Source organism: Streptomyces sp. NPDC045968, from assembly GCF_056430475.1.
Map to the genome: position 1 here is coordinate 420629 of NZ_JBWKLF010000007.1, position 57127 is coordinate 477755.

The 57127-nt window shown below is 71.1% G+C and carries 52 protein-coding genes (1 of these 52 only partly in view); 14 read left to right on the plus strand and 38 right to left on the minus strand.

Annotated elements, in window-relative coordinates; all coding sequences use genetic code 11:
* Positions 1–74: 74 nt before the first annotated feature.
* Positions 75–1103 (plus strand): DUF3533 domain-containing protein, encoded by a 1029-nt coding sequence (locus AC07FA_RS22440; RefSeq protein ID WP_479077708.1) that lies wholly within the window; start codon positions 75–77, stop codon positions 1101–1103.
* Here AC07FA_RS22440 and AC07FA_RS22445 read toward each other — a convergent pair.
* Complete coding sequence (locus AC07FA_RS22445) at positions 1100–1933, minus strand: potassium channel family protein (protein ID WP_479077709.1); 834 nt, start codon at positions 1931–1933, stop codon at positions 1100–1102. The two genes, AC07FA_RS22440 and AC07FA_RS22445, sit on opposite strands and share 4 nt — an antisense overlap.
* 242 nt (positions 1934–2175) lie before the next feature.
* Between AC07FA_RS22445 and AC07FA_RS22450 the strand changes: the two genes are divergently transcribed.
* Entirely contained in the window at positions 2176–2673 is a 498-nt protein-coding gene (locus tag AC07FA_RS22450) for a phospholipase (RefSeq protein WP_479077710.1), read from the plus strand.
* Between the two features lie 76 nt (positions 2674–2749).
* Here AC07FA_RS22450 and AC07FA_RS22455 read toward each other — a convergent pair whose 3' ends face one another.
* A complete protein-coding gene (locus AC07FA_RS22455) occupies positions 2750–3835 on the minus strand; it encodes a S1 family peptidase (protein WP_479077711.1) in 1086 nt (361 codons plus the stop codon).
* 308 nt (positions 3836–4143) lie between these two features.
* On the opposite strand from AC07FA_RS22455, the gene AC07FA_RS22460 reads away from it, so the two are divergent.
* Positions 4144–5070, plus strand: coding sequence for a DUF4231 domain-containing protein (locus AC07FA_RS22460; protein ID WP_479077713.1), 927 nt, complete (start codon positions 4144–4146; stop codon positions 5068–5070).
* A 7-nt stretch (positions 5071–5077) separates the two neighbouring features.
* Here the strand turns inward: AC07FA_RS22460 and AC07FA_RS22465 are convergent, their stop codons facing one another.
* From AC07FA_RS22465 to AC07FA_RS22500, 8 genes are all read right to left on the minus strand, one after another.
* Positions 5078–5557: a hypothetical protein gene (locus AC07FA_RS22465; protein ID WP_479077714.1), complete on the minus strand. Its 480-nt coding sequence runs from the start codon at positions 5555–5557 to the stop codon at positions 5078–5080.
* A gap of 136 nt (positions 5558–5693) precedes the next feature.
* Complete coding sequence (locus AC07FA_RS22470) at positions 5694–6593, minus strand: S1 family peptidase (protein WP_479077716.1); 900 nt, start codon at positions 6591–6593, stop codon at positions 5694–5696.
* Positions 6594–6868: 275 nt separating this feature from the next.
* Positions 6869–7666, minus strand: coding sequence for a DUF1684 domain-containing protein (locus AC07FA_RS22475; protein ID WP_479077717.1), 798 nt, complete (start codon positions 7664–7666; stop codon positions 6869–6871).
* A gap of 4 nt (positions 7667–7670) precedes the next feature.
* On the minus strand, positions 7671–8951 hold the full coding sequence (locus tag AC07FA_RS22480; RefSeq protein ID WP_479077795.1) for an NtaA/DmoA family FMN-dependent monooxygenase: 1281 nt from the start codon (positions 8949–8951) through the stop codon (positions 7671–7673).
* A 14-nt stretch (positions 8952–8965) separates the two neighbouring features.
* Positions 8966–10051 (minus strand): LLM class flavin-dependent oxidoreductase, encoded by a 1086-nt coding sequence (locus AC07FA_RS22485; RefSeq protein WP_479077719.1) that lies wholly within the window; start codon positions 10049–10051, stop codon positions 8966–8968.
* Between the two features lie 55 nt (positions 10052–10106).
* Entirely contained in the window at positions 10107–10859 is a 753-nt protein-coding gene (locus AC07FA_RS22490) for an amino acid ABC transporter ATP-binding protein (protein ID WP_479077796.1), read from the minus strand.
* A gap of 111 nt (positions 10860–10970) precedes the next feature.
* A complete protein-coding gene (locus AC07FA_RS22495) occupies positions 10971–12845 on the minus strand; it encodes an FAD/NAD(P)-binding protein (protein WP_479077720.1) in 1875 nt (624 codons plus the stop codon).
* Positions 12842–13717, minus strand: coding sequence for an amino acid ABC transporter permease (locus AC07FA_RS22500; protein ID WP_479077721.1), 876 nt, complete (start codon positions 13715–13717; stop codon positions 12842–12844). The genes AC07FA_RS22495 and AC07FA_RS22500 overlap by 4 nt, the downstream gene beginning before the upstream one ends.
* A gap of 462 nt (positions 13718–14179) precedes the next feature.
* Between AC07FA_RS22500 and AC07FA_RS22505 the strand changes: the two genes are divergently transcribed.
* Positions 14180–15121, plus strand: coding sequence for an ABC transporter substrate-binding protein (locus AC07FA_RS22505; protein ID WP_479077722.1), 942 nt, complete (start codon positions 14180–14182; stop codon positions 15119–15121).
* Between the two features lie 16 nt (positions 15122–15137).
* On the opposite strand, the gene AC07FA_RS22510 is transcribed toward AC07FA_RS22505, so the two are convergent.
* Positions 15138–16388 carry a DUF5685 family protein gene (locus tag AC07FA_RS22510; protein WP_479077723.1) on the minus strand — a complete coding sequence of 417 codons (1251 nt, stop codon included), beginning with the start codon at positions 16386–16388 and terminating at the stop codon, positions 15138–15140.
* Positions 16389–16673: 285 nt separating this feature from the next.
* Between AC07FA_RS22510 and AC07FA_RS22515 the strand changes: the two genes are divergently transcribed.
* Positions 16674–17114: a cell division protein SepF gene (locus AC07FA_RS22515; RefSeq protein ID WP_479077725.1), complete on the plus strand. Its 441-nt coding sequence runs from the start codon at positions 16674–16676 to the stop codon at positions 17112–17114.
* Between the two features lie 43 nt (positions 17115–17157).
* Here AC07FA_RS22515 and AC07FA_RS22520 read toward each other — a convergent pair whose 3' ends face one another.
* Both AC07FA_RS22520 and AC07FA_RS22525 read right to left on the minus strand, forming a co-directional pair.
* On the minus strand, positions 17158–18378 hold the full coding sequence (locus tag AC07FA_RS22520) for an acyl-CoA dehydrogenase family protein (RefSeq protein WP_479077726.1): 1221 nt from the start codon (positions 18376–18378) through the stop codon (positions 17158–17160).
* A gap of 74 nt (positions 18379–18452) precedes the next feature.
* Entirely contained in the window at positions 18453–20162 is a 1710-nt protein-coding gene (locus AC07FA_RS22525) for an MFS transporter (protein WP_479077727.1), read from the minus strand.
* A gap of 533 nt (positions 20163–20695) precedes the next feature.
* On the opposite strand from AC07FA_RS22525, the gene AC07FA_RS22530 reads away from it, so the two are divergent.
* Positions 20696–21697, plus strand: coding sequence for a phosphatase PAP2 family protein (locus AC07FA_RS22530; RefSeq protein ID WP_479077728.1), 1002 nt, complete (start codon positions 20696–20698; stop codon positions 21695–21697).
* A gap of 107 nt (positions 21698–21804) precedes the next feature.
* Here the strand turns inward: AC07FA_RS22530 and AC07FA_RS22535 are convergent, their stop codons facing one another.
* The 4 genes from AC07FA_RS22535 to AC07FA_RS22550 all read right to left on the minus strand — a co-directional run bounded on the left by AC07FA_RS22535 (position 21805) and on the right by AC07FA_RS22550 (position 25359).
* Positions 21805–22020 (minus strand): I78 family peptidase inhibitor, encoded by a 216-nt coding sequence (locus tag AC07FA_RS22535; RefSeq protein WP_479077729.1) that lies wholly within the window; start codon positions 22018–22020, stop codon positions 21805–21807.
* Positions 22021–22429: 409 nt separating this feature from the next.
* Entirely contained in the window at positions 22430–23389 is a 960-nt protein-coding gene (locus AC07FA_RS22540; RefSeq protein WP_479077730.1) for a helix-turn-helix transcriptional regulator, read from the minus strand.
* A gap of 86 nt (positions 23390–23475) precedes the next feature.
* Complete coding sequence (locus AC07FA_RS22545; protein WP_479077732.1) at positions 23476–24759, minus strand: glycosyltransferase family 4 protein; 1284 nt, start codon at positions 24757–24759, stop codon at positions 23476–23478.
* A gap of 105 nt (positions 24760–24864) precedes the next feature.
* The gene (locus tag AC07FA_RS22550; RefSeq protein WP_479077734.1) at positions 24865–25359 is read right to left on the minus strand and encodes a transglycosylase family protein; all 495 of its coding nucleotides are present in this window, start codon (positions 25357–25359) and stop codon (positions 24865–24867) included.
* Between the two features lie 266 nt (positions 25360–25625).
* Between AC07FA_RS22550 and AC07FA_RS22555 the strand changes: the two genes are divergently transcribed.
* Entirely contained in the window at positions 25626–26408 is a 783-nt protein-coding gene (locus AC07FA_RS22555; protein WP_479077735.1) for a hypothetical protein, read from the plus strand.
* A gap of 137 nt (positions 26409–26545) precedes the next feature.
* Complete coding sequence (locus AC07FA_RS22560) at positions 26546–26842, plus strand: hypothetical protein (protein WP_479077736.1); 297 nt, start codon at positions 26546–26548, stop codon at positions 26840–26842.
* 72 nt (positions 26843–26914) lie between these two features.
* Here AC07FA_RS22560 and der read toward each other — a convergent pair whose 3' ends face one another.
* The 5 genes from der to aroH form a co-directional block, all read right to left on the minus strand.
* Positions 26915–28384, minus strand: a complete 1470-nt coding sequence (der, locus tag AC07FA_RS22565) for a ribosome biogenesis GTPase Der (RefSeq protein WP_479077738.1) — start codon at positions 28382–28384, stop codon at positions 26915–26917.
* Between the two features lie 68 nt (positions 28385–28452).
* Positions 28453–29154 carry a lysophospholipid acyltransferase family protein gene (locus AC07FA_RS22570; RefSeq protein ID WP_479077739.1) on the minus strand — a complete coding sequence of 234 codons (702 nt, stop codon included), beginning with the start codon at positions 29152–29154 and terminating at the stop codon, positions 28453–28455.
* Positions 29151–29867 carry a (d)CMP kinase gene (cmk, locus tag AC07FA_RS22575; protein ID WP_479077741.1) on the minus strand — a complete coding sequence of 239 codons (717 nt, stop codon included), beginning with the start codon at positions 29865–29867 and terminating at the stop codon, positions 29151–29153. Before cmk ends, AC07FA_RS22570 begins: the two co-directional genes overlap by 4 nt.
* A 101-nt stretch (positions 29868–29968) precedes the next feature.
* Positions 29969–31054 carry a prephenate dehydrogenase gene (locus AC07FA_RS22580; RefSeq protein WP_479077742.1) on the minus strand — a complete coding sequence of 362 codons (1086 nt, stop codon included), beginning with the start codon at positions 31052–31054 and terminating at the stop codon, positions 29969–29971.
* Positions 31051–31413 carry a chorismate mutase gene (aroH, locus tag AC07FA_RS22585; RefSeq protein WP_479077743.1) on the minus strand — a complete coding sequence of 121 codons (363 nt, stop codon included), beginning with the start codon at positions 31411–31413 and terminating at the stop codon, positions 31051–31053. The genes AC07FA_RS22580 and aroH overlap by 4 nt, the downstream gene beginning before the upstream one ends.
* A gap of 210 nt (positions 31414–31623) precedes the next feature.
* On the opposite strand from aroH, the gene AC07FA_RS22590 reads away from it, so the two are divergent.
* Positions 31624–32052 (plus strand): Rieske (2Fe-2S) protein, encoded by a 429-nt coding sequence (locus AC07FA_RS22590; RefSeq protein ID WP_479077745.1) that lies wholly within the window; start codon positions 31624–31626, stop codon positions 32050–32052.
* A 42-nt stretch (positions 32053–32094) separates the two neighbouring features.
* Positions 32095–32793 (plus strand): nucleotidyltransferase domain-containing protein, encoded by a 699-nt coding sequence (locus tag AC07FA_RS22595; protein ID WP_479077746.1) that lies wholly within the window; start codon positions 32095–32097, stop codon positions 32791–32793.
* 74 nt (positions 32794–32867) lie between these two features.
* Here AC07FA_RS22595 and AC07FA_RS22600 read toward each other — a convergent pair whose 3' ends face one another.
* From AC07FA_RS22600 to AC07FA_RS22660, 13 genes are all read right to left on the minus strand, one after another.
* Positions 32868–33890 carry an ADP-ribosylglycohydrolase family protein gene (locus AC07FA_RS22600; RefSeq protein WP_479077747.1) on the minus strand — a complete coding sequence of 341 codons (1023 nt, stop codon included), beginning with the start codon at positions 33888–33890 and terminating at the stop codon, positions 32868–32870.
* The gene (locus AC07FA_RS22605) at positions 33887–34618 is read right to left on the minus strand and encodes an NUDIX hydrolase (protein WP_479077749.1); all 732 of its coding nucleotides are present in this window, start codon (positions 34616–34618) and stop codon (positions 33887–33889) included. Before AC07FA_RS22605 ends, AC07FA_RS22600 begins: the two co-directional genes overlap by 4 nt.
* Positions 34615–35694, minus strand: coding sequence for an AAA family ATPase (locus tag AC07FA_RS22610; protein ID WP_479077750.1), 1080 nt, complete (start codon positions 35692–35694; stop codon positions 34615–34617). Before AC07FA_RS22610 ends, AC07FA_RS22605 begins: the two co-directional genes overlap by 4 nt.
* On the minus strand, positions 35691–36344 hold the full coding sequence (gene pnuC / locus AC07FA_RS22615; protein WP_479077752.1) for a nicotinamide riboside transporter PnuC: 654 nt from the start codon (positions 36342–36344) through the stop codon (positions 35691–35693). The genes AC07FA_RS22610 and pnuC overlap by 4 nt, the downstream gene beginning before the upstream one ends.
* A gap of 119 nt (positions 36345–36463) precedes the next feature.
* Complete coding sequence (locus tag AC07FA_RS22620) at positions 36464–37678, minus strand: pseudouridine synthase (RefSeq protein WP_479077753.1); 1215 nt, start codon at positions 37676–37678, stop codon at positions 36464–36466.
* On the minus strand, positions 37678–38334 hold the full coding sequence (scpB, locus tag AC07FA_RS22625; protein ID WP_479077755.1) for an SMC-Scp complex subunit ScpB: 657 nt from the start codon (positions 38332–38334) through the stop codon (positions 37678–37680). Before scpB ends, AC07FA_RS22620 begins: the two co-directional genes overlap by 1 nt.
* Positions 38331–39434, minus strand: a complete 1104-nt coding sequence (locus tag AC07FA_RS22630; protein ID WP_479077757.1) for a segregation and condensation protein A — start codon at positions 39432–39434, stop codon at positions 38331–38333. Before AC07FA_RS22630 ends, scpB begins: the two co-directional genes overlap by 4 nt.
* Positions 39435–39540: 106 nt before the next feature.
* Entirely contained in the window at positions 39541–40134 is a 594-nt protein-coding gene (locus tag AC07FA_RS22635; protein ID WP_479077798.1) for a hypothetical protein, read from the minus strand.
* Complete coding sequence (locus AC07FA_RS22640; protein ID WP_479077758.1) at positions 40131–41249, minus strand: ParA family protein; 1119 nt, start codon at positions 41247–41249, stop codon at positions 40131–40133. The genes AC07FA_RS22635 and AC07FA_RS22640 overlap by 4 nt, the downstream gene beginning before the upstream one ends.
* Before the next feature lie 369 nt (positions 41250–41618).
* Complete coding sequence (gene ald, locus AC07FA_RS22645) at positions 41619–42734, minus strand: alanine dehydrogenase (RefSeq protein ID WP_479077799.1); 1116 nt, start codon at positions 42732–42734, stop codon at positions 41619–41621.
* 143 nt (positions 42735–42877) lie between these two features.
* Positions 42878–44980 carry a tetratricopeptide repeat protein gene (locus AC07FA_RS22650; protein ID WP_479077759.1) on the minus strand — a complete coding sequence of 701 codons (2103 nt, stop codon included), beginning with the start codon at positions 44978–44980 and terminating at the stop codon, positions 42878–42880.
* 185 nt (positions 44981–45165) lie between these two features.
* Complete coding sequence (locus tag AC07FA_RS22655; RefSeq protein ID WP_479077761.1) at positions 45166–45792, minus strand: NUDIX domain-containing protein; 627 nt, start codon at positions 45790–45792, stop codon at positions 45166–45168.
* Between the two features lie 79 nt (positions 45793–45871).
* Positions 45872–47521: a CTP synthase gene (locus tag AC07FA_RS22660; RefSeq protein ID WP_479077763.1), complete on the minus strand. Its 1650-nt coding sequence runs from the start codon at positions 47519–47521 to the stop codon at positions 45872–45874.
* Between the two features lie 429 nt (positions 47522–47950).
* Here AC07FA_RS22660 and AC07FA_RS22665 point away from each other — a divergent pair, with 429 nt between their 5' ends.
* From AC07FA_RS22665 to AC07FA_RS22680, 4 genes are all read left to right on the plus strand, one after another.
* Positions 47951–49753, plus strand: coding sequence for a glycoside hydrolase family 15 protein (locus AC07FA_RS22665; RefSeq protein WP_479077800.1), 1803 nt, complete (start codon positions 47951–47953; stop codon positions 49751–49753).
* A gap of 227 nt (positions 49754–49980) precedes the next feature.
* Positions 49981–50460: a hypothetical protein gene (locus AC07FA_RS22670; RefSeq protein ID WP_479077764.1), complete on the plus strand. Its 480-nt coding sequence runs from the start codon at positions 49981–49983 to the stop codon at positions 50458–50460.
* Between the two features lie 112 nt (positions 50461–50572).
* The gene (locus tag AC07FA_RS22675) at positions 50573–51964 is read left to right on the plus strand and encodes an FAD-binding oxidoreductase (protein WP_479077765.1); all 1392 of its coding nucleotides are present in this window, start codon (positions 50573–50575) and stop codon (positions 51962–51964) included.
* A 181-nt stretch (positions 51965–52145) separates the two neighbouring features.
* Complete coding sequence (locus tag AC07FA_RS22680; protein ID WP_479077801.1) at positions 52146–53771, plus strand: PucR family transcriptional regulator; 1626 nt, start codon at positions 52146–52148, stop codon at positions 53769–53771.
* A gap of 21 nt (positions 53772–53792) precedes the next feature.
* On the opposite strand, the gene AC07FA_RS22685 is transcribed toward AC07FA_RS22680, so the two are convergent.
* The 3 genes from AC07FA_RS22685 to AC07FA_RS22695 form a co-directional block, all read right to left on the minus strand.
* Positions 53793–54887, minus strand: a complete 1095-nt coding sequence (locus AC07FA_RS22685; RefSeq protein ID WP_479077766.1) for a glycosyltransferase family 4 protein — start codon at positions 54885–54887, stop codon at positions 53793–53795.
* A 297-nt stretch (positions 54888–55184) separates the two neighbouring features.
* Positions 55185–56930 (minus strand): DNA repair protein RecN, encoded by a 1746-nt coding sequence (gene recN, locus AC07FA_RS22690; protein WP_479077767.1) that lies wholly within the window; start codon positions 56928–56930, stop codon positions 55185–55187.
* Positions 56931–57026: 96 nt separating this feature from the next.
* Positions 57027–57127: the final stretch of an NAD kinase gene (locus AC07FA_RS22695; RefSeq protein WP_479077768.1), read on the minus strand. It continues 805 nt past the right edge of the window; the window shows 101 of its 906 coding nt (coding positions 806–906); the start codon falls outside the window, past its right edge; it ends in the stop codon at positions 57027–57029.

A 57127-nucleotide genomic window follows, 5' to 3' on the forward strand; every position in this document is an offset into this window, starting at 1 on the left:
CTGCCCGGCCTCCGCCTCAGCCATTCGGACCTGTCCCACCTGCGTAAACACCAGGCCGCCCGGACCGTGGGGGCATGACTTTCGTCGACGAGGTGAAGAACGCCGTCACTCCACGAGCCGCACTGCTCGTCATCGGCGTGCTCGCGCTGCAACTGCTGTTCATCGCGTCCTATGTCGGGGCGCTGCACAAGCCCAAGCCGACGGACGTCCCCTTCGCCGTTGTCGCACCCCAGCAGGTCTCGGAACAGCTCGTCACCCGGCTCAGGGAACTTCCCGGCGGCCCCCTGGACCCGCGCGCGGTGAGCGACGCGGCCGAGGCCCGCCGGCAGATCATGAACCGCGACATCGACGGCGCCCTGATCGTCGACCCCGACGGCACCACCGACACCGTGCTCGTCGCCTCCGGCGGCGGCACCGTCCTGGCCGATTCCCTGACAAGGATCATGGAGAAGGTCGACGCCACCCAGCACCGCACGGTCAGGACCGTCGACGTGGCCCCGGCCTCCCCGGACGACTTCGACGGGCTCTCGTCCTTCTACCTCGTGGTGGGCTGGTGCGTCGGCGGCTACCTCTGCGCCTCGATCCTGGCGATCAGCGCGGGCACAAAGCCCGCCAACCGGCAGCGCGCGCTGATCAGGACCGCCACGATGGCGCTGTACTCGATCGCGGGCGGAATCGGCGGCGCGGTCATCATCGGACCGGTCCTCGGCGCACTGCCCGGCAGCGTGTGGGGGCTGTGGGGCCTGGGAGCGCTGATCGTCTTCGCGGTCGGCATGACCACGCTCGCCCTGGAGGCCCTCACCGGCATCATCGGCATCGGCCTGGCCGTCCTGATCATCGTGATCGCGGGCAACCCGAGCGCGGGCGGCGCCTTCCCGCTCCCGATGCTGCCGGACTTCTGGCGGGCGATCGGACCCGCGCTGCCACCGGGCGCGGGCACCTGGGCGGCCCGCTCGATCGCCTACTTCAAGGGCAACGCGCTCACCGGTCCGCTGCTCGTGCTCTCCGCCTGGGCGGTCGCGGGTACGGCCCTCACACTGCTCCTGTCCATGCGGTCCAGGACGGACCGGGGCACGGGCGCGTCAGCCGCGGGCACCCTCTAGAGCTCCGGGACGACCTGCCGGGACACACTCGCGCCGCCGTCGGCCTGGCCGCCCTGCGCCCGGTCACCACCCCGCACCGCGGACAGTTCCGTGACCTCCGCGCGCAGCGCCCGCACCTCGGCCGTGAGCGCGATGATGGCCTCCGTCTGCAGCCGGTCCACGGCGCTGTCGCTCTCGAAGCGGGAGATGAACCAGGCGGCGATGTTCGCCGTGACCACACCCAGCAACGCGATGCCCGACAGCATCAGGCCGACCGCGAGCATCCGGCCCAGACCGGTGGTCGGGGCGAAGTCGCCGTAACCGACGGTCGTCATCGTGGTGAAGGACCACCACACCGCGTCCCCGAGGGACTTGATGGTGCCGTCCGGCGAGTCCCTCTCGACCTCCAGCACCGCGAGTGAGCCGAACATCAGCAGACCCACGCACGACCCCGCGACGTACGTGGTCAGTTGCACCTGCGAGGCCATCCGGGCCCGCTGCCCGGCCAGCAGCAGGGTGGAGACCAGCCGGAGCAGCCGCAACGGCTGCACCATCGGCAGCAGCACGGCGATCAGAGCCAGCGGATGGCGGCGCACGAACTGCCACCGGTCGGGCGCGAGCACCAGCCGCACGGCGTAGTCGACGGCGAACGCTCCCCACACCACCCACTCCACGCCCCGGCACAGCCGCAGCGTCAGCGAGCCCGCCTCGGGCGCCACGACGGGCACGGCGTACGCGACGGCGAACAGGAGGGCCAGGATCAGGAGCGGCCACTGGGTACGCCGCTCCCACCGCTGCTCGGCTCCCGTGCCGCCCCCGGTTTCCGCGTCCGTCGATTCCGTGCTCTTCATGGAGTCATCGTAAGGACCGGCAGCGGGCCGGAAACGCCTGGAGGCAGCCCGCGGTCTCGCGCATGTCACCGTCCGCTTGTCCACAACTGTCCGCTTGGTCGAAAAGAGCACCCGACTTCTTGGTGTCAGACCGGCGCAACAGCTAGGCATGACAGGTACATGACGTCATTCTGGAGCGACCTCGTGCGACCCACGAGGAGCAGGAACCAACTCAACTCCCAGTCATCCCACGGAGGTTGCTCATGCGTCGCCAATTCGCCGTCTCTCTCGCCGCACTCGCCCTGTCGCTCCCGCTCGCCCTGCTCCCTGCCACGTCCGCCTCGGCCGCCCCGGCGGACAAGCCCCAGGTCCTCAGCTCCTGGACCCAGACGAGCGCCTCCAGCTACAACGCCTGGAACACCGCCCGCAACAACCAGGGCGCCTGGGCCGCGTACGGCTTCGACTGGTCGACGGACTACTGCAGCACCTCCCCCGACAACCCGTTCGGCTTCCCCTTCCAGAAGTCCTGCGCCCGCCATGACTTCGGCTACCGCAACTACAAGGCCGCCGGCACCTTCTCCGCCAACAAATCGCGCATCGACTCCGCGTTCTACGCGGACCTCAAGCGCGTATGCGCCGCCTACTCCGGAGCCACGCTCACCTCGTGCAACTCCACGGCCTGGACGTACTACCACGCCGTGGACATCTTCGGCGTGGCACCGGCGACGGCCGGCTCCGACAGACCGGCCCGCGCCGCCTGACCTGCGGGCCCCGAAGCAGGCAAAGGGCCCGCCCGCCCCACACGGAGTGGGGCGGGCGGGCCCGTCGTCGGCCGGGTCAGCCGATCTCGGCGCCGTACGCGGCCAGCGCCTCCGGAACCGGCTGGAAGAACGTCTCACCGCCCGATGAGCAGTCGCCGCTGCCCCCCGAGGTCAGGCCGATCGCGGTGTCGCCCGAGAAGAGCGAGCCGCCGCTGTCGCCCGGCTCGGCGCAGACCGTCGTCTGGATGAGCCCGTTGACGATGTCGCCGTTGCCGTAGTTGACCGTGGCGTCCAGCGCGGTGACCTCGCCGTCGTGCACCTGGGTGGTGGAGCCGCTCCGGGTCACCGCCATGCCGACCGTCGCCTCGCCCGCCTTGGTGATCGGCTGCGTGGAACCGTTGTAGAGGTCGACCTCGCTGGGGTGCGCCACGTCCGAGGTGTACTTGACGAGGCCGTAGTCGTTGTCCGGGAAGCTGGAGCCCTCGTTCGCACCGATCTCGGCGCCGCCCTGCGCGTCGGACCAGCTGGTGATCGACTCGGTGCAGTGTCCCGCCGTGAGGAAGTACGGCTCGCCGCCCTTGACCACGTTGAAGCCGAGCGAGCAGCGCCCGCCCCCGCCCCAGATCGCGTCGCCGCCCGCGATCAGCGGCTTGAACTCCCCTGCGGAACGGTTCAGTTCGGCCTTGCCGCCGAGGTTCTCCACCACCGAAGCGAGCTTGTCCCAGGCCGCGCCCTTCACCGTACGGTCGGCGGTGACCACCACCTTGTTGCTCACCGGGTCGACCGCCCAGGAGGTGCCGGGGATGGTGGCCCGGTCGGTGAGGGTCTGCCGGGCCGACGAGAGCTCCGCGGCCGAGTGCTGTACGACTCTGGCCCTGCCGCCCGCCGTACGCACCTGCTCCGCGGCGGCCTGGTCGAGGACGTTCACCACCAGGTTCTTCGTCTCGGCGTCGTAGTACGCGCCGGCCGTGCCGCCGACGAGGGTCTTGTCCAGCGTGGTGGCGAGCTTCCCTGCCGCGCCGGCCGTCAGCGTCCGTACGGCCGGCCGCGATGTGTCCTCGCTGGCGTTCGCCGTCTGGAGGGTGACTCCGGCGGCGACCAGGGCGACGGCGGCCGATCCGGCCGTCAGCGCGCGCTTCCTGGATATGCGTCGATGCTTCAACTTACGACCTCCTGTGGGGCCGCGCGGGGACAAGTGGGGTGTCCGCACGCGGAGGATGGGGCGCTCACTATTCCCATGCGGTCAAAGCCACACAAGGTCGAACTCGGGACGCACACACGACGACGACGCTTCGGTCTCGTTACGTTCACTTCCGGGGGCGGACGGCCACATCGGCCGTCGCCGGACCAGCCGGGAGCGGTTCCGGAGCGGTTTTGGAGCGGTCCGGGCGGGGCTCGCGCCATTGCCGTGTCCGGCGCGCGACTTTAGTCTCTTGTCCCCGGCAGGCAAACCGCACAGCGGGGGTGAGCATGACGGCGATTCCAGGACCGCTGCAGAGCATGGTCTTCAGGAACGCGGATCTTCCGGCGCTCTTCCACCACACGGACGCCATCGCCATCGCGCGCCAGCGGGAGGCCGTGAACACCACCCGCGGCCAGCTGATCCTGCTGGTCCTGGGGGCCGTCCCGGCCGCGCTGCCCTGGCACTGGGACACCGGCGGCTCCCTGCGGCTCAGCGGTCTCCTAGCCGTCCTCGCCTATCTCGGCGTACTCCTCACGACGTTCTTCGCGTCGCGGCGCAAGGCGAAGTCGCACTGGCAGCTGAATCGCTCGGCGGCCGAGTTCATCAAGTCGATGTGCTGGCGCTATGCCGTGCACGGTTCGCCTTTCGAATCCGCTACGCAGCACCCGGAAGCGGTGTTCGCCAGCCGGCTCGAAGAGGGGCTCCAGGAACTCAGGAAGGTCGGCTGGACCGATCCCAGGGATCAACTGACGGATTCGGGCGGGCTCATCACGGATTCGATGCGCGCGTTACGGAACAAGGCCTTCACCGTGCGCAAGGAGACGTATGTACGCGACCGCCTGATCGAACAGCGCGGCTGGTACCGCAGGCGCCAGGAGATCTCCCGGCACGGCACCACGGTCTGGTCGGTGACCATCGCCGCGCTCACCGCGCTCGCCCTGCTCTTCGCCCTGCTCCAGACCTTCGGTTCCGCCCGGTCCTTCGCGCTGCCGGGGGTGCTCTCCGCCGCGGCTGCCGCCTGTCTGGCCTGGAACGAGATGCGCCGGCATCATCCGCTGATCTCCGCCCACTCCCTCGTGGAGAAGGACCTGGAGTCGATGCAGATCGCGATGGAGACCACTCTCACCGAGCGGCAGTGGCCGGTCGCCGTCTTCGAGACCGAGCGGATCGTCTCGCCCCAGCACACCGACTGGCTCGCCCGCCACCAGATGTGAGCGGCCGTCAGCCGCGCCGTACGCCCTCGCACCAGATCACGGTGACCGGCAGACCGAGGCCGCGGGCGTACGTCACGATGTCGCCCGTGCCGCCGAGACCGCGGGCCGGCAGACCGTCCCACACCGCGAGCAGCCGGTCGCAGTGCTCGGCGATGTAGACGCCCGCCGCGTAGTACGCCTCATCCGTGGAGTGCGGAAAGTCCAGCACGACCTCGCGGGTCGCCCGCTCCTTGAGCGTCCGGTAGCCGGCGAGTTCGGCGTCGTCGGCGAAGCACTCCTCGTAGTCCCCGCTGGGGATCACCACGGTGAGCTGCGCGCCGCACGCGAGCGCGAGGTCCGCGAAGATCTGGTCCGCCCCGGCGGCCAGACTGGAGAGGGCTTCCACGGAACCGTCGAGGCCGCCGAGCACCGCCCGCAGTCCCTCCAGCACCTGTTCGTACGCTTCCTGGGGAATGGTGCGGTGGCCGGTCACTCCGATGCGCTTCACGGACCTGGAACCCCCTGGGATGGGTGTCTGGCTGCGGACGGCCGCCCGGACATCCTCTCAAAAGGCGCGGGCGGACAAGAGCCCCCGCCCGGACTTCCGGGCGGGGGCTCGTCGACGACAACCGTGTACCAGGCCGTCAGTACACGCTGACGCCGTACGCGCTCAGTGCTTCGGTGACCGGCTGGAAGAACGTCGTCCCGCCGGAGGAGCAGTTGCCGCTGCCGCCGGAGGTGAGGCCTATCGCCTTCGTACCGGAGTACAGGGGGCCGCCGGAGTCGCCGGGCTCGGCGCACACGTTGGTGCGGATCATGCCGTAGACGATGTCCCCGCCGCCGTAGTTGACGGTGGCGTTGAGACCGGTGACGGACCCGCTGTGGGTGCCGGTGGTGGAACCGCGGCGGGTGACGGACATCCCGACCGTGGCGTTGGCCGCGCTCGTGATGTCCTGGTTGCCGACGGTGCCCGACTTGGTGACCGAGGTGTTGGTGTACCGCACGATTCCGTAGTCGTTGGTCGGGAAGCTGGACCCGGAGGTGGTGCCGAGGACCGTGGTCTTCGCGGAGTTCGACCACCAGGTACCCGCGCCGTCGGTGCAGTGACCGGCGGTCAGGAAGTAGTACGTCTCACCGCTGCGGACGTTGAAGCCGAGGGAACAGCGCCAACTGGACGCGTAGATCGCGTCCCCGCCGGAGATCAGCTTGCTGAAGGTGCCCGGGGTGCGCTCGATCCGCAGGGCGCCCGAGGTGCTCCCGGCGGAGTCCTTGATCTTCTTGATCTCCGCCTGCGAGACCGTGCTGTCCACGGTGACGACGACGCTGCTGGTGGCCGGATCGATGTTCCAGGCGGTGCCCGCCACATCGGCGTCGAGCACGGCGTCGCTCGCCGCGCTGAGCTGGTTGGCGCTGAACGTCGCGGTGGAGTCGGCGTTGGCGGACGGGACGGCGAGGGCGGCGACGGCGACGAGGCCGGCCGAGACGGCGACGACCCGGCTCCGTCTCGCGATGCCCTTGAGGGGGATGGTGCGCTTGATCCTCACTTTTCGTTCCTCCCGAGGGGGATCGGGGGCCCTGCCTGTGGGGTGGCCGGGCCCGTGAGGCGCAGTCAGTGAACGCGGTACGCCCGGAAGCCTGTTCGCATTCCGGACGGGCCGTGCCCCTGACGAGCGCTGTTCGGGAGTATTCGGGGCACACAACTCGCCGCGCAAGGGCGCGTTTCGGCCGCCGACGCGGCACACGCACGGCAGCCCCGGCAGCTCGTCGGCTGCCGGGGCCGGGCGACCGTGTCCACCGTCCGCGTGACCGGTGGGACGGGTCAGGCGTCGATACGGTTCCGCTCACCGGCCGGGACGGCGACCGTGAGGGTGTTGCCGGGCGGCGGGAAGGGGCAGATGAAGTGATCGGCGAAGGCGCAGGGCGGCAGCAGCGCGCGGTTGAAGTCGACGGTCACGCCGCCGTCCGTGGACGGCGCCGCCGGCCGCAGGAAGCGGAAGCGGTAGCTGCTGCTTCCGCTGGTCGCGTCGGCGAAGACGGCCCAGAGCGAACCGTCGGGTTCGACCGCGACCTGGAGCGTGTGCTCCTCTCCGTCGACCTCGAAGGCGATCTCCCCGCCGAGCCCCAGACCCCGTTCGACACCGTCGGCGTTCTCGACCCGGACGGTGCGGTCCGCCGGGTACGGGCGGAAGGTGCCGGGCAGCGCCCAGCCCGCGTCGTACGGGGTGGCGTCGATGGTCCGGAACGCCTGCCGGGCGGCGGAGTCCGGGTCGAAGTCCCGTACCGCCCAGAGCCCCTCACGGCTCAGCACGACCAGCCGCCGCCCGCCGTGCGCGACCCGTGACGCGTCGATCGGTCCACGGTCGGCCGTGAGCCTGATCTCGCCGGTCAGCGGCTTGTCGTCGACGGTCAGACCGTCCTCGGGCGTGGCCGTGAGCAGCACTCCGTCACCGTCTTCGCGCCACTGCCCGGGGACGGCCGGAATTCGACCGTCCGGGTGGTCGGAGAGCCAGTGGGTGCCGGTCAGGGACAGCGGACCGTACGGTGCCGCGACCGTGACGATGCGTCCTTCGTGCCAGCTCTGCCAGTCCTGCCGGTCCTGCTGTTCTTCCGTACTCATGGGTTCAACCCTTCCATACCGGCTCGGCCAGGCCGAGGTGCGACCGCAGCGTGGGGCCGGTGTACTCGGAGCGGAAGACCCCGCGTTCCTGGAGCAGCGGCACGACCCGGTCGACGAAGTCGTCGAGGCCGCCCGGGGTGAGGTGCGGTACGAGGATGAACCCGTCGGCCGCGTCGGCGGTGACGAACTCGGTGAGGCCCGCCGCGACGGTCTCCGGTGAGCCGATGAAGGACTGCCGGGCGGTCGTCTCGATCACGGTCTGCCGGATGGAGAGCCCCTTCGCCTCCGAGAGCGCGCGCCACTTCGCGGCGACCGCGAGCGGGTCGCCGACCCTGACCCGGCCCTGGACCAGCCCGGAGCCGGGGTCCGGGTCGATGCCGGGGAGCGGCCCGTCGGGGTCGTACGAGGAGAGGTCGCGGCCCCAGACCTGCTCCAGGGCCAGGATGGCGTTCTGCGGGGAGACCTGGAGGCGGCGGATCTCGTCGGCGTTCCGCTGGGCCTCCGCGTCCGTGTCACCGAGGACGAAGCTGACCCCGGGCATGATCTTCAGCTCCTCGGGCCTGCGCCCGTATGCCGCCAGCCGTCCCTTGACGTCCGCGTAGAAGGCGCGGCCCGCCTCCAGGGTGCCGTGCCGGGTGAAGATGACATCGGCGGTGGAGGCGGCGAATTCGCGGCCCTCGGCGGAGTCCCCGGCCTGGATGACGACGGGGTGCCCCTGGGGGGCGCGGGGGACGGTGAACTCCCCCGCGATGTCGAAGTGGGCTCCCCTGTGCGTCACCGGCCGGGAGACCCCGTCCGGTGTCCAGGCATCCCACAACTCCCGTGCGGTGGAAACGAATTCGGCGGCCCGGGTGTACCTGTCGGCCCGGTCGAGGTAGCCGCCGCGCCGGAAGTTCTCTCCGGTGAAGGCGTCGGACGAGGTGACCACGTTCCATGCGGCCCGGCCGCCGCTGAGGTGGTCGAGCGAGGCGAGCCGGCGCGCCAGTTCGTACGGTTCGTTGAAGGTGGCGTTGACCGTGGCGGCGAGGCCGAGCCGGTCGGTGACGGCGGCGAGGGCGTTCAGCACGGTGAGGGATTCGGGTCTGCCGACCACGTCCAGGTCGTGGATCAGACCGTTGTGTTCGCGCAGCCGGAGCCCTTCGGCGAGGAAGAAGAAGTCGAATTTGCCGCGTTCGGCGGTCCTGGCCAGGTGCTCGAACGAGGAGAATTCGATCTGGCTCCCGGAGCGCGGGTCGGCCCAGACCGTCGTGTTGTTGACGCCCGGGAAGTGGGCGGCCAGATGCATCTGCCTGGGCGTGCTCATGCCTCCTCCCCCGTCGGTCCCGTGGACGCCGCGAGAGCGTAACGGCTGGCGGGGCGGGCCAGGCCGAGGTGTTCGCGGAGGGTGCCGCCCGGATAGAAGGTGCGGAACAGGCTGCGGTGCTGGAGCAGTGCCACGGTGCCGTTGACGATCCTTTCGAGGTCGCGCCCGGGTGCGAGGGGCGTGAGGTGGAAGCCGTCCACGGCTCCGCCCCGGTACCACTGGGTGATGAGTTCGGCGAGGTCCACCGGGCCGCCCCGGTAGTAGGAGCCCCCTCCGGCGAGCTGCGGTCCGTCGAGGAGACCCGGTTCCGGCGCGGTCTCGGCGTCCCCCAGGTCGACGGTGAGCGCGACCAGGACCCGCAGGGTGTCGGGGTCACGGCCGTGCGCGGCGGCCCGTTCGCGGACGTCGGTACGGATCGCGGCGGCCTGCTCGGGCGTGGTCGCTCGCGCGTACACGACATCGGCGTGCCGGGCGGCCGGGCCGCGGGCCGGTCCCCTGGTGCCGTCGATGACGGTGACGGGCCGGCCCTGGGGCGGCCTGGGCACGATGGCCGGGCCGCGGACCGAGAAGGTGCTGCCCTCGAAGTCGACGTAGTGCAGCTTGTCCCGGTCGACGAACCGTCCCGTCGCGACGTCCCGGATCTCGGCGTCGTCCTCCCAGCTGTCCCACAGCCGGGCCCCGGCGTCGGCGACCTCGGCCGCCTCCTGCCACAGCTCGGCGGCGGGCGCGGCGGGGCGCCGGCCGAACAGCCGGGCCTCGGCGCCGGTCGTGGACACCTCGGCGTTCCAGCCGGCCCTGCCCCGGCTGACCCAGTCGAGGGTGGCCACGGCGGACGAGACGTGGAAGGGCTCGGTGTGGGTGGTGGTGACGGTCGGCACGAGGCCGATCCGGTCGGTGGCGGGGGCGATCCGGGAGAGCACGGCGAGCGCGTCGAGCCCGGGGCGGGCGAAGGAGTCGCCGAGCGTGACGAAGTCGAGCGCGCCCTGTTCGGCGAGGCGGGCGAGTGCGAGGTAGTGGGCGGCGTCGTAGTGGGGCGTGCCACCGATCTCGGCGGCCAGATGAAGGGGTTTCCTGGCGGACATGCGGACCTCTCGGGTCGGACTCGTTCGGGGAAGCCGGGCGGGCGGGGCCGTTCTCTCAGAGGACCTTGGAGAGGAAGGCGCGGGTGCGCTCCTGGACGGGGTGGTCGAGCACGTCCGCGGGGGCGCCCTGCTCGACGATCCGTCCCTCGTCCATGAAGACGACAGTGTCGGCGACCTCACGCGCGAAGCCGATCTCGTGGGTGACGACGATCATCGTGGTGCCCCGGTGCGCCAAGTCCTTGATCACGTCGAGGACTTCACCGACCAGCTCCGGGTCGAGCGCCGAGGTCGGTTCGTCGAAGAGCAGTACTTTCGGTTCCAGGGCCAGCGCGCGGGCGATGGCGACGCGCTGGCGCTGTCCACCGGAGAGCTGGGTGGGGTACGCCTCCGCCCGGTCGGCGAGGCCGACGCGGGCGAGGAGTTCCCTCGCGGCGGCGACGGCCTCCTTCCGGGGGCGGCGGAGGGCCGCGACCGGGGCCTCGATGATGTTCTCCAGGACCGTGAGGTGCGGGAAGAGGTTGAAGTTCTGGAAGACGAAGCCGATGTGGGTGCGCTGACGCAGGATCTCCCGCTCGCGGAGTTCGTACAGCTTGTCGCCGTCCCGGCGGTAGCCGATGAGGGTGCCGTCGACGCTGATCCAGCCGCGGTCGGCCTTCTCCAGGTGGTTGATGGTGCGCAGCAGGGTGGATTTGCCCGAGCCGGACGGCCCGAGCACGACGGTCACCTCCCCGGGGCGTACGGAGAGGTCGATGCCGCGCAGGACGTCGAGGCCGCCGAAGCTCTTGTGCACGGAGCGGACCTCGACCATGGCCCGCGGGGTGCCGGGGACGGTCACCTGCTCCTGGCGGGTGGCTTTGTCGACGAGTGGATCAATGGATGGATCGAGTGACCGATCGCTGATGAGGGGCATGGGGTTCCTTTAGCGACTTGTGTACGGAAGGGGGCGCCGCGCTTCGGGCGCCGGGGCGGGCCCGGCCGGGCGGTCGCGCAGGAACGCCAGCACGGTCCGCGCGGTGGCGTCGTTCTGTCCGAAGGCCGGGCCACCGGTGCGCGGCCGGGTGAACGCCCCGCCGGCACGTGCCGTGGTGTTCGGTCCGAGGGCGAACCGGCGCGGGTGCGGGCGGCCTTCACGGTCGAGAATCCGGCCGTCGCCCGGGTCCACGGAGAGCAGTCCCGTCACGGTGGTGGCGGCCCCGTCCTCGTACAGACCGCGGAGCAGCGGGCTGCGGGTGTACCGGACCGAGGGGTCGGGGAGCCTGGCCTCGACCAGGGCCCGGGCCTCGATCCGCTCACCGGGCACGGTGGCGCCGCCGGCCCGGAAGACGCCCCGTTCCTCGTCCGCCTCGACGGTGACGGAGGCGCCGAGGAAGCGGACGACACCGGCCCGGGAGAGGGCGAGGAGCTGGCGCAGCCGGGGGCCGGGTGGGCCGGAGGCGAGATAGCTGAAGTAGCCGTGCCACCAGGTGCCGATGTCGCCGAGCCGGATCAGCTGCCCGTAGACGGCGAGCAGTCCGAGGAAGACGGCGAGATCGGGGCTGCGGCCCGGGTCGTGGCGGCGTTCGAGGTCGGCGGTGATGTAGGCGCGCAGTCCGTCCTGGAGGCTGTCGTAGGTGGGGTGGCGCACGCCGTCCAGCGGGTGGTCGAGCGCTGTCAGCCCGAGCCGGTCGGCCGGGTCGGGCACGGCGGCGGAGACCAGGGCGTCCAGTTCGGGGCTGCCGGGTTCGCAGACGTCGTACTTCTCCTCGAAGACGGCCCACTCGACGGCGGTGCGCTCGGGGTGGGCGGTGAACAGCCGGTGGTAGTGGGCGTGGCCGAGCTCCTTCTCGACGAGCGGCCACACCTCGCGCCGGAAGTCGGCCGGTCCGGTCCTCCGGAGCAGTTCCTCGGTCTGCTCGGGGCCGAAGTAGCGCGGTGGTGGCGGCGGTTCACCCTCCCATCCGTAGCCGATCTTGGAGTGGTACGGGACACCGCGCCGCGATCCGACGTACAGCACGGGCTCCCGGCCGGAGGGCAGGTAGACCCCGTTCTCGTACCGGCCGCCGCGCCCCTCGGTGAGCAGCACCATCAGATCGATGAACGCGAGGCCGAAGCCGCGGACGATGACCGGTTCGCCTGCGGGCAGGGCGGAGAGGTCGCTGTCGGCGGTGAAGTCCGGCGGCAGGTGGACGAGCCCGTGCCGTTTGGCGAAGCGCGCCAACTCCTGCTGCCCGGGGTCGAGTTCGGCGTCGAGGTGTCCGGTGGTGACGACGACGAGGTCGGCGTGAAGGGGCTCGGCGCGCCCTTCCAGGCGGACGCGCTGGCGCTCTCCGCGCGGACCGCTTATGCGCAGGGCCCGGCCTCGGTGTTCGTGCACGGTGATGCCCGGCGGAAGCGCGGCGACGGACTGCTCGTAGACCCAGCGCAGATAGGCGCTCTGCAGCCGGCGGCTGGGAAAGTCCTGGCCCCGCAGCGCTTTGATCTCTTCGAGGACCTCGGGCGCCGTGCCGACGGTGACCCGCCCGTCACGGACGTCCCGCGCCCAGGTGTGCAGTGCGGGTCCTGGGCGTACGGGACCGTCCTGGCGCACCGTGTCGTCGGTGAACATGGTGACGTCCTCGGCCATGGAGTTCATCCGCAGCAGGGGGGACTGGTCCTGCCGCCAGATGCGTCCGCCGCCCGGTGGATACGGGTCGACGAGGTGGATGTCGAGGCGCCGTCCGGCGTACAACTCACCGGCGTTGGCGGCGATGCGCTCGATGACGCCGGTGCCGCGCGGTCCCCCGCCGATGATGACGAGGGCGGGCACGGCGCTCATCGGGCGTCTGCCGTGCCGCGTGCGTAGTGCCGCTCGATGTAGTGCTGCCCGATGCCGAGGAGGGAGGTGACGGCGACGTACCAGAGGGTGGCGACGAGCAGCAGCGGGATGACCTGGTAGGTGCGGTGGTAGACGAGCTGCACGGAGTAGAGCAGGTCCTGTACGGCGATGATGCTGACGATCGAGGTGCCCTTGAGCGTGCCGATCAGCATGTTCCCGGCCGGCGGGACGATGGAGCGCATCGCCTGGGGCAGCACGATCCGGTGGAGGCGGCGCCAGGGGCCGAGGCCGAGCGACTGGGCGGCCTCCAGCTGACCGCGCTCGACGGAGAGGATGCCGCCGCGGACCACTTCGGCGGCGTACGCGGCTTCGTGGAGGGTGAGTCCGATGACGGCGACGGTGACGGGGCCGAGGAGGTTCACGGTGCTGACGCCGAGGATCTGCGGGTACAGCGCGCCGATGTTGAACCAGAACAGCAGCTGGACCAGGATCGGTGTGGATCTGAACAGCCAGATGTACGCCCAGCTCACCGCCCTCAGCACATGGTTGCCGGAGAGCCTGAGCACGGCCAGGACGGTGCCGAGCGCGAAGCCGAGCACCATCACGAGCGCGGTGAGCCACAGGGTGAGGCCGAGTCCGCGCAGGACCGAATCGGTGGTGAGGTAGGCGCCGACGACCTCCCACTGGAAGGCGTCGTTACGGACGACCGAGCTCAGCGCGAGGGCGAGGAGGACGAGGACGGCGACGGCGGCCGCCCACTGTCCCGTCCGGCGTACGGGGACGATCCGCAGGTCCGCGGGGTCGTCGCCCTTGCCGAGTGGGCCTGGGGCCATGGGAAAGGGGGATGGGAGGGTATCCGGCTGCGCGGGCATGAGAAGGCTCCGTGGATGCAGAGATCGAACACGGGGCGTGCCTTCACAGCAGGAGAACACGACGCGGACCGGGCCCCTCAGCGCCGGTCCTTCTCCGAGACAATCGCTGCACACGGTCTGTTGTCAAGCTTGTCCACACTGTGAGTCGGACGTCCCGGATCAGTTGACGCATACACAGATGGCCTGCTCCACTGGGGCCATGTACGCGCAGCAGTGGCTGGTCACCCGCTCCCACATCGACTTCGGTCGCGTGTGGTCCTCTTCCTGTTGAGCTGACCCCCTGCGTCTCCGCTCCACCCGCTCGCGCCCTTCCGCGCTCCTGAGCGTTTCTCCCCGCGTGCCTTCACGTACACGACGCCGCGTCACCCTCCCCTCGCACCGCTGATCTCCCGCCCCGCGCTTCGCGCTGCCCACGCACCGGAACACGGCCGGCTCCCCCGACGACCCTGGAGACGCACCGCCATGCCCCGAACCCGGCACACCGCCGCCTTCGCCCTGATCACCGTGACCGCGCTCGCGCTCACCGCATGCGGATCGGCGGACCCGGCGCCGGCCGGTGGCGCACGGCCCGCCGCCGCGGGAGCGGGGAAGATCCCGACGACCGATGTGGTGTCGTCCGTACGGAAGGACGAGTCCGCGGCGAAGCTGCTGCCCCCCGGCGTCCGCGCCTCCGGAACCCTCAGCCTCGCCTCCAGCGTCGGCACTCCGCCCGGCGCCTTCTACCTGGAGGACGGCAGGACACCGGCCGGCGCCGACATCGACTTCGCGGACGCCGTGGCCAAGGCCCTCGGGGTGGAACTGAAGCGCGAGGTCGCGTCCTTCGACGCGATCCTGCCCGCGCTCGGCAGCGGGAAGTACGACGTGGGCACGGGGAACTTCGGGGTCACCGACGAGCGTCGCAGAACCATCGACTTCGTCACGTACATCAATGACGGCCAGGGCTTCGCGGTCCGCGAGGACAGCCCGCTGAAGAAGGTCACCGACCTCACCCAGCTCTGCGGCCTGACCGTGGCCACCGGCGCCGGGACCACCTTCGAGGTCACCCTGGAGGAGAACAGGCACCGCTGCGCCGAGGCGGGCAAGAAGCCGTACGACGTGCGCACGTACGCCGACCAGGCCGCCATCTGGATCTCGCTCCAGCAGGGCCGCAGCGATGTCGTGATGTCCACGATCAACGGGTTGCGCTATGCGGTGAAGCAGCAGGAGGGGCTGCGCTTCCTCAACGAGTTCAAGCGGCTCGACGTCGGCTTCGCCTTCAAGAAGGGCACCCCGCTGGCCCCCGCCTTCCAGGCCGCCGTCAACAGCATCAAGGCGGACGGCACCTACGACCGCATCCTGAAGAAGTGGGGCACCGCCGATTCGGCGATCAGGACCTCGCAGATCTCGCCGCCCGAGCTCAGGTGACCCGCCACCGGCCGGCTCAGCAGTCGCACCCGCAGTCGCAGTCGCAGCAGCCGCCGTCCTCCCCACCGCAGCTGCAACAGTTGCTGCAGTTGCTGCAGCAGTCACAGGCGTCGCAGCAGTCCCCGGGGTCGCACTTCTGGCAGAGCCCTTCGCGCTCGCTGCCGCTCCACGGGTCGTGGAAGCTCCCGCAGCACATCTGGCAGGTGCAGGCGAGACCGGCCCAGACCAGGCAGCCGGCTATGAGACCACGCCGGTTACGGGGCGGCTCGGGCGGGAGCGGCGGTCCTGGCGGGCCGTAGGGACCGCCGGGCGCCGGCGCGTACGGGTTGCCGGGAGGCGGCCCGTACGCGCCGACCAGACCCGTACCGCCCTCGCCGTGCGAGCAGGAGGCCGTGCCGAACGCCCGGTCCACGGAGCGCCGCAGCTCGTGTACGAGCAGCACGTGCGCCAGCTTGCTGTCCGTGAACTCCGCGTCGCGCATCGCCAGCCGTACGCCGTGCAGCGCGTCGTCGCACAGGCGCCGCGCCTCGGCGAGCGAGGTGCCGGTCGCGGTGAGCGGGTTCCAGGCACCCGACGCGGCGTCAGCCTCCCTGTCCTCCACGGCATCCAGCAGATGCGCGAGCCGCCCGAAGAGCCGGCCCGCCTCGGCGAGCGGCGCCGCGTTCTGCGGCTTGCCCGCGAGTACGGCCGTGTGCGCGAAGGCCGCAGCGGTCGCCGTCTCGGTGGGTTCGGTGACCGTCAGCAGCGGGGTTCCCAGGCCGGCGAGCGACTCGATCCCGGTCTGCCGGTCCACCGCGTCGACCAGGACCGCCGTGTCGAAGCCGAGCTCCGCTCCCGTGCGGGCCCCGGCCCGGTCCCAGCCTGCGGCGACCCGGCGTGCCGCCGCCGCGACCGGGCGTCGCGCCAACAGCCCGTCCCGGTCGGCCACGTGATCGCGCACCTTCGCCGACGCCAGGACGAGCGAGACCGCGGCGGCCAGCCGTGCCCCCTCGCCGCGGGCGACCGGTGCGGTGCGCATGGAGCGCAGCGGACAGGGGCCCGCGGTGCGACGCCGCCCGGTATCGCGTTCGGCCTGAGCCTCCGTCAGGACCGAGACGATCAGGCCGTCGTAGTTCGTGACAATCCGGGCGAACTGCCCATGGTCCGAGCGGAGCGCGAGACAGAGGCCGCAGAGATGCGCCATCCACTCCGTCTTCAGCCGCTCCGACAGGCGGTGGGTGCAGGGCCTGACGATTCCGAACACGACGTTCCCCCGGGAGTCCTTCATGGGCCGCGCCGGGCTCGTGCACCTGCGCGGCGTGCATCGTATCGAGCGATCCGTTCACTCGTACGCCCCCCATGTCACCCGTACGGGCCGGGGCATCATATTTTCTTTCTCACACCTGTCCTATGCGGGAAGAACCCTGACGAACCGCCACATCTTCTGCACCAGTACCGTCACGAATCCCCTGCGCGCCGACTATCCACTTGGCGCGGTATCCGCATCATGGACGACCATAGGGATACGAGAGAGATGCGGAACACCAAGGAACCGCGGTGAGAGGAGGCGTCCATGGGATCGGTGCGCAAGGCGAGTGCCTGGCTGGGCCTCGTAGAGGACAACGACGAGCGGTACTACGACGACGAGTACTCCGAAGGTGCTGAGACCGGTACGAACCAGGCGTGGGTGACCGACCCGCGGGTGCAGGTGGCCTCCGAGACGGCCGAGGAGAAGGGCCGCCGGATCGCGACCGTCACCCCGGACAGCTTCCGGGACGCACGGGGCATCGGTGAGCTCTACCGGGACGGCGTCCCGGTGATCGTCAATCTCACGGCCATGGACCCCACCGACGCCAAGCGCGTCGTGGACTTCGCCGCGGGACTGACCTTCGGACTGCGCGGCTCGATCGAGCGCGTGGCGACCCGGGTCTTCCTGCTGACCCCTGCCAACACCCAGGTACTCAACGGCGAAGCCGCCGGCCGGCCGGCCGACGGCTTCTTCAACCAGAGCTGAGCAAGGCGCTCGCCGGAATGGTCCGGCCGGAACCCCAACCGCTTTACCGGAAGGCATCCAGACCGGTGAGCGCCTTGCCCAGCACCAGCTGGTGCATCTCCACGGTCCCCTCGTAGGTGAGCACCGACTCCAGATTCGTCGCGTGGCGCATCACCGGGTATTCGAGCGAGATCCCGTTGGCGCCGAGGATCGTGCGTGAGGTGCGGCAGATCTCGATGGCCTCCCGCACGTTGTTGAGCTTGCCGAAGCTGACCTGCTCGGGACGGAGCGTGCCCGCGTCCATCCGCCGGCCCAGATGGTGGGCGAGCAGGATGCCCTTGTGCAGTTCGACGGCCATGTCCGCGAGCTTGGCCTGGGTGAGCTGGAAGCCGCCGATCGGCTTGCCGAACTGCTCCCGCGTCTTCGCGTAGTCGACCGCGGCCTCGAAGCTGGCGCGCGCCGCGCCCATCGCCCCCCAGACGATTCCGTACCGGGCATGGCTGAGGCAGCTGAGCGGTCCCCGCAGTCCGGTGACCCCCGGCAGGACCGCGTCCGCGGGCAGTCGCACGCCGTCGAGGACCAGCTCGCTGGTGACGGAGGCCCGCAGCGACCACTTGTGCTTGATCTCGGGCGCGGAGAAACCCGGGGTGTCGGTCGGCACGACGAAACCGCGGATTCCGGCGCCGCCCGTGCCCTCGTCGGTCTGCGCCCAGACGACGGCGACCCCGGCGACGGAGCCGTTGGTGATCCACATCTTGCGGCCGTCGAGCACCCAGTCCTCGCCGTCGCGCTTGGCGTACGTGCGCATGCCGGCCGGGTCGGAGCCGTGATCCGGCTCGGTGAGCCCGAAGCAGCCGATGATCTCGCCCGCCGCCATACCGGGCAGCCACTGCCGCTTCTGCTCCTCGGAGCCGAAGCGGTGGATCGCGTACATGGCGAGGGAGCCCTGCACGGAGACCAGGGAACGGATTCCGGAGTCGGCCGCCTCCAGCTCCAGGCAGGCCAGCCCGTACTGGACGGCGGAGGCGCCCGCGCAGCCGTATCCCTCCATGGACATGCCGAGGGCGCCGAGCGAACCCAGCTCCCGGGCGAGCTCGCGGATACCGGGCAGCTCACCGTTCTCGTACCACTCGGCGATGTGCGGCAGTACGCGGTCGGCCGCCCAGGCCCGGACGGTGTCACGGATCGCGAGGTCCTCGGGGCCGAGCAGATCGTCGACGCCGATCGGGTCGGCGGGGTCGAACGGCGGAAGCTTCGACGGCTTCGAGGGCGGCGTGGTGGACATGAGGGTGCCTCCGGCGGCTCGCACGGAACGAAAACTAGCAGTGGTAGTTATGACGTCCGTGCCGACATTACGGCTCAGTGTGCCGCTCGTCCAGAGCCGGTCACCTCGGCGGGTTCACGCCGCGCCGGCAGCGGAACCCGCGCCTGGGGACGCTCCTCGGTGCTCGCCGCCCGGGGCTCCGCGACGCGCGGTTCACGAGGCTGGGCGATGTGTGGTTCACAGGGGCGGCAGGACTCCGCCGGCGTGCAGTCCATGACCTTCGGCAGCCGCAGCGCGGCCAGCGCGCCGAGCAGCAGGAGCCCGGCACTGACCAGCAGCGTGAGGTGGAGGCCGTGCATGAAGGCGTGCCTGGCGGTGGTCCGCAGCAGGTCCCCCATCGGCCCGCCCAGCTGCCCCGCCACCTGGTACGCCTCGCCCAGCGAGTTCGAGGCCGCCGCTCCCGCCTCGGCGGGCACGCCCCGGCCGTGCAGCCCGGCGAGACCCGGCGCATAGGCGGCGTTCATGACACTGCCGAGCAGCGCGATGCCCATCCCCGCCCCCAGCTGGTAGGACGTCTCACCGATCGCCGCCGCACCGCCCGCCCGCTCGGCGGGGATCTCGCTCAGCATCGATTCGTACGCGCCGAAGAGCGTGGACTGGAGCCCGAAGCCGAGCAGCACGAAACCGACGGTCAGGAGGGCGGGCCGGTCGTGCTGCCCCATCAGGGTCAGCAGCAGCACCGCGGCCGCCGTCAGCACGAATCCCCAGCCGACCATCCGGCGTGGGCCGACGCGGCGCAGGGTGTACGAACCGGTGGCGCCCGCCACCATCGCGGCGAAGGTCAGCGGCAGCAGCCGCAGGCCGGTCTCCATCGGGGTGAGGTCGAGCACCAGCTGGAGGTACTGGACGGCGATCAGTTCCAGGCCGACCAGGGCGAGCATGGCCAGGACGATGCAGCCCACCGCGGTGCTGAACGCGGGCCGGGAGAACATCGCTATGTCGATCAAGGGATGCTTACGGCGCTTCTGCCTGCGTACGAAGAGCACGAGCAGCGCGGCACCGGTCACCAGGGGGGCGAAGGTCGCGATGCCCAGTACGCCTTCGCCACCTCCCAGCCGCTTCACCCCGAGGACGACACCCAGCACACCGGCCGCGGCCAGCAGCGCGCCGAACACGTCCCACGGGCCGTCGGCGGAGCCGCGGGATTCCGGCAGCAGCCGCCGGCCGATCGGCAGCATGACCGCCATCAGCGGGATGTTGATCAGGAAGACCGAGCCCCACCAGAAGTGCTCGACCAGGAAACCGCCGATCACCGGCCCGGTGGCGGCACCCACCGCGGCGACGGCCGTCCACACCCCGATGGCGAGGGCCCGCTCGCGGCGGTCGGGGAAGACCTGGCGGAGGATCGACAGTGTCGCCGGCATGATCATCGCGCCGCCGACACCGAGCAGGGCGCGGGCCGCTATCAGTACGGCCGGGGTGTCCGCCATCGCGGCGACCGCGGAGGCGACGCCGAAGAGTCCGTAACCGAACAGCAGGACCCGGCGTCTGCCGATCCGGTCACCGAGCGTGCCGAAGAGAATCAGCAGCGAGGCGCAGACCAGCGGGTAGGCGTCCACGATCCAGAGCAGGCCCACGGCGCTGGGCCGCAGGTCCTCGGTGACCGCGGGAACCGCGACATGAAGCACCGTCGCGTCGAGGGCGACGAGCAGCAGGCTGAGGCAGAGGACGACGAGCACGACCCAGCGGTTGGCGCCGGCGCCTGCTTCACGCAGCCGGTTTCCGGCCGTGGTCGTCCCGGACATGTACGTACCTCCCAGAGAGTCCCTCACGCTCGGCGGACCACCGGGAACCCCGCGTACGGCATCCCTCGGGCCCGGCATCGATGGGCGAGTGATCCGTCAGCGTACGCGAGTCCGGCGTGGTCAGACGTGGTCCACCTCATACCCCGGTGCGCCACGGAGTGTGGCGTACGCCACGCCGGGCCGCCCTGCCGGGCCCCTGCCCGGGTCCGCGCCGGGCGCCGCGGAGGGGCGTACGAGCGGTGCCCGCACAGGGCCGCGGACGCGTGGCAGCACCTCCGGTACACCCTTCGGACACCTCACGGACACACCCCGCGAATGGCCGGAGAAATTCATACAAGATCCCTCCGGCCTTATTTACCGGAGGTTCAAACACCCTTACGAGACAGCCGCGTAACCCATTGGACGAAAGGTCACGGGGATTCTCCGTGGCGTTCGGAATTGAGGCCCTGCTGAGACAAAGTCCACATCACATCGTCATCACAAAGCGGCCGGATCGGCCTGCTCTCACACTCACTCGCTGTAACGTCCATTGGGTGCGTACCGACATCTTTGCCCGTCTGGACCGGGAGCCGGAACCGCCGAAGATAGAGATCCCGCGGATGAGTCGTCACCGCATCGCTCTCTTCGGCGGGACTTTGGCGTTCTATCTCGCCATCGTCATCGCCGTGCTGGTCTCGTCCTGGCTGGTGGCCCTCGACTGGAAGGTCATGCTGTTCCGGCCGTACCAGCAGTGGCCCGAACTCCACGCCTTCCTCGACTACTACGTCGTCCTCGGCCAGCGAGGCCCGACCGCCGTGATGGTCGCCTGCTGGCTGGGGTGGCGGTCCTGGCGCCAGCACACCCTGCGTCCACTGCTCACCCTCGGCGCCTCACTGCTGCTGCTCAACGTGACGGTCGGCGCCGTCAAGATCGGCCTCGGGCGGCTCGGGCCGCACTACGCGACACAGATCGGCTCGGCCGAGATGTTCGCGGGCGGCGATATATTTCCTTCGGGACACACCGCCAATGCCGTCGTGACCTGGGGAATCCTCGCCTACCTGGCCACCACACCGCGGGCCAGGCGCTATCTGTCGGCCCTGTCGGCGACGGTCTCGCTCGGCGTCGGACTCACCACCGTCTACATCGGTACGCACTGGCTCAGCGATGTCCTGCTGGGCTGGGCGGCGGGGCTGCTGATCATGCTGGGCCTGCCGTGGTTCGAGCCGGTGATCACCCGCGCCGAGGCATGGATCTTCGCGGCGCGCGAGCGGTGGCGTGCGCGCAGGCGCCTGGCCCCGGTCGTGCCGGTCACCGTCGGCGGGCCGCAGCCCGTACTGCTCCCGCAGTCGATCGGCACCGAGAGCGCCGTGGGCTCCGAGGAGCCGAACCAGCCCCTCGGCACGGCCGGTCACCCGGCGATGAGCACCAGGCCACGTGCGCACACCGCGCGCTCCGAGCGGACCCCGGTCACTCCGGCCGGCCCCCGTCGCCCGCCGCACGCGGACCGCGCCCCCCGGGCCAACACCACCCCGGCCCGGCCCATGGGCGGCAGCTGAACCATCCCTGAACCGCGGGGACGGTACGCACAGCCTCTCCCCCGCACAGCGAAGGCCCCGACTCCGGTCGGGGCCTTCGCTCGTTCGGTGCGGACTCAGCCGCCTGTTCAGCCCACCCAGCAGCGGGTCACGGCGGACCGGTCGACCTCGAAGTTGATCCGACCGTGCATGAACTCCATGGTGATGATCGAGCCCGGCGGCAGCGCTCTGACGGTCTTCCAGCCGCGGGACCTGGCCTGCCGCTCGGCGGCTGCGGCATCGAGGCCCACGTACGACTGGGGGCTGTCGTCCGGCTGTGCGGGAGGGGTCGGTGTAGGTGCCATACCCCCCACCGTAGGCGGCCCCGGACCGCGACGGAAGGCGGGATACCGGGGCTCCGTACTGCATCCCCACATGCCGTACCGGTCACGCTTGTGTCACAGAATCCCCACACCCGTTTACATCGAACAGCGTCACTCGAACGGGCAGTTCAGAACGGCCGACGCGTTATGCGCGGACAACCGAGAATGATCTACGCACCACACCCGGCGGAGAATTGCGACCGGCAGGATCTCCGAGGTGACCTGCCATTTCTCCGCCCGCAAGGCACCGAGGAAAGGTGCACGCCACCTGAAATTCATGCTTCCTTATGTAGGACTTATATTTCTCGCATATCCAACGACCCGATCCCGCCCCGCTGTCCGGAATCCACTGCTCCGGACAGCCAGGACCAGGGCATCGGTACGGTGGCGGTCAGCCCAGCGCACGCGAGAGACGGTCTCTGGCCGTTCTGATCGCGTCCGTGAGCTCCTGGGGCTCGACCACCTCGAAGTCGAAGCCCATGAGCATCACGTGAATCACCAGCACATCGAGGCTCGCTGCCCCCGTACGCAGCAGAGAACTGTGCTCGTCGACCGCCTCCAGCACCCCCGCGGACGGCGAGATCCGCTCGGCCGCCCGTTCGAGCGGAACCTTCAGCCGGATGACCGCCCGCACCGCGTAGACCGTGGAGGAGACCCCCTTGGAGACGTACGCCGCCAGGTCCTCCGCGGGGGCGGCACGCGGCTCGAAGCGGGGGCCGTGCGGCGGGGTGAGCGTGATCCGGTCCGCGCGGAACGTACGCCAGTCGGAGCGGTCCACGTCCCAGCCGACCAGGTACCAGCGGCGCTCGGTGCACACCAGCCGGTGCGGCTCGACCGTCCTTCGCGAGACCGAGCCGCCGTGGGCGCGGTAGGCGAACCGCAGACGCTCGCTGTCCCGGCAGGCCCCGGCCAGCTCGGTGAGTACGCCGGGGTCGACTGTGGAGGCCTCGGGGCCGCGCAGCATGGGCACCGTGAAGGCCCCGAGCGCGCTCACCCGGCGCCGCAGCCGGTTCGGCAGCACCTGTTCGAGCTTGGCGAGCGCCCGGACGGAGGTCTCGCCGATGCCCTCGACGCCGTGGCCGGCCGCGGTGCGCAGCCCGACGGCGACCGCCACCGCCTCCTCGTCGTCCAGGAGCAACGGTGGCAGCTCGGCGCCGGCGCCGAGCTGATAGCCGCCGCCCGTGCCCGGGCTCGCGTGAACCGGATAACCGAGTTCGCGCAGCTTGTCGACGTCGCGGCGGACGGTACGGGGTGTGACGCCGAGCCGGCCGGCCAGATCGGCGCCTGACCAGTCCCGGTGGGCCTGCAACAGCGAGAGCAGGCGCAGCAGTCGTGCGGAGGTCTCCAGCATGGGGTGAGTCTGCCAGCGGTTGCGGACAACCAGTGTCCGCAACCGTCGGCAGCTCCCTCAGGGGCGCCGTCAGGCGGCGCCTGGCCTCACGCGGCCTTCCCCTTGCGGATCACGTCGGCCGCCTTGTAGCGCAGCGCGTACGCCCCGTCCAGCACGTTGCCGCGCGACCGGTGCAGTACGGTGCGCAGCGCGCTCCGCGAACGGCCGCGCGCACCCCGTGCGGCCAGCTCGGTGAAGAGGCCGAGATGGCGTTCCGCGATGGGCGCCGGGTCGAACCGCGCGGACGCGGCCAGCGCGGCGCGGCCCATGCGGCGGCGCAGCTCCTCGTCCTCCATCAGACCGAGCAGCGCGGCGGTGAGCGCGGCCTTGTCCCCTATGGGCACCAGCCGGCCGTCGGTGCCGTCCTCGATGATCTCGGCCGGTCCGTACGGGCAGTCGGTGGCGACGACGGGCAGGCCGCAGCGCATCGCCTCGACGATGGTCATGCCGAAGGACTCGCGGTCCGAAGTCACCGCCGCGATGGACCCCTTGGGCCACTCGGCCTCCATCGGGTGCACCGCCCCCATCATGAACACCTGCTCCTGGAGGCCGAGTTCGTCGATGAGCCGGCGCAGGGCCTGCTGCTCGTTGCCGGTCGCGTCACCGCTGCCGTAGATCCGCAGCCGCCAGTCCGGACGGACGGCCGCCACCTCCGCGAAGGCCTCGATCAGCAGGTCGTACCGCTTGACCCGGTGCAGCCGGCCCGCCGCGACGACCCATTTCTCCTCACAGGCCGCCGGTGGGCCCGAAGGCGCCGGGACGCTGTTCGCGATGGCCTCGATCCGAACCCCCGGCAGCCGCAGGCGGTTCCGGTAGTCCAGGGCGTCGGCCTCCGTCACGGTGGTGACGGCGTCGAGCAGCCCGTAACGGTGGCCGATCTCGCGGCGCAGCCGGTACGGATGACTGCCGAGCGTCAGGTGCTCCTGCGCGACGCGCACCGGTCCGCGCCTCGCCTGCCGGCTGATGTGGACGTTGAGGCCGGGCCGGGTGCCGACGACGACGTCCGCCTCCAGCGACTGGAGGTGGTCCGCGATCCGGGCGTCGGTGAGTCTGCTGTACTGCTTGTGCCTGCTGTCGCCGCGCGGGAACACCGTGGCGGGCCTGGCGTGTTCCGCCGCGTCGCCGTCGTAGGCCGGGCTCTTCTTGCGCAGGTCGACGAGATGCCTCAGCCGTACGCCCTCGGGAGCCCCAAGCGTGGGTGCGTCACGGTGCCGGAAGACCGAGACGATCTCGATGTCGTGGTGCTCGGCCAGCTGGCCGGCCAGATTGAACGTCGTACGGATCGTTCCCCCGATGCCGTACGCGTTGTGGAGCAGAAATGAGATGTGCATTGCGTCGCCGTATCCCCCTGGTCGACTGGTCTGCTGGGGACTGTACTTGTCGGCCGGTCAGCACACAGCATTCACACAGAAGTTCTACTGCGGGTCACGGCTCGATCACAGCAGGCCTATGACCAGCACTGTTCCCGGAATCAGTCGGTCCGGATCTTGGCCGACCGGCCCCGGTCCCGACCGGTCGTAGGGAGCGCCGCAGTGCGGCCAGGCACCCCAGCCCTGCGTCCGCAGCACCTCCTCGGCGACCTGGATCTGTTCCTCACGGGTGGCCAGATCCGCGCGCGGAGCATGGTCGAGACCGCCGTACTCCTCCCAGGTCGACTGCCGGAACTGGAGCCCGCCGTAGTAGCCGTTGCCCGTATTGGCGTGCCAGTCGCCACCGCTCTCGCAGGCGGCGACGCAGTCCCACGGGCCCTCGCTGTCGTCGCAGGCGTATCCGCCGGGCCGGTAGCCGCTCGCGGGCGCTCCGGGAGACGGCGGGGGCGGCGGCGCTGCCAGCGCGGCCGACGGCACGCACAGCAGGGCGAGAGAGAGGAGGACCGCCGCCACCGGCACGGAGATGGGCGGCGCTGCGGGTCTGGAGAACGGATGCGGCATCGGGTCACGCTAAGCGGCCGGGCCCGTGCGGGAACCGGGCCACGCGGCGCACCGGCGAGCCCCACCCGGTCGGCCGTGTGCGTCCTCCCGGCAGCCGTCTGCTCCTGCCGGGGGCCACCACCCGATTTCCTGACCGGCCGGCCCCGCCCGGGCCGGACTTCCGCACTTCGGTGCCCCTTCGCGCGTGACCCGGGCCCCGGCTCGTCCGTTGTCCTTTCATGAGCCGGGAACAGCCCGGCCCACGCACCGAGTTCGAGGAGCCACCCGTGCCGCGCATGCTCGACGTCAGCGAGGACGTACGCGCCGAGATCGGCGATGCCGAAGCCGACCGGCTGCTCGTCGGCGACAGCGCCCCAGGCAATTACGACTGCACTTCCTGCCGGACCCCCGGCGACTCCGAGCAGGAACGCACCAGCACGGTGCTGTTCGTCGGCGAGGAGACCGCCGTCCTCGCGTTCGCTCACGCGACCTGCATCCCCTCGCAGGTCGTCCAGGTCGCGGAGGACCAGCTCCAGGGGGCGGTGCGATCCATCACCGGCAGCGAGCCGGAGAACCCGGAGGGTCTCATGCCCGAACAGGCTGTCCTCGGCATCACCAGCGGTCTCGTCCTGATCGAGGACGATCTCCGACCGGCCCTGGTGGTCGAGCCGACAGGCCCCATCGCCCGGCCCGGCACCGACGGCAGCGGGGGCGACGAGTTCCTCCAGCTGCTGCTGGAGCAGGGCTTCCAGCCCACCCCCGACGTGAGCAGGCTGCCTGCCGTCCTCCCCGGCTGGTCGGTCCTCCTCGCCATGGGGCAGCTGCACGCCGTGCTGCAGCCGGGTTCCGGCGGTGGTACCCCCGTCGCCTGGTGGCAGGCCCACCGGCCGCTCCAGGTCACCGAAGGATGGCGGACCGCGGCCAACAAGGCGCAGACCGTCCTCGTCTTCGCGGCCCCGGCCGGTTCGATCGGTCAGCAGCCGCGCGAGGACCTGCTCCGCGACGCCCTGGAGAAGGCCGCCGTCAACGGACTGCTGGTGGCCGCCGCGATGCCGCTGGCCGGTACGTGACCGTGCCGGTACGCCCTTCGTACCCCCGCCGAACAGGGATTTCTCCGCCGGGCCCGCATCCCACCGGCGGCGAGGTCGTTGGCACATACGTGCACTCATACGACCCCTCCCGCCAGTACCAGAGTCAGATTCCTGCCATGCGTCCGTCGCAGGACCCATCGGGCGGGAAGTCGCCGACTCCGATCTACGACGCGCTGTACTCCGAGTACCGGCGATCGTTCCGTGCCCTGCCGGGTGACCGGAGCGGCGAGGAGAATCTCTCCTATCCGAGCTTCAGCGCCGGGCTGTTCGGCAGCCGGCCTCCGCTGAGCGGTCACCAGGCCACCGGCGGGCAGACCACGCACACCGGGAATCTCGGCTCCTGGCAGCGCGTCGGCCGACACGCGGGACGGACCCAGCCCGCCGCCCTCCCGCCGGGATCACGGGAACACTGACGGTACGACGAAGCCCCGGACCGCTCGCCTTCCGCGAGCGGTCCGGGGCTTCGTCGTGCGAACCCTACGAGGTCACTTCTTGCGGCCGCGCTTCTCGCGGACCCGGACCGAGATGTGGATCGGGGTGCCCTCGAAGCCGAACTCCTCGCGCAGGCGGCGCTCGACGAAGCGGCGGTAGCCGTGCTCCAGGAAGCCGGAGGCGAAGAGCACGAACCGCGGCGGCTTGGTGCCCGCCTGCGTGCCGAAGAGGATGCGGGGCTGCTTGCCGCCCCGGATCGGGTGCGGGTGCGAGGCGACGATCTCACCGAGGAAGGCGTTGAGCCGACCGGTGGGAATGCGGGTCTCCCAGCCCTCGATCGCGGTCTCGATCGCCGGGACCAGGCGCTCCATGTGCCGGCCGGTGACGGCCGAGACGTTGACACGGGGCGCCCAGGCGACCTGCGCGAGCTCCGTCTCGATGTCCCGCTCCAGGTAGTAGCGGCGCTCCTCGTCGAGGGTGTCCCACTTGTTGAAGGCGAGCACGATCGCGCGGCCCGCCTCCACGGCCATGGTGACGATCCGCTGGTCCTGGACGCTGATGGACTCGCTCGCGTCGATCAGGATGACGGCGACCTCGGCCTTCTCCACGGCGGCCGCGGTACGCAGCGAGGCGTAGTAGTCCGCGCCCTCCTGGAGGTGCACCTTGCGGCGGATACCGGCCGTGTCGATGAACTTCCAGGTGACGCCGCCGAGCTCGATCAGCTCGTCGACCGGGTCACGGGTGGTGCCCGCCAGGGCGTTGACGACGACGCGGTCCTCGTTGGCGACCTTGTTCAGGAGCGAGGACTTGCCGACGTTCGGGCGGCCGATGAGCGCGATGCGGCGCGGGCCGCCGAGGGCGGTGCCGAAGGTCTGCGCGGGGGCCTCGGGGAGTGCGTCCAGCACGGCGTCGAGCATGTCGCCCGTACCGCGGCCGTGCAGCGAGGAGACCGGGTGGGGCTGGCCGAGGCCGAGCGACCACAGCGCGGTGGCGTCGGCCTCGCCGCTCTGTCCGTCGACCTTGTTGGCGCACAGGACGACGGGCTTCTTCGCCTTGCGCAGCAGCCGGACGACGGCCTCGTCGGTGTCGGTCGCGCCGACGGTCGCGTCGACGACGAAGACGACGGCGTCGGCCGTCGAGATCGCGTATTCGGCCTGGGCCGCGACCGCGGCGTCCAGACCCAGCACGTCCTGCTCCCAGCCGCCGGTGTCGACGAGCTTGAAACGGCGCCCGGCCCATTCGGCCTCGTAGGTGACGCGGTCACGGGTGACACCCGGCTTGTCCTGCACGACGGCCTCACGGCGGCCGAGGATGCGGTTCACCAGGGTCGACTTGCCGACATTCGGGCGGCCGACGACGGCGAGGACGGGAAGCGGTCCGTGACCGGCCTCACCGATCGCGCCCTCGACCTCCTCGGGGTCGAACCCCTCCTGCGCGGCGAGCTCCATGAACTCCGCGTACTCGGCATCGCCAAGTGCTCCGTGCTCGTGGTCCGAGCCGTCGGAGTGAATCTGGTCGTTCATGAAGTCCGTTCCTCTTTACATCATCATCGATGGGCCGCTGTCAGCGCGTCCCACTACTCAAGTCTTACCTAGCGCCCGGTGAGGCGCCTGGCGTTTTCCAGGTGGGCGGTCAGCCGGCCCTGGATTCGTACGGTCGCCTCGTCGAGCGCCGCACGGGTCCGCCGCCCGCTCCCGCCCGCCCGTCGCCCACCACCACCCTTGACCGGGCTTCGCACCCCTTCTTGGGCCTGGAAGGCGTCGCCGAATACGACGTCCACCCGGCTGCGCAGCGGAGGCAACGCTGATATCAACCGTCCCCGGCGCTCCGTGCTTCCCAGGACGGCCACCGGGACGATCGGCGCCCCGCCGCGTACCGCGAAGTACGCGAGGCCTGCGCGCAGGGAGGCGAAGTCGCCCTCGCCCCTCGTGCCCTCGGGGAAGATCCCGAGGGCCCCGCCGTTCTCCAGTACGCCGAGCGCGTGGGTGATGGCGGTGCGGTCGACGGTCGTACGGTCCACTTTCAGCTGACCGATTCCGCGCAGGAACGGGTCGAGCGGGCCGACGAACGCCTCCTTCTTGATCAGGAAGTGGACGGGCCGGGGCGCTGTGCCCATCAGCATCGGTCCGTCGATGTTGTGAGCGTGGTTCACCGCGAGTATGACGGGTCCGGCGGCGGGGACCCGCCACGCGCCGAGAACACGGGGCTTGAACAGCCCGTACATCAGCCCGATGCCGATCCCTCGCCCGACGGCCGCTCCGCGCGGCGTGGGCGCCCCCGTGGCTTCGGTCACTTCGCGGCCCGCTTCTCCTCGACGAGGGTGACGACGCACTCGATGACCTGCTGAAGGCTCAGCTCGGTGGTGTCCACCTCGCACGCGTCGTCCGCCTTGGCCAGCGGCGAGGTCTTACGGCCGGAGTCGGCCGCGTCACGCTTGATCAGCGCCTCCTTGGTGGCGGCGAGATCCGAGCCCTTGAGCTCACCGCTGCGGCGGGCGGCGCGCGCCTCCGGGGAAGCGGTCAGGAAGATCTTGAGGTCGGCGTCCGGCAGGACGGTGGTGCCGATGTCACGCCCTTCGACCACGATGCCCCGCTCCGCTTCCGCGGCGATGGTCCGCTGCAGTTCGGTGATCCGGCTGCGCACCTCGGGGACCGCGCTGACGGCGCTGACCTTGGAGGTGACCTCCTGCGTACGGATCGGGCCCGCGGCGTCCTCGCCGTCGACGGTGATCGTGGGCGCGGCCGGGTCGGTGCCAGAGACGATGACCGGCTTCGCGGCGGCCGTCGCGACCTCCGCCGCGTCCTGCACGTCGATGCCGTTGTTCAGCATCCACCAGGTGATCGCCCGGTACTGGGCGCCGGTGTCCAGGTAGCTGAGCCCGAGCTGGGCGGCGACGGCCTTGGACGTGCTCGACTTGCCGGTGCCGGAGGGCCCGTCGATGGCGACGATCACCGCGGCCGGGGCGGTCGGGGCGGCGGCTGCTGCGGTTTCCACGGTGGTGGACACCTTCCTGGTACACGGGGTGGGCGGAGTCGGGCCACGGGACGGCCTCACCCAAGGTTACCGAGTGCCGGGCGGGCCCTTGTACCCCGTGCGCCCGGCACCGCTCACTGCCGGATCGACCAGCCCCTGTCCTGCAGCGCCGCACCGAGCGCCGGCGCCGCGCTCGGCTCGACCATCAGCTGCACCAGACCCGCCTGCTGACCGGTGGCGTGCTCGATGCGGACGTCCTCGATATTGACCCCGGCCCGTCCCGCGTCGGCGAAGATCCGGGCGAGCTCGCCCGGCCGGTCGCTGATGAGCACGGCCACGATCTCGTACGCGGCGGGGGCCGCCCCGTGCTTGCCCGGCACCCGGACCCGGCCCGCGTTGCCCCGGCGCAGGACGTCCTCGATGCCTTCGGTGCCCGCCCGGCGCTTGTCCTCGTCGCCCGACTGGAGGCCACGCAGCGCCCGGACCGTCTCGTCCAGGTCGTCGGCGACCCCGGCCAGCACATCGGCGACCGGCCCCGGGTTGGCGGACAGGATCTCCACCCACATCCGGGGATCGGAGGCCGCGATACGGGTGACGTCCCTGATCCCCTGCCCGCAGAGGCGTACGGCCGTCTCGTCGGCCTCCTCCAGGCGGGCGGCAACCATCGACGAGATGAGCTGCGGGGTGTGGGAGACGAGGGCGACGGCACGGTCGTGGGCGTCCGCGTCCATGACGACCGGTACGGCGCGGCAGAGCGCGACCAGCTCCAGGGCCAGGTTGAGCACCTCGGTGTCCGTGTCCCGGGTGGGGGTGAGGACCCAGGGGCGGCCCTCGAACAGGTCCCCGGTGGCCGCGAGGGGGCCCGAGCGCTCCTTGCCCGCCATCGGGTGCGTACCGATGTAGGGCGTGAGGTCGGTGCCGAGTGCTTCCAGTTCGCGGCGCGGGCCGCCCTTGACGCTCGCCACGTCGAGGTAGCCGCGCGCCACGCCTTCCCGCATGGCCGTGGCCAGGACGGAAGCGGTGTGCGCGGGCGGCACGGCGATGATCGCCAGGTCCACACGGCCTTCGGGCGCCTCGTCCGTACCGGCGCCGAGCGACGCCGCGGTGCGGGCCGACGACGGGTCCTGGTCGACGAGGTGGACGTGGACGCCCCGCCCGGCGAGGGCGAGCGCTGCGGAAGTGCCGACGAGGCCGGTACCGATGACGACGGCTGTTCTCACTGGGCGATGTCCTTGCGGAGGGCGCCGGTGGCGCCGAGGTAGACGTGGCTGATCCCGGCCTTGGAGAGGTCGGTCTCGACATGGGCGAGGATACGGACCACGCGGGGCATGGCCCCCTCGATGTCGAGCTCCTGCGCGCAGATCAGCGGTACGTCGACGATGCCGAGGCCGCGGGCGGCGGCGGCCGGGAAGTCGCTGTGGAGGTCCGGGGTGGCCGTGAACCAGACGCTGATCAGGTCGTCCGCGACGAGGCTGTTGCGCTCCAGGATGGCGGTGAGCAGGGCGCCGACCCGCTCGTCCATGTGTCCGGCCTCGTCCCGCTCCAGCTGGACGGCTCCGCGGACCGCTCGTACCGCCACGTCGTACTCCTCGCTTCTTCACCGGGCGCGCTCGGTGTGCGCCTCTGCGATTCAGCGTAGAGGGGTGGCGGAGACCATGGTCACGCCGCTCTGTCCGTGAGACGGCGGGTGGCCCGAATCGCGCGGCGAACACACCCCTCGGGTTGCTTCGCCATTCCGTTCCGTGGCGCAACGATCGTCGCGACGGGGAGTCCCCACACGAGGAGAGCCATGAACGCACGGCGAAGGACAGTCCTGACCGCGGGAGCGGCGGGCGCGGCCGCACTGGCGACGGGCTGCGGGTCGTCCGGGGACGGCGGCGGGGACAGCACGCCGCCCCCGGACGCCCCGGCGTCCGGAACCGGGGCCCCCGGTGAGGAGCTCGCCAGGACCTCCGACATCCCGGTCGGTGGCGGCACGGTCTTCAAGGAGCGGAAAGTGGTGGTGACCCAGCCGAAGGCCGGTGAGTTCAAGGCCTTCTCCGCGATCTGCACGCATGCCGGGTGCACGGTCTCGAAGGTCGGCGACGCCACGATCGACTGCGCGTGCCACGGCAGCAGGTTCGCCATCACGGACGGCGCCGTCGAGGCCGGGCCCGCGCCGCGTCCGCTGCCCGCCGAGCGGATCACCGTCTCCGGGGGCAGCATCCGGCTCACGTAAACCAGTGGCGCCGGCCGCCCCCGCCGCGCGTACCCTCTCGGCATGATCACCCCCGAAGCCGAGGTTCTCGTCCGCGATCACACGGTCTACTCGTGTGTGATGGGCTCCCGCGCCTTCGGTCTCGCGACGGCCGGCAGCGATACGGACCGGCGGGGTGTCTTTCTGGCCCCCACCCCGCTGTTCTGGCGCTTCGACAAGCCGCCGACGCACATCGAGGGGCCTTCGGACGAGCAGTTCTCCTGGGAGCTGGAACGCGTCTGCGAGCTTGCGCTGCGCGCCAATCCCAATGTGCTGGAGTGCCTGCACTCGCCGCTCGTCGAACGGATCGACGCCACCGGCCGGGAACTGCTCGACCTGCGCGGGGCGTTCCTGTCCCGCCTCGCCCACCAGAGCTTCGCCGGCTACGCCCTGGGCCAGCGCCGAAAGCTGGACGCGGACGTACGGCTGTACGGGGCGCCCCGGTGGAAGCACGCCATGCATCTGCTCCGGCTCCTGACGAGCAGCCGGGATCTCCTGCGCACGGGCCGGCTGACGATCGAGGTCGGCGAGGCCCGCGAGGACCTGCTCGCGGTCAGACGCGGCGAGGTCCCCTGGACCGAGGTGGAACGCCGGATGACCCGCCTGTCCGAGGAGAACGCCGAGGCGGCGCTCACCACCCCGCTGCCGCCCGCCCCGGACCGGGCCCGGGTGGAGGACTTCCTGATCCGGACCCGCCGGGCATCGGCGTCCCTGTCCGTCTGAGCGGTGGGTGGTCCGGGGCGCCGGAACCAGCCCGTCCGGCGCTTGAGGACGGCCCCCTCACCACACGACGACGATCACGCATCCCACAGCGCCCCCAACGACAGCAGATCGCTGCGGTACTCGATCCGCTCCGACCACTCCTTCGGCCACACCCCCGCCCCCAGATGCGCCCCCGACAACGCCCCCGTCAGGCAGGCCAGCGAGTCGGAGTCACCCCGCGTGCAGGCCGCCCGGCGCAGAGCGGTCAGGGGTTCCTCGGGGAAGAGGAGGAAGCAGTGCAGGGCCGTGGCGAGGGCCTCCTCAGCGATCCAGCCGTCGCCGGTCACCTCGCACGGGTCGGTCTCGGGGGACGGATCACGCAACGCGTCCTGGACCTTCGCCAGCGCGGCCAGGCACTCGTCCCAGCCCCGCCGGATGTACGCCTCCGGGGTGGCATCGCCCGCGTACCGCCACAGGTCACCCAGCCAGCGCGTGAGGTAGCGGCCACTGTTCTCGTACGCGTAGCTGCGCAGCTGTCCGACCAGTCCCAGCGGTTCCGCCCCCTGTGCCAGCAGGAACACCGCGCGGGCCATCAGGTCGGAGGCGGCCAGCGCCGTGGGGTGGCCGTGCGTGAGCGCGGCCTGGAGCTGCGCGGCCCCGGCGCGCTGTTCCTCGCTGAGCCCCGGTACGAGCCCCACCGGCGCCACCCGCATGTTCGCTCCGCAGCCCTTGGAGCGGGTCTGGCTGGCCTCCTGCCAGGCCCGGTCGCCGTCGAGCAGGCGGCAGGCCTGGAGACAGGTGTTGCCGGGGGCCCGGTTGTTGTCCGGGTGGTGGTACCAGCTGACGAACTCCTCGCGCATCGGTCCGACGAGCCGCAGGGGCGTGAGCAGCCCGCTGTCCATCGCGGTACGGATGCCCCGTCCGAGGGCCAGCGTCATCTGGGTGTCGTCGCTGACGAGGGCCGGCGTCGGAAGGGCCATCTGCCGCCACGGCCCGCACTTCGCGAGGATGGACGGCACATCGTTGAACTCGGTCGGGAAGCCCAGCGCGTCCCCCAGCGCGAGCCCGGTCAGGGCCCCCGTGGCGGCCTGTTTGGTCATCGTCCTCGTCACGATCATCCGTTTCGTCCTTCCGGGCGCAGGAGTGGAGGGTGCAGGGCGGCAGCGGCACCCGCCCGGTACAGGGCGGCCGGTTTCCCCCGTCCGCCGGTGCGGCGCGGCGATCCTTCGACGGCTTCGACGAAGCCGGGCGTGGCCAGGACCTTGCGCCGGAAGTTGGGGCGGTCGAGCTCGACGCCCCAGACCGTTTCGTAGACCTGCTGGAGCTCGCCGAGCGTGAACTCGGCGGGGCAGAACGCGGTGGCCAGGCAGGTGTACTCGAGTTTGGCGCCGATCCGGTCGTACGCGTCGGCGAGGATGCGCTCGTGGTCGAAGGCGAGGTCGCCGGGCTCGCTCGCGTCCCACCACTGGGCGTGCGTGGCGTCCCCGCCGCCGCGCGGTTCGGGCAGGTCGGGCAGGAGCGCGGCGTAGGCGACGGAGACGACCCGCATCCGGGGGTCCCGGTCCGGTTCGGTGTAGGTGCGGAGCTGTTCGAGGTGGAGGCCGCCGACGGTGTCCTGGGTGAGGCCGGTCTCTTCCGCGAGTTCCCGGCGGGCGGCCTCCTCCGCGGACTCCCTGGGCAGGATGAAGCCGCCCGGCAGCGCCCATCGGCCCTTGTACGGTTCCCCGCCCCGCTCCACGAGGAGCACATGGAGCCGTGCGCCGCGGACCGTGAAGACGGCCAGGTCGACGGTGACAGCGAAGGGGGCGAAGGCATGGGGGTCGTAGCCCTCGGGAGCCGTGTTCATCGCCGCTCCGGGAGCGGCGCGGCGAAGTCCCAGCCTCTGGCGAGCAGGGCGTCCACGGCCGCCACGGCCGTGGTGAGGCGTTCGGGGTGAGGGCCGGACAGCTCGATGAACTCCCGGCCCGTCCGCGTGAGTTCGGCGCGGAACCGGTCCGTCATCCAGGGCCGCAGTTCCTCGCCGTCGCGCAGCCCGTCGTCCTCGAAGGCGACCCCTTCGTGGTCGGTGAGCAGCCAGAGATGGTGGCCGACCAGGTCGGCGGTCCGCTCGACGAGCGGATTGCGTCCGCCGACGTACCGCTCGTGCCAGACAGTGGTGGCGAAGGAGTCCGTGTCGCAGAAGAGGACCGGGGAGCCGGTCCGGGCGGCCGCGTTCTCCCGTGCGTTCTGGGCTGCGGCGATCAGCGGGAAGTCGTCCGTGGTGAAGTTCACGTCCTCCCATTGCGCGCCCGGCTCCAGGCGGCGCAGGGCGGCCAGCTTCTGTTCGCTGAACTCCCGTCCGTACTCGGCGACCCAGCCGGTTCGCGCCCAGACGCCACCCCGCTCGCGGTAGTGCTCGGCGAGGGCCCTGGCCATCGTCGTGGTGCCGGTGGATTCGGCGCCGAGGACGACGATCCGGCGGGTGAGCGCGACCCGTACGGGCGGTTCGAGGAAGTCCCAGGAGCCGACCGGGTCCTTGCGCACCGCCGTGCCGGAGACCGGGAACACGGTGCGGTCGGGGTCGACGCAGACGGATGCGGCGCCGAAGCGGCGGGCCAGCTCGTCCCCGTACGACTCCGAGGTGAAGACGGCGTCGACCCGCTCCGGGACGGCTTCGGTGAACACGGCCATGTGGGCGTCCCAGACGGCCGGGTCGTGGAGGTCCATGCGGGTGTCGTCGACGGCGCCCACCACGGTCGCCTCCGGGTGGATCTCCCGCATCCAGGCGACCCGGTCGGCGAGGGGGACGGACTCCACGGAGGCGGCGCAGACCAGGACGGTCAGCCGTTCGCAGCGGTCCTGGGCGGTGCGGACGAGGTGGTGGTGACCGGCGTGGGGCGGGTAGAACTTGCCGAGGACCAGGCCGTGTTCGTAGCGCTTCATGCCGACGCCCCCGTCAATTCCGGTGCCTTGGGAGCAAGTTCGCGACTCCAGTTACGCAGGCCGATGAGGCAGAGCGTCAGGAAGCCCGCGTACAGGAGCGAGGTGAGGTAGAGCTCCTTGTACGCGTACAGCGGGATGTAGACCACATCGGCGGCGATCCACAGCCACCAGGACTCCACCCGCTTGCGGCACTGTCCGTACGTCGCCATGAGCGAGAGCGACGTGGTCAGCGCGTCCCAGAACGGGACCGTCGAGTCGGTGGCCCGGGAGAGCAGAAGGGTCAGGGCGAGTGTCCCCACCGCCCCCGCCGTGAGCAGCCAGGTCCATTCGGTGCGGGTGGTGCTGCGCACCGGCAGGACCCGCGTACCTGGTCCACCCCCGTGGGTCCAGGTCCACCAGCCGTACGCGGCGAGGGCGATGAAGACGATCTGGAGGCCGGCGTCTGCGTAGAGGCCGGCCTGCGTGAACAGCAGGATGAAGAAGAGGTTGTTGGCGATGCCGATCGGCCAGTTGGCGAGGTGCTGGCGGGCCACGAGCCAGACGCAGAGCGCTCCGCTGCCGAAGCCCAGGACCTCGGTCCAGCTGACCGGCGTACCGAGGACCGTCACCAGGGGTTGCTGCAGGGGATCGAGAATGTCCGCGAGACTCACGCCCGCCTCCTTTATAGTCATTCTGACTATAAAGGAGGAACGGCGACAGCAAAAGGCCCGCGGCCGATTTCCTGTTCGAGACGAACAGGAGCCGGACGCGGGCCCCTTGAGGAGTGCGGTTACAGACCGACCTCGTTCATCAGCATGCCCACCTCGGTGTTGGTGAGCCGACGCAGCCAGCCGGACTTCTGGTCGCCCAGCGGGATGGGCCCGAAGGACGTACGCACGAGCCGCTCGACCGGGAAGCCGGCCTCGTCCAGCATCCGGCGGACGATGTGCTTGCGGCCCTCGTGGAGGGTCACCTCGACCAGGTAGTTCTTGCCGACGTTCTCGACGACCCGGAAGTGGTCGGCGCGGGCGTAGCCGTCCTCCAGCTGGATGCCGTCCTTGAGCTGCTTGCCGAGGTCACGCGGCAGCGGGCCCTGGATGGCGGCCAGGTAGGTCTTCTTCACGCCGTACCTGGGGTGCGTCAGACGGTGGGCCAGCTCGCCGTGGTTGGTGAGCAGGATGATGCCCTCGGTCTCGGTGTCGAGACGGCCGACGTGGAACAGCCGCGTCTCGCGGTTGTTCACGTAGTCACCGAGGTTCTGACGGCCGTCCGGGTCACCCATGGTGGAGACGACACCGGCCGGCTTGTTCAGCGCGAAGAAGAGGTACGACTGGGTCGCGACGGTCAGGCCGTCGACCTTGATCTCGTCCCTCGTCGGGTCGACGCGCTTGCCCTGCTCCAGGACGATCTCGCCGTTGACCTCGACCCTGGCCTGCTCGATGAGCTCCTCGCACGCCCGGCGCGAACCCATGCCGGCGCGGGCGAGGATCTTCTGCAGACGCTCGCCCTCCTGCTCGGCGCCCGGGTTCGTCCTGGGGGTCTTGATCTCGGGCTTGTCCGCGTACCGGTCACGGTTGCGCTGCTCGATCTTGGCGTCGAGCTCGCGCGGACGGGACGGGGCGCCCACACGGCGTCCGCCCTTGGTCACGTGCTGTGCGGCCTTCGGGCCACCCTTGGCTCCGCCGCGTGCCGCCTCGCCGCGCCCCTTGCGGGGGCCTCCGTCGCCGCCCGGCTTGTCGGAGCCCACGTCGTAGCGGCGCTGCTCGGGACGGGGCTTGCGGAGACGCTTCTCCTCCTGCTTGTCGTCGCGCCCGCCACCGGTCCTAGGCTGGGAGCCACGGTCATCGCGCCCACCGCCAGTCCTCGACTGGGAGCCACGGTCATCGCGCCCGCCACCGGTCCTCGGCTGGGAGCCGCGGCCGGCGCCGGCACCCCGGTTGTCCCGGTTGCCGCCGCTCTTGCCGCTGCCGCTGCCGCTTCCGCTGTTCCTGCCACTGCTTCGCATCAAAATTCCGTCTTGTCGTCTGCGTGAGTATCCGGGGTGTCCGGTGCGTCCGGATCGAACGACGGCACACCCTCTAGCGTCTCAGCCTCGATCGCGTCCGCCTCCGGGAGGAAGGGCGCGAGCTCCGGGAGCTCGTCCAGGCCTCGCAGGCCCATACGCTCCAGAAAGTAGTTCGTCGTCCTGTACAGGATCGCACCTGTTTCGGGTTCCGCGCCCGCCTCCTCCACCAGGCCCCTCTGGAGGAGGGTCCGCATCACGCCGTCGCAGTTGACTCCGCGCACCGCGGAGACCCTGGATCGGCTCACCGGCTGGCGGTACGCGACGACCGCGAGGGTCTCCAGAGCCGCCTGGGTGAGGCGTGCGTGCTGGCCGTCCAGGACGAAGCCCTCGACGGCCTCCGCGTACTCCGGGCGGGTGTAGAAGCGCCAGCCGCCCGCGACGAGCCGCAGATCGAATCCACGGCGCTGCACGGTGTACTCGTCGGCCAGTTCCCGCAGAGCGTCCGCCACGGCCCTGCGGGGGCGCTGGAGCACCTTGGCGAGGTGTTCCTCGGTGGCGGGCTCGTCGACGACCATGAGGACCGCCTCCAGGGCGGGCTTGAGGTCGAGGCCGGCGACGGCGGTCCCCTGCCCCTCCTCGTGGCTCTGCTCGCTCATGCCGGTACGTCCTTTGCTTCCTCGTGCGTCTCGTCGATCTCCTGGATCTCCTGGTTCTCCTGTATCTCCTGGTCGAACTCGTCCGTCACGGTGGGAGCGGCGTTCTCGCCGCCGGACCAGCGCACGACGAGCTCACCGAGCGCCTCCTCCTGGTCGAGGGTGACGGCCTTCTCCCGGTACAGCTCCAGCAGCGCGAGGAACCGGGCCACGACCGTGAGAGTGTCCGGTGCGTCGTCGGTGAGGTCGCGGAAGTTCAGCTCGCCCGCCTCGCGCAGCCGTACGACCACGATCTCGGCCTGTTCCCGCACGCTGACCAGCGGAGCGTGGATGTGGTCGGTGTACACCTGCGGCTCGGCCTTCGGCTGCATCGCCTTCACGGCCAGCTTCGCGAAACCCTCGGGGCCGATGCTGATGACGACCTCGGGCAGCAGCTCCGCGTGGTGCGGTTCGAGGCCGACGGTACGGGGATAACGGCGGGCCTCGGCCTCCAGCCTGGTCCGGAAGATCTCGGCGATCTGTTTGTACGCGCGGTACTGCAGCAACCGGGCGAAGAGCAGGTCGCGCGCTTCCAGGAGTGCGAGGTCCGCCTCGTCCTCCACCTCGGCGGTGGGAAGCAGCCTGGCGGCCTTGAGGTCCAGCAGGGTCGCGGCGACCACGAGGAATTCGGTGGTCTGGTCGAGATCCCAGTCCGGGCCCATGGCGCGGATGTACGCCATGAACTCGTCGGTGACCTTGGACAGGGCGACCTCGGTCACATCGAGCTTGTGCTTCGAGATCAGCTGGAGCAGGAGATCGAAGGGCCCCTCGAAGTTCACCAGCCGCACGGTGAACCGCTTGCCGTCGGCCTCGCCGGGCTCCGCCGGGACCGTTTCGCGCGGCGCGTCGGGCACGGGGGCGGGGCCGGGGGCGGTCGCGGGGACGGCTTCGGCCGTCCCGTCCGCGGGGGCCGGTGCCTCCGGCGCGGGAGCCGGTACGGCGGCGTCGGTGTCCCCCGGTGGTCCGGAGGGCGACGGGGCCGACGAGGCCGGCGTGTGCGCGGCGCCCGGCCCGCGGCCGAGGGTCCGGCGGGGCGGGCGGGCGGCGTCGTCGGTCGTCGGCATCGCGGTCCAGGGGTGCGGCGGGGAGAGGGGCGGGCGGTGGCCCGTGCCCGAGGGCCGGGCCACCCGGTCGGCGGCCCTCCCGGGCAGGCTACCGGCGCCGCTCCGCTCAGCGGCCGCGCAGGCGCCGTACGAGGATGCTCGCGTCGCCCCGCGACTCCAGGTCCGCGAGGACCACCGCGACGGCCTCGCGGACGATGCGTCCGCGGTCGACCGCGAGCCCGTGCTCGCCGCGCAGGACGAGCCGGGCGTGTTCGAGGTCCATCAGTTCCTCGGCCGACACATAGACCGTGATCTTCTCGTCGTGGCGCTCGCGGCCGCTGGGCCTGCGGTTCGCACCGCGCCCGCCACCGCGCCTGCGCTGCTGCTGCACGGCGGGGACGGGCTCCTGCGAGGACGCCGGGCGGGGCCCGGACGAACCGGCCGGTGCGGCACGGTCGGCCTCGCCGCCACGGCTGCGCGACTCGTTCCCGTCGGCGTCGGCCGCCGCGTGCTCCTCGCGGGACGGGTCGGCCGAACCGCCCCCCGCTCCTGCCGGTCCCCCGCTCTGTCCCGGCGCGTCCGTCCGGGAGTCGCTCTCCCCGGCCGGCGCCGGCACGCGTGCCTCACCGTTCGCCTTGCGTCGCCGCTCCGCGGGTGAGGAGGCCTGGAGGCCCATTCCCCCGGTCGTACGGAACAGTTCGTCGGCCCCCGGGAGACTCACTCGGCGTGACACCGGGCGAGCACCTCCCTGGCGAGCTGACGGTAGGCGGCCGCACCGACCGAGTTGGAGGCGTACGTGGTGATGGGCTCACCGGCGACCGTGGTCTCCGGGAAGCGCACCGTGCGTCCGATGACCGTGTGGTAGACGTGGTCGTCGAATGCCTCGACGACGCGCGCGAGCACCTCGCGGCTGTGCACCGTGCGGGAGTCGTACATGGTGGCGAGGATGCCGTCGAGCTCCAGTTCCGGGTTGAGCCGCTCCTGGACCTTCTCGATGGTCTCGGTGAGCAGTGCCACACCTCGCAGCGCGAAGAACTCGCACTCGAGCGGCACTATCACCTTGTGAGCCGCCGTCAGGGCGTTCACGGTGAGCAGGCCGAGCGAGGGCTGACAGTCGATCACGATGTAGTCGTAGTCGGCCATCAGCGGCTTGAGGGCGCGCTGCAGGGTGGACTCGCGGGCCACCTCGCTGACCAGCTGCACTTCCGCGGCCGAGAGGTCGATGTTGCTCGGGAGCAGGTCCATGTTGGGCACCGCGGTCTTCAGCAGGACCTCGTCGGCCGACATGCCCCGCTCCATGAGCAGGTTGTAGACGGTGAGGTCGAGCTCCATCGGGTTGACCCCGAGGCCGACCGACAGGGCACCCTGCGGGTCGAAGTCGACGAGCAGGACGCGTCGTCCGTACTCCGCGAGGGCGGCACCCAGGTTGATGGTCGACGTGGTCTTGCCGACGCCGCCCTTCTGGTTGCACATCGCGATGATCTTCGCGGGGCCGTGATCGGTCAGCGGGCCCGGGATCGGGAAGTACGGCAGCGGGCGGCCCGTGGGACCGATCCGCTCGCGGCGCTGGCGTGCGGCGTCGGGTGCGAGCGTGGCCGCGTACTCCGGATCGGGCTCGTACTCGGCATCGGGGTCGTAGAAGTGCCCCTCGGGCACCTCGGCGAAGTCGGCGAAGTGGTCGGACTTGCGACCACTCTCGTTGCCGGCCGTGGCGTTCACGTGTAGGCCGTCCATCGTCTGGGGGGCTGTCGTCATGTGCTGGTGAGTGGCGAAGGTGCGGACAGCGACGGAGCCGACAGCTTCGAGCCCGATCGGGCTCAGACCCCGCGCGGGCATCCCTGGCTGACCACCCCCAGGAGTAAATGTCGACTCATTCACAAGTCGTCTTACCTCCTTGGATGTGACCAGGAAACTTATCGATAGGTCAGCGTGGCACCATGCCGACGATTGGCGACTCTATGGCGTGTCACCGGTCCGCAGCAACACAATCCGCCGGACCCGGCCCGATGTGTCGGCAATCGAACACCCCTCTGTCAAGGGTGCACGGAGAACAAGCCGCACATTTCGCGGGGGCACGAAACGGGTAAAGGGTTACGTTCGAGGCGAGTTGAACGGACACCCCACAGGGCCCCGACATGCCTCCGGCCGGACCTTGCTCGGCAAGGTCCGGCCGGACGCGTGAGGTTGACGGGAGGAGTTGACCCGTCAGCCGAGAAGCGTGTTCAGCTCGACGTGGTCGAGGCCGTGAGCCTCGGCCACCTCGCGGTAAACGACCTGCCCGTCATGGGTGTTGAGCCCCTTGGCGAGCGCGGCGTCACGGCGCAGGGCCTCGACCCAGCCCCGGTTCGCGAGCTCCACGATGTAGGGCAGCGTGGCGTTGGTGAGCGCGTACGTGGAGGTGTTCGGCACGGCGCCCGGCATGTTGGCGACGCAGTAGAAGACCGAGTTGTGGACCGTGAAGATCGGCTCGGCGTGCGTCGTCGGGTGCGAGTCCTCGAAGCAGCCACCCTGATCGATTGCAATGTCGACAAGTACACTTCCGGGCTTCATCTTGGCGACGAGCTCGTTGGTGACCAGCTTCGGGGCCTTCGCTCCGGGGATCAGAACGGCGCCGATGACGAGGTCGGCCTCGACGACGGCCTTCTCCAGTTCGAAGGCGTTGGAGACGACCGTCTGCACCTTGGTGCCGAAGATCTTGTCGGCCTCACGGAGCTTGTTGATGTCACGGTCGAGCAGCGTGACGTGGAAGCCGAGACCGACCGCGATCTGCGTGGCGTTCCAGCCGGAGACACCGCCGCCGATGACGACGGCCTTGCCCGCGGCCGTGCCCGGGACGCCGCCCGGCAGGACACCACGGCCACCGACCGAGCGCATCAGGTGGTAGGCGCCGACCTGCGGGGCCAGCCGGCCCGCGACCTCGGACATCGGGGCGAGCAGCGGCAGCGCGCGGTTGGCGGTCTCGACCGTCTCGTACGCGATGGCCGTGGTGCCCGACTCGAGCAGGGCGTCGGTGCACTCGCGGGAGGCGGCGAGGTGCAGGTAGGTGAAGAGCGTCTGGCCCTTGCGGAGGCGGTGGTACTCCTCGGCGACCGGCTCCTTGACCTTGAGCAGCAGGTCGGCGGCGGCCCAGACCTCGTCGGCCGTGGCCAGGATCTGCGCTCCGGCGGCGATGTACTCCTCGTCCGTGATGGACGAGCCGGCGCCGGCGTTCCGCTCGACCAGGACCTGGTGGCCATGGCGGGCGAGCTCATGCACTCCGGCAGGGGTGATCGCCACCCGGAACTCGTTGTTCTTGACTTCGCGGGGGATGCCGACCTTCACGTCGATCACGGTCCTTGGCTCGGAGGGGGTCCGGGCATAGCGGTGGATACCCGGATACACCCAGCATAAATGGAGACACCGCAGTGACACGCGGCAGGAGCCAGTTTAATGAAGGACTTCGCGCTGTCTAGCCTTACAAAGCATTAACTTTCAGCCGAAGCACTGCGGATTTCGTAGGCAGAACCTTCCTCACCAAGCAATCTGTCGGCAGCACCCCGGTGCAACCTGGCCGCCGCGGGGTCTCCCAGCCGGTCAAGCGTGTCGGCCAGCCTCAGCTGGAGCGCCGCCTGAAGCCGCACGTCCTTCGCCTGCCGCGCCAGCTCCACCGCTTCCCGGCAGGTGTGGAGCGACTCCTGCGGGCGGCCCGCGTACTCCTGCACCCGCGCGGCCTCGCTGAGCGCCCGTGCCTGGGCGGGCAGGTCACCGAGCCTGCGGTACCCGGCCGCGGCGGCCCGCCAGTTCCGCAGGGCCTCGCCGTACCGCCCGGCATAGGTGTGGACCGCGCCGAGGCGCCCGTACAGCCGCGCCTCGTCGGCGCGCTCCCCCTGGGTGAGCCGCTGCGCGAGCGCCCGGCCGTACCAGTCGGAGGCACGGTGGAAGTCGCCGAGCTCGGCGTAGGCCCCGCCTACGGATTCCATCGCGCGACCGGTCGCGTACAGGTCCTTCGCCTCGCGTCCGGCGTCCAGTGCGGCCCGGTAGCGGGTCAGCGCATCCTGCGTACGGCCGGTCCTGGCGTCCAGATCGGCGAGATTCAGCAGAGCGGCGGCCTTCTCGCGCGGCAGATCGCGGCGTTCGGCGACATCCAGGACCAGCTGGTGCAGCCCGTACAGCTCCGGCGCCGCCGCCTCGGTCCCCCGGTGCACGGCCAGCGCCCGTACGAGTGCGGCCACCAGCCTCCTGGCCAGGGTGTCCAGCTCCCCGTCCTCGACGGCGATCCTGGCCGAGGCCAGCAGGGCGGGCTGGCGCATCCGCAGCCATGCGGCGGCCGACTCGGCATGGGAGAACCGCAGGGACCGGGGCAGCCCGGCCAGCTTCCGCTGGGACGGGGAGTCCTCCGGGTCGGTGACCGCCCGGCAGGACTGGAGCCGGCGCACGGTCCGCTCCAGCATCCGGGCCCTGGCCAGCTGGATCTCGGCCGGCCTCTCCCGGTCCTCCAGGAGCGCGCGCAGCATCGGAGCCAGACAGCCGGGCACCTCGTACTGCGGGAGCGCGGCACCGTTCGTACGCAGCAGACCGAGGCCGACGAAGTCGTCCAGCGTCGACTGGGCCGCCGACACGGAACAGCCGGCCAGCGCGGAGGCGGTGTGGGCGTCGGCGAGTCCGGCGGGCGCGAGGGCGAGCAGTCGCAGTATCCGGGCGGCGGCCTGCGGCAGGGACTCGTAGACCAAGCGGAACGCGCGGGCCAGCGGCCGCGCGCCGGTGGGCTGCTCCACGTCGTCCGGCAGCTCGTGCACCTGCTTGGTGACATCGGCCACGGACGCATGGGGATGGGCGGCGAGCCAGCCGCCGACCAGGACCAGTGCGGCGGGCTGCCCGCCGCACTCCTCGGCGAGTGTCTCGGCGGTGCGCGGGTCGACCGTGATGCGGACCTCGCCGATGATCCGGCCGAGCAGCTGCACCGCGGAGCCCGCGTCCAGGCCGCCGATGGTGCAGGGGCGGACGCCGGGGATTCCGGTGAGCGGGCCCGTCGCGGTGGCGACGACCAGGCAGTCCGGGTTGTCGGGCAGGAGCGGGTCGACCTGCTCGGCGTCCACCGCGTCGTCGAGCAGGAGCAGGACACGGCGTACGGCGAGGGCCTCGCGGACCATCTCGGAGAGTTCGTCCTCGTCGGCGCCGGGCGGGCCGGTGACACCGAGCAGGCCGAGGATGTCGCGGGCGGTACGTTCGGTGGGGACCCGGTGGCCGTCCGGGTCGGTGAGCCCCACCCGCAGCACACCGTCGGGATAGTCACCCGAAAGGGCCGGACCGGAACCCGAAGCGGAAGAGGAAGCGGAGCCTGCGAGGCGCCGAGCGAGCTCGGCGGCCAGCGCGCTGCGGCCCGAACCCGGCCGGCCCGCGATCAGCAGCACCCTGGCCCGGGCGCTCCCCCGCCCCGCGAGCGTATCCAGCCCGGCCCGCTCGATATCGGCCCGGAGCTCCTTCAACTCGCGTTCCCGCCCGAAGAATTGGGGTGGGACGGCACCGGACGGCTCCTCGGTCCCCGCTGCTCCGGCCGGGCCGCTGGTGTCCACCGCCTGATCGGTCACGAGCCACGCTCCACTTCGCTGCACGCGGTGCCCGCCGGAACTCCGGTCGGGGCTTACCGAGCGTAGTTCAGGGGTGCGGAAGATCACGGTGGAGCGCGGCGGAGGGGTCCCCCGATCGGATCAGCGTTTCTTACGATCGTCCGACCGGAGGCAAGGGTTCACGGCGAGGAGCGGCGGACGGAGCGTCAGGCCTCGAACGGCCTGGCCGGCCACGGGGCTTCGGCTGGACGCAGTGACTCCAGGCCCTCGCCACCGAGTACGGCGGTGAGCGCGAGGACTCCCACGACCAGACAGTTGTTGTGCAGATCCCCGGCGAGCACACCGCGTACGAGCTCCTGGAGCGGCACCCGCGCCAGCTCCATGTCGGCCTCCTCCTCGGCGACCTCGAAGCGTTCGCCCACCACCTCGGAGAGGTCCCGGGCCAGGAAGATCCGCACGGCTTCGTCGCAGCCGCCCGGAGTGGTGTAGACGTCGGTCAGCACCCGCCAGTCCTCGGCCTTGACGTGCGCCTCCTCGTACAGCTCGCGCTGGGCGGCGTGCAAGGGGTTCTCACCGGGGATGTCGAGCAGCCCGGCCGGGATCTCCCAGAGCTTGTGGCGCACGGGGTGGCGGTACTGCCGCAGAACGAGGACCCGGCCGTCCTCGTCGAGCGCGAGGACGGCGACGGAGCCGGGGTGGACCTGGTAGTCGCGGCGGGCGACGCTGCCGTCGGGCATGACGACGTCGTCGGCCCGGATGCTGGTCTTCTTACCGGTGAAGGGCGTCGCGGTCGCGGTGACCTGCCACTCCTCGGGCGTGTCCTGGAAACCCATGTACGTCCTCCCACGAAAACAGAAACCGGGGTACGCGTCCTTGCGGACCCGTACCCCGGCCAACCGTATCCCGTGCCGGCTACTTGGCCGTCTTGCGCTCCACGGCCGCCTTCACCAGGCCCGCGAAGAGCGGGTGCGGGCGGGTCGGGCGGGACATGAGCTCCGGGTGCGCCTGGGTCGCGACCAGGTAGGGGTGGACGTCGCGCGGGTACTCGACGAACTCGACGAGCTTGTTGTCCGGGGAGGTGCCGGAGAAGACCAGACCGGCCTTCTTCTCCAGCTCCGCGCGGTAGGTGTTGTTGACCTCGTAGCGGTGGCGGTGACGCTCCTCCACGTAGGGCTGGTCGGCGTACGCCTCACGGACGACCGAACCCTCGGCGAGCTTCGCCGGGTAGAGACCGAGGCGCATCGTGCCGCCCAGGTCGCCCGCGCCCTCGACGTACGCCAGCTGCTCCTCCATCGTCGAGATGACGGGGTGGGAGGTGGCGGCGTCGAACTCGGTGGAGTTGGCGTCGGGGATCTCGGCGAGGTTGCGCGCCGCCTCGATCACGATGCACTGGAGGCCGAGGCAGAGGCCGAGCAGCGGCACCTTGTTCTCGCGGGCGTACTGGATGGCGCCGATCTTGCCGTTGACACCGCGGTCGCCGAAGCCGCCGGGGACGCAGATCGCGTCGACGTCGGCGAGCTGCTTCGCGGCGCCGGCCGGGGTCTTGCAGTCGTCGGACGCGACCCACTTGACCTGGACACGGGCCCTGTTCGCGAAACCGCCGGCCCGGATGGCCTCGGTGACGGAGAGGTACGCGTCGGGCAGGTCGATGTACTTGCCGACGAGCGCGACGGTGACCTCGTGGTCGGGGTTGTGGACGCGGTCCAGCAGGTCGTCCCACGTGGTCCAGTCGACATCGCGGAACGGCAGGTCGAGCTTGCGCACGACGTAGGCGTCCAGACCCTCGGTGTGCAGCACCTTGGGGATGTCGTAGATCGAACGGGCGTCCGGGCAGGCCACCACGGCGGTCTCGTCGACGTCGCACATCAGCGAGATCTTGCGCTTGATGGCGGTGGGGACCTCACGGTCGGCGCGCAGGACGATGGCGTCCGGCTGGATACCGATGTTGCGCAGGGCCGCGACCGAGTGCTGGGTGGGCTTGGTCTTCAGCTCGCCGGACGGCCCGATGTAGGGCAGCAGCGAGATGTGGACCACGAAGACGTTGTCCCGGCCGACCTCGTGGCGGACCTGGCGGACGGTCTCCAGGAACGGCAGCGACTCGATGTCGCCGACCGTGCCGCCGACCTCGGTGATGACGACGTCGACGTCGTCGGTCGCCATGCGGCGGATGCGGTGCTTGATCTCGTTGGTGATGTGCGGGATGACCTGGACGGTGTCGCCCAGGTACTCACCGCGGCGCTCCTTGGCGATGACCGTGTTGTAGACCTGGCCGGTGGTGACGTTGGCCGAGCCGTCGAGGTCGACGTCGAGGAAACGCTCGTAGTGGCCGATGTCCAGGTCGGTCTCGGCGCCGTCGTTGGTGACGAACACCTCTCCGTGCTGGAAGGGGTTCATCGTGCCCGGGTCGACATTGAGGTAGGGGTCGAGCTTCTGCATGGTGACCCGCAGGCCCCGTGCCTTGAGCAGGGCACCCAGGCTGGAGGCAGTCAGACCCTTGCCGAGGGAGGAGGCGACACCCCCGGTGACGAAGATGTGCTTGGTCGTCGTGGATGTGGGCTGCATAGCCAAAGGGGGCTCCCGTGGTCGCGATCGTGAGGTGCGTACCGGCGTGCCGTACCGGGGATTCCGGAGGTGCCGTCGCTGCGGTTCGGGGGCCTCGTCCACTGTCGGGAACGACCACCGGTCCACGGGCTACCAGGGTAACAGCGACCGCGAGAGGCTGCTTCCGGCCACACTCCGTCACACGGGCCACACAGGATGACCGCACTCGTTTCACGTCCCACCCGTTCGGCGCAGCGGCGTTGTCAAGACGGTCGCGCGGATCATCCTTTTGCGTCGTATCCTGCTCGGACACTCGCTGCCGAGTTGGCCGGCCAGCGGCACCACCCCCGCCCGCACGGCCGGTGCGAGATCTCGTCGGTTCTTCTACAAGACCCTTGACCCGCAGTAAGCGCCCCTCGGGGCGACATGGCCGTTCGACTGGAGACGCACGTGGCCGGGCGCATCGAGGATTACGCACTCATCGGAGACATGCAGACCGCTGCCCTGGTCTGCCGGGACGGCACAGCCGACTGGCTGTGCCTGCCCCGCTTCGATTCACACGCCGTCTTCGCAGGACTGCTGGGCACCGAGGAGCACGGCTTCTGGCGTCTGGCTCCGACGACCGGCTCGGAGACACCACCGCCTTACGCGGACCGTCGCCGCTACCGAGGGGATTCCCTCATCCTGGAATCGGAGTGGGACACGCCGCGCGGCACCGTCCGCGTGACCGATTTCATGCCGCCGCGTGACGGTGCGCCGCAGCTGATCCGCATCGTGGAGGGCGTGAGCGGCCGTGTGCCGATGCGCTCGGAACTGCGCATGCGGTTCAGCTACGGACGGGTCACGCCCTGGGTGCACAAGGTCGACGGCCGTACCGTCGCCGTCGCCGGTCCCGACTCGGTCTGGCTGGACACTCCGGCCGAGACCTACGGAAAGAACCTGACGACGTACTCCGACTTCACCGTCGGGCCGGGTGACCGGGTCGCGCTCACGATCAGCTGGCAGCCCTCGCACCGCGAGCCCCCCGCCCTCCCCGACCCGGAAGGGTCCCTGGAGGCGACGGAGCAGTTCTGGCGCGAGTGGGTCGACCAGTGCACGTACCACGGGCCCTACCGGGAGGCCGTGGTCCGCTCCCTGATCACCCTCAAGGCCCTGACGTACGCGCCCACGGGCGGCATCGTGGCGGCCCCGACGACCTCCCTGCCGGAGGAGATCGGGGGCGTACGCAACTGGGACTACCGCTACACCTGGCTGCGTGACGCGGCGATCACCCTGTCCTCGCTGCTGCGCACCGGCTACCGCGAGGAGGCCCGGGCCTGGCGCGAATGGCTGCTGCGGGCCGTCGCCGGAGACCCGGAGAACCTCCAGATCATGTACGGGATCGCGGGCGAACGGGAGCTGGGCGAGGCGGAGCTGGACTGGCTGCCCGGCTACGAGAACTCCGGCCCGGTCCGCGTCGGCAACGGCGCGGCGGGGCAGCTCCAGCTCGATGTGTACGGCGAGGTCACCGAGGCGCTGCACCTGGCGCACATGACCGGCCTGACCCGCAACGACTACGCGATGGGCCTCCAGCTCAAGCTGATCGAGTACCTGGAGAAGCACTGGGACGAGCCGGACGAGGGCATCTGGGAGGTACGCGGCCCGCGCCGCCACTTCGTGCACTCCAAGGTGATGGCCTGGGTAGCGGTCGACCGCACCATCAAGCTGATCGAGTCCGGCGACGCGGAGGGACCGCTGGAGCGCTGGCGCGAGCTGCGCGACGACATCCACCGCGATGTCTGCGACCGGGGTTACGACGCGGAACGCAACACCTTCACGCAGTCCTACGGCTCGAAGGAGCTGGACGCGTCGCTGCTGCTGATTCCGCAGATGGGCTTCCTGCCGCCGGACGACAAACGGGTCATCGGCACGATCGAGGCGATCCAGCGGGAGCTGTCCACGGAGGACGGTTTCGTGCTCCGCTATCCGACCTCGGGCGAGAACGCGGGCGTGGACGGCCTGGAGGGCGACGAGGGCGCGTTCCTGGCGTGTTCGTTCTGGCTCGCGGACGACCTCGCCATGATCGGGCGGGTCGACGAGGCCCGCCGGCTCTTCGAGAAGCTGCTCGCGCTCCGCAACGACCTGGGGCTGCTCGCGGAGGAGTGGGACCCCCGGCTGCAACGTCAGGTGGGCAACTTCCCGCAGGCGTTCAGTCACGTGCCGCTGATCGACACGGCCCTTCGGCTGACGGCGAGCGGGGCGTACGTCGGCTGAGCGCACGGCGCCGTCTCTGCGAGTACGGAATGCCCCGGCCGCCGCCAAAAGGCGCGGCCGGGGCATATCGCTGCCGAACGCAATTATTAATCAGTGATTTCCTCACCTCAGGTAAGGCTGGCGTATTTACGCCAACCAATCCGGGAACCTTGAGGGTCAACTGACGCATTGCTTAACTGTGGACCGTGCGTCGCACGAGGCGAACACCGGCCACAAAAGGAAGCACCATGCGAAGATTGACGGTCCTGTCCGCCGTTTGCGGAATCCTTCTGCTCGGCATTTCCGCACCTCAGGCATCTGCGGCCGAAGCCGGAGCGCTGGGTGCTTACGGATGCCCCGGGAACCTCGTCGACACGTACGACGTGAGGACCGGCGGCGGCGTGAAGTACGGCGAGATACAGCTTTACTACAGCACGGCGGACGGCGGAACCAACTGCGCCGTCACTGTCGACACGCGCTTCAGTCACAGCGTCAGGAAGGACATCCTGGTGTCCATCTGGAAATGCCAGTCCGGTGTGTCGGCAGGCTATGACTGCAATTACAACGGCGCAGCGGGGCAGACGGACAGCGGTAGTTATTATTCCTACGCCGGTCCCCGCTCATGGACCGGGATGGCCAATCGCTGTGTGCAGCTGGCGGGCTGGGTCGAGGACCCCTCCAGCAATTACAGCCTGGCGCACACCGAGACAAAAGCGGTCCACTGCTGACCGCTCGATTCCGCAGGCACGGTGCGGTGGCAGGACAGACGCCGAAGGGCCGGTACGAGCAAGCGGTCATACGCTTGGACTGTCCTGTCACGCCTCCGGAAGGGGGCCCGCGATGGCGCCCCGCAGCACAGCCGAAGCCCACCTCACCGGCTTTCGTGAGGATTTCGCGGGAGATGTGCTCACGCCCGCCGACGCCGGCTACGACGAGGCCCGCACCGTCTTCAACGCCATGATCGACCGGCACCCCTCCGTCATCGCCCAGTGCGAGTCCCCCGCCGATGTGGCGCACGCCGTGCGTTTCGCCACCGCACACGGCCTGGAGATCGCTGTGCGCGGTGGCGGCCACGGCGTGGCCGGCATGGCGTTGAGCGAAGGCGGCCTCGTCGTGGACCTGCGCCGCATGAACGAAGTGACGGTCGACCCCGCTTCCCGCGCGGCACACGTCGGTGGCGGCGCCGTCATGGGCGACCTGGACCGGGCCACCCAGCCGTACGCCCTGGCGACGACCGGCGGCCGGGTCTCCACCACCGGTGTCGGAGGCTTCACTCTCGGCGGCGGTTCCGGGTGGCTGGAGCGGAAGTTCGGCCTCGCCTGCGACAACCTGCTGGGCGCCGACCTGGTCACCGCCGACGGCGAGACGGTGCACGCGAGCGCGGACGAGAACCCCGACCTGTTCTGGGCCCTGCACGGCGGCGGCGGCAACTTCGGCGTCGCCACCTCCCTCACCCTCGAACTGCACGACCTGCCGGCGATGAGCATGGCCCTGCTGCTCCACCGGCCGGAGGGCGGCCCCCGCGCGGTGGAGACGTTCCGCGACGTGATGGAGTCGGCGCCGGACGAGGCGGGCGGCGGCTGCCTCTACCTGACCGCGCCGCCGGAGGACTTCGTACCGGAGCATCTGGTCGGCACACTGGTCTGCTTGACGCTGATCACCTGCGCGGGGCCGGAGGAGCAGGTCCGCTCCGTGGCCGCCCCGCTGCTCGCGCTCGGGCCCGAGGCGGAGGTCGTCGCCGAACTGCCGTACGCGGATCTCCAGTGCATGCTGGACGACCCGCCCGGCAAGCGGAACTACTGGTCCGCCGAGTACCTGGAGAGCCTCCCGGACGCGGCGGTGAGCGCGTTCTGCGCCCGCGCTTCGGACATTCCGATGCCCTCGGCGACCCAGCACGTGTTGTTCCCGATGGGCGGTGCGGTGGCCAGGAACACCGCCGGATACCCGCTGCCGTGGCGCTCCGCCCCCTGGGCGGTCCATCCCTTCGGCGTGTGGGACAGCCCGTCCGACGACGCGCGGGCCAGACAGTGGGTACGCGACGTACGCGCCGCCATGCGCCCCTGGTCCGGTGGCGCCGTGTACCTGAACTTCATCGGGAACGAGGGAGCGGACCGGGTCGTCGAGGGCGTCGGCGCCCAGAACTACGCGCGGCTGGCAGAGGTCAAGGCCCGGTACGACCCCGGCAACGCGTTCCGCCTCAACCACAACATCCAGCCGGCCTCACCGGTGTGAGGCACGGCACACCGGCAGAGCGGCGGGCAAACCGGCCGTGCGCGCGACGAGTTGTCCAGCCTGTGTGCACCCCGCTGCCGGACGGGCCGCCGCGTCGATGTTCAGGGCCCCCTTATGCCGGTAGCTTCCTGGTCAGGACGACAGCCCGTCGGACCCGAGTGGAAGCGTGAGGCCGCAGTCAGTGGAGACCCAAGGCGGAATAACCGTCCAGCGCGCGCTGGAGCTCCCCGGGCTGCGCGGCGGGCTACCAGAGGTCGTGGCCGGCGCGGACCGGCTGAACCGTACGGTGCGCTGGGTGCACGCGGGCGAGGTGCCCAACATCGCGTCGCTCCTCAAGGGCGGCGAGCTGCTGCTCACCACCGGCCTGGGGCTCGGAACCCGCCCCGCCGAGCAGCGGGCCTTCGTCCGCCGTCTCGCCGACCGCGGGATAGCCGCGCTCGTCGTGGAGCTCGGGCCGCGTTTCAGCCGCCTTCCCGCGTCCATCGTGGACGCCGCGCGGGCCGCCGGGCTGCCGCTCGTGCAGCTGCACCGCGAGGTGCCGTTCGTGGCGGTGACCGAGGAGGTCCACACCGAGATCGTCAACGGGCACTACGCGCTGCTCCAGCAGGCCGAGGAGGTGCACAGGCGCTGCACCCACGCCCTGCTGGGCGGTGGCGGGGTCCCGCAGGTGCTCGGCATCCTCGCGGACTTCACCGCCAACCCGGTCTTCCTGGAGACCGCCGACGGCCAGTTGCTGTACGCGGCGGGCACCGGGACCCGGCCGGGGAGCGCGGACCCGCTCCAGGTCTGGGACGGGATGCGCGGTGGGCGGGCGGCCCGCGAGGCCCCGCCCACCGGTGCGCTGCTGGTGGACGTGCCGGGCGGTGGCGCGGGGGCCGGCTCGGTGCGGGCCAGGCTGGTGCTGCTGGCCGTGGACGGGCCACTGGTGCCCGTGCACCGGATGGCGGCCGACCGGGCCGCGGGCCTCATCGCCGTCGTCCTGATGCAGGCGCGCCAGGAGGAGGAGCTGGCGGCGCGCGGCCGGGGAGACTTCCTCACCGACCTCGCCGAGGGCCGGATCACCGCCGAGGACGCGCCCGCCCAGGCCAAGGTCCTCGGTTTCAAGCCGGGCGAGGCTCCGCTGCTGCCCGTGGTGATGCGACTGGCACCGGAACTCTCCCCCTCGGGCAACTGGGCGCTCCTCGCCCGCGCCGTCCTGGAGGAGCTGTCATCGGTCGGCGTGCCCGTGCTGCTCGGTGTCCGGCCGGTGGAAGGCAGGGTTCCGTTGCTGCTGGGGCTGCGTTCGGAGACCGAGCGCACGGCGGTGGCCGACCGGGTCGCGGCGGCGCTGCGGGCGGGCGTGGCACGCGCCGGCCTGGAGCGCGCCGGATCGCATCCGCCGGTCGTCGTGGTCGGTGTGGCGGGCGGCTGGGCGGCGGCCGGAGCAGGGCTGCGCCACGCGGCGGAGACGGCAGCCGCGGCGCAGGGTCTCAGCGACCGTCCGTGGTACGACGCCCGGCGCCTCGATATCGATCTGCTGCTGTGGCGGCTGAGGGACCATCCGGATCTGGCGGCCTTCGTGGACCGGGCGATCGGCCCGCTGCGTGATCACGACCGCACCTCGCGGCCCCCGCTCCTGCCCACCCTGGAGGCCTACCTCGCCCATGCGGGCCGCAAGGCGGAGACCGCCCGCGAACTGCATCTGAACCGGCAGACGCTCTACAACAGGCTGGCCCGCATCGGTGAGCTGCTGGGCACCGATCTGGACGATCCGCAGACGGTGCTGGCGCTGAGCCTCGCCCTGCGCGCCCGCCGCCACGCCTCGTAACACCCCGCCCCGGTCCGCGAGTCAGTGCGGGCGGAGCAGCTGCGGCTGGGCCACCTCGTCGTACACGGACAGCACGTGCGCGATCGTGTCGTCCTCGGTCGGCCAGCCGGCTGCCTGTACGGGCCCCGCGGCCGCGAGCCGTTCCCGCTGCTCCGGGTCGCCGAGCAGCCGGGTCACCGCGCGGGCGAGCGCTTCGGCGTTCCCGTACGGGACCAGCTCGGCGGCGTCACCCACGAGTTCGGGTACACCGCCGACCTCGGTGGCGACCAGCGGAACACCGAGCCGCAACGCCTCCTGGGCCAGGAGCGACCGGGCCTCCCAGCGGCTGGACAGGATCGCCACATCGGCTGCCGCGAGGAGCTCACCGACGTCCTCCCGGCAGCCGATCAGGACGACGGGCAGCTGCTCGTCCCTGATCCGGCGTTGCAGGGCCGCCCTGCACGGCCCCTCCCCCGCGATGATCAGCAGGGGTACGGGGTCGAGTTCACGCCACATGCGTGCGGCGTCCAGCAGCGTGTCGTATCCGTGGGCCGGCACGAGGCTGCCCACGGACATCAGCAACGGCCTGTCCACCGCGCCCAGTTCGGCCCGCGCCTTGCCGTCGTGCAGGCTGACAGGGAACCGGGCGAGCGGTACCGCGACCGGCGCGAGCCTGGCGTCGCGCGCACCGCACCTGCGGGCCCGGTCGACCAGATCCGACGACGTACCGAGGACAACGGCCGCCGCACGGGCGGCCCTTCGCTCCAGCAGACGCACCAGCCGGCGCCGGGCGCCTTCGGCGTGGGACCGGGTGTGCCAGGTCAGGACCAGCGGGGTGCGCCGTCCGCTGAGCGCGAGCCCGGCGCGTACCGCCGCGTGCAGTCCATGGGCGTGCACGACGTCGGCGTCCGCGCAGGCGGCACGCAGCGCCGCGACGGCGGAGGGGTCACTGCGCCGGGGAACCGGTGCGAAGTGCGCTCCGGTGGCGGGGAAGTCGTAGGCGCGGTCCAGCTCGGCCGGTGCGCAGACCGTGACCCGCACGCCCCTGGCCACGAGCCCCGCGGACAGCGAGCTGACATGCGCGCTGCTGCCCGCACTGCCCCCGCCCAGGACTTGGACCGTATGCAGCTGTGACACGTTGGATGGCTCCCGGGGCTCCCGAGTCGGCGGTACGTACAGCGCCAAGGATGCCAGTCCGTACGCACGTTCCGGGACCGCCGGGACCTTGTTGCCGTGCGCCTGGTGACAACGAGCCGTACCACCCCACCCGAACGGGTGAGACGGCTGGCGCGCCCTTGCCACCCGGGCACCGGAGGCCGGGCCCGGCGGGCAGCCCGCCGGCGCCCGTACCGGGGCCGTACGACCGCCCGGGCGCGGTGGCCCGGCGAGTCGGCGGCCGGGGTCCCGGCCCCCGTCCCCGTCCTCGTACCCGCCCTACCTGTCCGCCCGTGCCGAGGCCAGCAGCTCCTCCGCGTGGGCGCGGGCGGTCTCCGAGTCCTCCTGGCCGGCGAGCATCCGCGAGAGCTCCCGGACCCTGTCCTCGCCCTCCAGGACCGTGACGCCACTCCTCGTCACGGAACCGTCGACCGTCTTCTCGACCAGCAGTTGCCGGTCCGCGAACGCGGCCACCTGGGGGAGATGGGTCACGACCACGACCTGCGCGGACCGGGCGAGCTTCGCCAGGCGCCGGCCGACCTCGACGGCGGCCTTACCGCCGACTCCCGCGTCGACCTCGTCGAAGAGGTACGTCGGCACCGGGGCGGACCCCGCGAACACCACCTCGACGGCCAGCATCACGCGGGACAGCTCACCGCCCGAAGCGCCCTTGGCGATCGGCCGCGGCTGGGCTCCGGGGTGCGGCGCCAGCAGCAGTTCGACCTCGTCGGCGCCGGAGGGACCGTAGAGGACGCTCCGGCCACCGATGTCGATGCCGGACGCCTCGTCCGGCGCCTCGGTCTGCCTGATCGCGAACGAGACCCTGGCGTGGGGCATCGCGAGCTCCGCCAGCTCCTCGGTCACGGCCTCGGCGAAACGCTCCGCCGCCTCCGTACGCGCGTCGGTCAACGCCTGTCCGAGTCCGGAGAGTTCGCCCCGCAGCGCGTCGCGCTCCGCCGTGAGCTCGCCGATCCGGTCGTCGTCGCCCTCCAGCTCGGTGAGCCGGGCGGCTCCGTCCTCGGCCCAGGCCAGCACCGCGGCGATGTCCTCGCCGTATTTGCGGGTGAGCGTACCGAGCGCCGCGCGCCGTTCCTCGACCGCGGCGAGCCGCAGCGGATCGGATTCCAGCTGGTCGGCGTATCCGGCCAGCTCCCCGGCCACGTCGGCCAGCAGGATGGAGATCTCTCCGATCCGGTCCGCGAGCCCGGCCAGCGCCGGATCGTGGGCCCGGACGGCCTCCAGGGACCGGCCGGCGGCCGCGACCACCGTCGTGGCGTCGACGCCTTCCTGGTCCTCCGGATCGCCCGCGAGCGCTCCGTGGGCGAGGGCCGCGGCGGAGGCGAGCGCGTCGGCGTGACCGAGCCGTTCCGCCTCCGCGGCCAGTTCGACGTCCTCGCCCGGCCGCGGTTCGACGGAGGCGACCTCGTTGAGACCGAAGCGCAGCAGGTCCGCTTCCTGGGCCCGTTCGCGGGCGCGCGTGGTCAGCTCGTCGAGCTCGGCGGCGACCGCGCGCAGCCGCCGGTAGGCGGACGCGTACGTGGTACGGGGCACGTCCACGGCGTCACCCGCGTACCGGTCGAGTGCCTGACGCTGCCGGGCGGGCTTCAGGAGCCCCTGCTGATCGGTCTGTCCGTGTACGGCGACGAGTTCGTCGGCGAGCTCGGCCAGCACCCCGACGGGCACGGACCTCCCGCCGAGATGAGCGCGGGAACGCCCCTCGGCCGAAACGGTACGGCTGATGAGCAGGGCGCCGTCGTCGAGCTCGGCCCCGGCCTCCTCGGCGCGCAGCGCCGCCGCGTCGCCCTCGGAGACCGTGATCCGCCCCTCGACGACCGCGGCCTTGGCCCCGACCCGCACGAGGGCGGGGTCGGCACGCCCTCCGAGCAGCAGCCCCAGACTGGTGACGACCATGGTCTTGCCCGCGCCGGTCTCGCCCGTCACCGCGGTGAAACCGGGTGACAGCTCCACCACCGCGTCGTCGATGACTCCGAGCGACCGTATCCGCATCTCCTCCAACACGGACACGACCTTACGAGGTCCGGACCCCGGTATGCGACGGGGCCCGGTCCCCGGTTCACTCTCCGGTGCGCGGGACGGTGACGATGCCGGGCATCCGGCCGATCAGTGGGGCGCTCCCCGCCACCCCGAAACGGGCAGCGCGAACTTGGCGACGAGCCGGTCCGTGAACGATGCCTGGTGCAGCCGCGCCAGCCGTACGGGCA

Coding starts and splice junctions, on each gene's coding strand:
- AC07FA_RS22440 (WP_479077708.1), top strand. CDS start 75: ATGACTTTCGTCGACGAGGTGAAGAACGCCGTCACTCCACGAGCCGCA.
- AC07FA_RS22445 (WP_479077709.1), bottom strand. CDS start 1,933: ATGAAGAGCACGGAATCGACGGACGCGGAAACCGGGGGCGGCACGGGA.
- AC07FA_RS22450 (WP_479077710.1), top strand. CDS start 2,176: ATGCGTCGCCAATTCGCCGTCTCTCTCGCCGCACTCGCCCTGTCGCTC.
- AC07FA_RS22460 (WP_479077713.1), top strand. CDS start 4,144: ATGACGGCGATTCCAGGACCGCTGCAGAGCATGGTCTTCAGGAACGCG.
- AC07FA_RS22475 (WP_479077717.1), bottom strand. CDS start 7,666: ATGAGTACGGAAGAACAGCAGGACCGGCAGGACTGGCAGAGCTGGCAC.
- AC07FA_RS22480 (WP_479077795.1), bottom strand. CDS start 8,951: ATGCATCTGGCCGCCCACTTCCCGGGCGTCAACAACACGACGGTCTGG.
- AC07FA_RS22485 (WP_479077719.1), bottom strand. CDS start 10,051: ATGTCCGCCAGGAAACCCCTTCATCTGGCCGCCGAGATCGGTGGCACG.
- AC07FA_RS22490 (WP_479077796.1), bottom strand. CDS start 10,859: ATGGTCGAGGTCCGCTCCGTGCACAAGAGCTTCGGCGGCCTCGACGTC.
- AC07FA_RS22495 (WP_479077720.1), bottom strand. CDS start 12,845: ATGAGCGCCGTGCCCGCCCTCGTCATCATCGGCGGGGGACCGCGCGGC.
- AC07FA_RS22500 (WP_479077721.1), bottom strand. CDS start 13,717: ATGCCCGCGCAGCCGGATACCCTCCCATCCCCCTTTCCCATGGCCCCA.
- AC07FA_RS22505 (WP_479077722.1), top strand. CDS start 14,180: ATGCCCCGAACCCGGCACACCGCCGCCTTCGCCCTGATCACCGTGACC.
- AC07FA_RS22510 (WP_479077723.1), bottom strand. CDS start 16,388: ATGAAGGACTCCCGGGGGAACGTCGTGTTCGGAATCGTCAGGCCCTGC.
- AC07FA_RS22515 (WP_479077725.1), top strand. CDS start 16,674: ATGGGATCGGTGCGCAAGGCGAGTGCCTGGCTGGGCCTCGTAGAGGAC.
- AC07FA_RS22520 (WP_479077726.1), bottom strand. CDS start 18,378: ATGTCCACCACGCCGCCCTCGAAGCCGTCGAAGCTTCCGCCGTTCGAC.
- AC07FA_RS22525 (WP_479077727.1), bottom strand. CDS start 20,162: ATGTCCGGGACGACCACGGCCGGAAACCGGCTGCGTGAAGCAGGCGCC.
- AC07FA_RS22535 (WP_479077729.1), bottom strand. CDS start 22,020: ATGGCACCTACACCGACCCCTCCCGCACAGCCGGACGACAGCCCCCAG.
- AC07FA_RS22540 (WP_479077730.1), bottom strand. CDS start 23,389: ATGCTGGAGACCTCCGCACGACTGCTGCGCCTGCTCTCGCTGTTGCAG.
- AC07FA_RS22545 (WP_479077732.1), bottom strand. CDS start 24,759: ATGCACATCTCATTTCTGCTCCACAACGCGTACGGCATCGGGGGAACG.
- AC07FA_RS22550 (WP_479077734.1), bottom strand. CDS start 25,359: ATGCCGCATCCGTTCTCCAGACCCGCAGCGCCGCCCATCTCCGTGCCG.
- AC07FA_RS22560 (WP_479077736.1), top strand. CDS start 26,546: ATGCGTCCGTCGCAGGACCCATCGGGCGGGAAGTCGCCGACTCCGATC.
- der (WP_479077738.1), bottom strand. CDS start 28,384: ATGAACGACCAGATTCACTCCGACGGCTCGGACCACGAGCACGGAGCA.
- AC07FA_RS22590 (WP_479077745.1), top strand. CDS start 31,624: ATGAACGCACGGCGAAGGACAGTCCTGACCGCGGGAGCGGCGGGCGCG.
- AC07FA_RS22595 (WP_479077746.1), top strand. CDS start 32,095: ATGATCACCCCCGAAGCCGAGGTTCTCGTCCGCGATCACACGGTCTAC.
- AC07FA_RS22600 (WP_479077747.1), bottom strand. CDS start 33,890: ATGATCGTGACGAGGACGATGACCAAACAGGCCGCCACGGGGGCCCTG.
- AC07FA_RS22605 (WP_479077749.1), bottom strand. CDS start 34,618: ATGAACACGGCTCCCGAGGGCTACGACCCCCATGCCTTCGCCCCCTTC.
- AC07FA_RS22610 (WP_479077750.1), bottom strand. CDS start 35,694: ATGAAGCGCTACGAACACGGCCTGGTCCTCGGCAAGTTCTACCCGCCC.
- AC07FA_RS22620 (WP_479077753.1), bottom strand. CDS start 37,678: ATGCGAAGCAGTGGCAGGAACAGCGGAAGCGGCAGCGGCAGCGGCAAG.
- scpB (WP_479077755.1), bottom strand. CDS start 38,334: ATGAGCGAGCAGAGCCACGAGGAGGGGCAGGGGACCGCCGTCGCCGGC.
- AC07FA_RS22630 (WP_479077757.1), bottom strand. CDS start 39,434: ATGCCGACGACCGACGACGCCGCCCGCCCGCCCCGCCGGACCCTCGGC.
- AC07FA_RS22640 (WP_479077758.1), bottom strand. CDS start 41,249: ATGCCCGCGCGGGGTCTGAGCCCGATCGGGCTCGAAGCTGTCGGCTCC.
- AC07FA_RS22655 (WP_479077761.1), bottom strand. CDS start 45,792: ATGGGTTTCCAGGACACGCCCGAGGAGTGGCAGGTCACCGCGACCGCG.
- AC07FA_RS22660 (WP_479077763.1), bottom strand. CDS start 47,521: ATGCAGCCCACATCCACGACGACCAAGCACATCTTCGTCACCGGGGGT.
- AC07FA_RS22670 (WP_479077764.1), top strand. CDS start 49,981: ATGCGAAGATTGACGGTCCTGTCCGCCGTTTGCGGAATCCTTCTGCTC.
- AC07FA_RS22675 (WP_479077765.1), top strand. CDS start 50,573: ATGGCGCCCCGCAGCACAGCCGAAGCCCACCTCACCGGCTTTCGTGAG.